Origin of the sequence: Mesorhizobium sp. (assembly GCF_965229135.1) — a bacterium.
Lineage (GTDB): Bacteria > Pseudomonadota > Alphaproteobacteria > Rhizobiales > Rhizobiaceae > Mesorhizobium.
The window spans coordinates 4,416,125-4,470,633 of the sequence record NZ_OZ245860.1 but is presented as its reverse complement, the minus strand read 5'-3'; the positions used below and the strand labels follow the sequence as shown (position 1 = coordinate 4,470,633).

General features: G+C 63.5%; 58 protein-coding genes and 1 riboswitch (2 of these 59 running past the window's edge). Of the genes, 31 read left to right on the top strand and 27 right to left on the bottom strand.

The window, feature by feature from the left end:
- Nucleotides 1-278, bottom strand: partial view of a hypothetical protein gene (locus ACO07C_RS21355; protein ID WP_421916143.1) — the 5' portion only. The gene continues 10 nt to the left of window position 1, outside the view; only the first 278 of its 288 coding nucleotides appear in the window; its start codon is at nt 276-278; its stop codon lies beyond the left edge, outside the window.
- 184 nt (nt 279-462) lie between these two features.
- Between ACO07C_RS21355 and ACO07C_RS21350 the strand changes: the two genes are divergently transcribed.
- Nucleotides 463-1,350, top strand: a complete 888-nt coding sequence (locus ACO07C_RS21350) for a DMT family transporter (protein WP_421916142.1) — start codon at nt 463-465, stop codon at nt 1,348-1,350.
- On the opposite strand, the gene ACO07C_RS21345 is transcribed toward ACO07C_RS21350, so the two are convergent.
- Nucleotides 1,320-2,171 (bottom strand): YihY/virulence factor BrkB family protein, encoded by an 852-nt coding sequence (locus ACO07C_RS21345; protein WP_421916141.1) that lies wholly within the window; start codon nt 2,169-2,171, stop codon nt 1,320-1,322. The two genes, ACO07C_RS21350 and ACO07C_RS21345, sit on opposite strands and share 31 nt — an antisense overlap.
- A gap of 58 nt (nt 2,172-2,229) precedes the next feature.
- Between ACO07C_RS21345 and ACO07C_RS21340 the strand changes: the two genes are divergently transcribed.
- From ACO07C_RS21340 to ACO07C_RS21310, 7 genes are all read left to right on the top strand, one after another.
- Nucleotides 2,230-3,096 (top strand): SDR family oxidoreductase, encoded by an 867-nt coding sequence (locus tag ACO07C_RS21340; RefSeq protein ID WP_421916140.1) that lies wholly within the window; start codon nt 2,230-2,232, stop codon nt 3,094-3,096.
- 23 nt (nt 3,097-3,119) lie between these two features.
- The gene (locus ACO07C_RS21335; RefSeq protein ID WP_421916139.1) at nt 3,120-3,311 is read left to right on the top strand and encodes a twin transmembrane helix small protein; all 192 of its coding nucleotides are present in this window, start codon (nt 3,120-3,122) and stop codon (nt 3,309-3,311) included.
- A gap of 20 nt (nt 3,312-3,331) precedes the next feature.
- Nucleotides 3,332-3,913 (top strand): cob(I)yrinic acid a,c-diamide adenosyltransferase, encoded by a 582-nt coding sequence (locus tag ACO07C_RS21330; RefSeq protein WP_421916138.1) that lies wholly within the window; start codon nt 3,332-3,334, stop codon nt 3,911-3,913.
- A gap of 31 nt (nt 3,914-3,944) precedes the next feature.
- On the top strand, nt 3,945-4,745 hold the full coding sequence (locus ACO07C_RS21325; protein WP_421916137.1) for a rhomboid family intramembrane serine protease: 801 nt from the start codon (nt 3,945-3,947) through the stop codon (nt 4,743-4,745).
- Between the two features lie 213 nt (nt 4,746-4,958).
- Complete coding sequence (locus tag ACO07C_RS21320) at nt 4,959-5,708, top strand: electron transfer flavoprotein subunit beta/FixA family protein (RefSeq protein WP_421916136.1); 750 nt, start codon at nt 4,959-4,961, stop codon at nt 5,706-5,708.
- 23 nt (nt 5,709-5,731) lie between these two features.
- A complete protein-coding gene (locus tag ACO07C_RS21315) occupies nt 5,732-6,661 on the top strand; it encodes an electron transfer flavoprotein subunit alpha/FixB family protein (protein WP_421916135.1) in 930 nt (309 codons plus the stop codon).
- Nucleotides 6,662-6,873: 212 nt separating this feature from the next.
- A complete protein-coding gene (locus ACO07C_RS21310; RefSeq protein ID WP_421916134.1) occupies nt 6,874-7,752 on the top strand; it encodes a 3-hydroxybutyryl-CoA dehydrogenase in 879 nt (292 codons plus the stop codon).
- Between the two features lie 13 nt (nt 7,753-7,765).
- Here the strand turns inward: ACO07C_RS21310 and ACO07C_RS21305 are convergent, their stop codons facing one another.
- The 3 genes from ACO07C_RS21305 to ACO07C_RS21295 form a co-directional block, all read right to left on the bottom strand.
- Nucleotides 7,766-9,730: a PAS domain S-box protein gene (locus ACO07C_RS21305; protein WP_421916133.1), complete on the bottom strand. Its 1,965-nt coding sequence runs from the start codon at nt 9,728-9,730 to the stop codon at nt 7,766-7,768.
- 162 nt (nt 9,731-9,892) lie between these two features.
- Nucleotides 9,893-10,531, bottom strand: coding sequence for an NrsF family protein (locus ACO07C_RS21300; protein ID WP_421916132.1), 639 nt, complete (start codon nt 10,529-10,531; stop codon nt 9,893-9,895).
- Nucleotide 10,532: 1 nt separating this feature from the next.
- Complete coding sequence (locus tag ACO07C_RS21295; RefSeq protein ID WP_421916131.1) at nt 10,533-11,084, bottom strand: sigma-70 family RNA polymerase sigma factor; 552 nt, start codon at nt 11,082-11,084, stop codon at nt 10,533-10,535.
- Between the two features lie 273 nt (nt 11,085-11,357).
- Here ACO07C_RS21295 and ACO07C_RS21290 point away from each other — a divergent pair, with 273 nt between their 5' ends.
- From ACO07C_RS21290 to ACO07C_RS21280, 3 genes are all read left to right on the top strand, one after another.
- A complete protein-coding gene (locus ACO07C_RS21290; protein ID WP_421916130.1) occupies nt 11,358-12,362 on the top strand; it encodes an iron ABC transporter substrate-binding protein in 1,005 nt (334 codons plus the stop codon).
- Between the two features lie 172 nt (nt 12,363-12,534).
- Nucleotides 12,535-14,115 (top strand): ABC transporter permease, encoded by a 1,581-nt coding sequence (locus ACO07C_RS21285; RefSeq protein ID WP_421916128.1) that lies wholly within the window; start codon nt 12,535-12,537, stop codon nt 14,113-14,115.
- The gene (locus tag ACO07C_RS21280) at nt 14,112-15,194 is read left to right on the top strand and encodes an ABC transporter ATP-binding protein (RefSeq protein ID WP_421916127.1); all 1,083 of its coding nucleotides are present in this window, start codon (nt 14,112-14,114) and stop codon (nt 15,192-15,194) included. The genes ACO07C_RS21285 and ACO07C_RS21280 overlap by 4 nt, the downstream gene beginning before the upstream one ends.
- Nucleotides 15,195-15,214: 20 nt before the next feature.
- Here ACO07C_RS21280 and ugpC read toward each other — a convergent pair whose 3' ends face one another.
- The 5 genes from ugpC to tlpA form a co-directional block, all read right to left on the bottom strand.
- On the bottom strand, nt 15,215-16,315 hold the full coding sequence (ugpC, locus tag ACO07C_RS21275) for a sn-glycerol-3-phosphate ABC transporter ATP-binding protein UgpC (RefSeq protein WP_421916126.1): 1,101 nt from the start codon (nt 16,313-16,315) through the stop codon (nt 15,215-15,217).
- A 19-nt stretch (nt 16,316-16,334) separates the two neighbouring features.
- Entirely contained in the window at nt 16,335-17,249 is a 915-nt protein-coding gene (locus ACO07C_RS21270) for an ABC transporter permease subunit (protein ID WP_421916125.1), read from the bottom strand.
- A 7-nt stretch (nt 17,250-17,256) separates the two neighbouring features.
- Nucleotides 17,257-18,141 (bottom strand): carbohydrate ABC transporter permease, encoded by an 885-nt coding sequence (locus ACO07C_RS21265; protein WP_421916124.1) that lies wholly within the window; start codon nt 18,139-18,141, stop codon nt 17,257-17,259.
- Between the two features lie 70 nt (nt 18,142-18,211).
- Nucleotides 18,212-19,558, bottom strand: a complete 1,347-nt coding sequence (locus tag ACO07C_RS21260) for an extracellular solute-binding protein (RefSeq protein WP_421916123.1) — start codon at nt 19,556-19,558, stop codon at nt 18,212-18,214.
- 368 nt (nt 19,559-19,926) lie between these two features.
- Complete coding sequence (tlpA, locus tag ACO07C_RS21255) at nt 19,927-20,610, bottom strand: thiol:disulfide interchange protein TlpA (RefSeq protein WP_421916121.1); 684 nt, start codon at nt 20,608-20,610, stop codon at nt 19,927-19,929.
- A gap of 35 nt (nt 20,611-20,645) precedes the next feature.
- Here tlpA and argH point away from each other — a divergent pair, with 35 nt between their 5' ends.
- From argH to ACO07C_RS21230, 5 genes are all read left to right on the top strand, one after another.
- Nucleotides 20,646-22,046: an argininosuccinate lyase gene (argH, locus tag ACO07C_RS21250; protein WP_421916120.1), complete on the top strand. Its 1,401-nt coding sequence runs from the start codon at nt 20,646-20,648 to the stop codon at nt 22,044-22,046.
- Nucleotides 22,047-22,115: 69 nt separating this feature from the next.
- Nucleotides 22,116-22,322 (top strand): hypothetical protein, encoded by a 207-nt coding sequence (locus ACO07C_RS21245; protein ID WP_421916119.1) that lies wholly within the window; start codon nt 22,116-22,118, stop codon nt 22,320-22,322.
- A gap of 18 nt (nt 22,323-22,340) precedes the next feature.
- Entirely contained in the window at nt 22,341-23,609 is a 1,269-nt protein-coding gene (gene lysA / locus ACO07C_RS21240) for a diaminopimelate decarboxylase (protein WP_421916118.1), read from the top strand.
- 38 nt (nt 23,610-23,647) lie between these two features.
- Complete coding sequence (locus ACO07C_RS21235) at nt 23,648-24,589, top strand: threonine/serine dehydratase (RefSeq protein WP_421916117.1); 942 nt, start codon at nt 23,648-23,650, stop codon at nt 24,587-24,589.
- Nucleotides 24,590-24,801: 212 nt separating this feature from the next.
- On the top strand, nt 24,802-27,399 hold the full coding sequence (locus tag ACO07C_RS21230) for a TIGR02302 family protein (protein WP_421916116.1): 2,598 nt from the start codon (nt 24,802-24,804) through the stop codon (nt 27,397-27,399).
- 52 nt (nt 27,400-27,451) lie between these two features.
- Here ACO07C_RS21230 and ACO07C_RS21225 read toward each other — a convergent pair whose 3' ends face one another.
- Both ACO07C_RS21225 and ACO07C_RS21220 read right to left on the bottom strand, forming a co-directional pair.
- Nucleotides 27,452-28,030 (bottom strand): glutathione S-transferase family protein, encoded by a 579-nt coding sequence (locus ACO07C_RS21225; protein ID WP_421916115.1) that lies wholly within the window; start codon nt 28,028-28,030, stop codon nt 27,452-27,454.
- A 74-nt stretch (nt 28,031-28,104) separates the two neighbouring features.
- On the bottom strand, nt 28,105-28,962 hold the full coding sequence (locus ACO07C_RS21220; protein WP_421916114.1) for a LysR family transcriptional regulator: 858 nt from the start codon (nt 28,960-28,962) through the stop codon (nt 28,105-28,107).
- A 224-nt stretch (nt 28,963-29,186) separates the two neighbouring features.
- Between ACO07C_RS21220 and ACO07C_RS21215 the strand changes: the two genes are divergently transcribed.
- Nucleotides 29,187-30,137 carry a DMT family transporter gene (locus ACO07C_RS21215; RefSeq protein WP_421916113.1) on the top strand — a complete coding sequence of 317 codons (951 nt, stop codon included), beginning with the start codon at nt 29,187-29,189 and terminating at the stop codon, nt 30,135-30,137.
- A gap of 28 nt (nt 30,138-30,165) precedes the next feature.
- Here ACO07C_RS21215 and ACO07C_RS21210 read toward each other — a convergent pair whose 3' ends face one another.
- From ACO07C_RS21210 to ACO07C_RS21200, 3 genes are all read right to left on the bottom strand, one after another.
- Entirely contained in the window at nt 30,166-30,537 is a 372-nt protein-coding gene (locus ACO07C_RS21210) for a response regulator (protein ID WP_421916112.1), read from the bottom strand.
- 63 nt (nt 30,538-30,600) lie between these two features.
- Complete coding sequence (gene hpt / locus ACO07C_RS21205) at nt 30,601-31,143, bottom strand: hypoxanthine phosphoribosyltransferase (RefSeq protein WP_227345102.1); 543 nt, start codon at nt 31,141-31,143, stop codon at nt 30,601-30,603.
- A 62-nt stretch (nt 31,144-31,205) separates the two neighbouring features.
- Nucleotides 31,206-31,853: a hypothetical protein gene (locus ACO07C_RS21200; RefSeq protein WP_421916111.1), complete on the bottom strand. Its 648-nt coding sequence runs from the start codon at nt 31,851-31,853 to the stop codon at nt 31,206-31,208.
- A gap of 191 nt (nt 31,854-32,044) precedes the next feature.
- Between ACO07C_RS21200 and ftsE the strand changes: the two genes are divergently transcribed.
- The 3 genes from ftsE (at nt 32,045) to ACO07C_RS21185 (ending at nt 34,498) form a co-directional block, all read left to right on the top strand.
- Nucleotides 32,045-32,704, top strand: coding sequence for a cell division ATP-binding protein FtsE (gene ftsE / locus ACO07C_RS21195; protein WP_421916110.1), 660 nt, complete (start codon nt 32,045-32,047; stop codon nt 32,702-32,704).
- On the top strand, nt 32,697-33,686 hold the full coding sequence (locus ACO07C_RS21190; protein WP_421916109.1) for a cell division protein FtsX: 990 nt from the start codon (nt 32,697-32,699) through the stop codon (nt 33,684-33,686). Before ftsE ends, ACO07C_RS21190 begins: the two co-directional genes overlap by 8 nt.
- Before the next feature lie 89 nt (nt 33,687-33,775).
- Nucleotides 33,776-34,498: a YdcF family protein gene (locus ACO07C_RS21185; protein ID WP_421916108.1), complete on the top strand. Its 723-nt coding sequence runs from the start codon at nt 33,776-33,778 to the stop codon at nt 34,496-34,498.
- Nucleotides 34,499-34,505: 7 nt separating this feature from the next.
- Here ACO07C_RS21185 and ACO07C_RS21180 read toward each other — a convergent pair whose 3' ends face one another.
- A complete protein-coding gene (locus tag ACO07C_RS21180) occupies nt 34,506-35,138 on the bottom strand; it encodes a pyridoxamine 5'-phosphate oxidase family protein (RefSeq protein ID WP_421916107.1) in 633 nt (210 codons plus the stop codon).
- 113 nt (nt 35,139-35,251) lie between these two features.
- Between ACO07C_RS21180 and ACO07C_RS21175 the strand changes: the two genes are divergently transcribed.
- The gene (locus ACO07C_RS21175; RefSeq protein WP_421916106.1) at nt 35,252-36,169 is read left to right on the top strand and encodes a LysR family transcriptional regulator; all 918 of its coding nucleotides are present in this window, start codon (nt 35,252-35,254) and stop codon (nt 36,167-36,169) included.
- Nucleotides 36,170-36,303: 134 nt separating this feature from the next.
- Nucleotides 36,304-37,098, top strand: a complete 795-nt coding sequence (locus ACO07C_RS21170; RefSeq protein WP_421916105.1) for a lysophospholipid acyltransferase family protein — start codon at nt 36,304-36,306, stop codon at nt 37,096-37,098.
- An 8-nt stretch (nt 37,099-37,106) separates the two neighbouring features.
- Here the strand turns inward: ACO07C_RS21170 and ACO07C_RS21165 are convergent, their stop codons facing one another.
- From ACO07C_RS21165 to ACO07C_RS21155, 3 genes are all read right to left on the bottom strand, one after another.
- Nucleotides 37,107-37,715 (bottom strand): LysE family translocator, encoded by a 609-nt coding sequence (locus ACO07C_RS21165; protein ID WP_421916104.1) that lies wholly within the window; start codon nt 37,713-37,715, stop codon nt 37,107-37,109.
- 133 nt (nt 37,716-37,848) lie between these two features.
- On the bottom strand, nt 37,849-38,796 hold the full coding sequence (locus ACO07C_RS21160) for an aldo/keto reductase (protein ID WP_421916103.1): 948 nt from the start codon (nt 38,794-38,796) through the stop codon (nt 37,849-37,851).
- A 127-nt stretch (nt 38,797-38,923) separates the two neighbouring features.
- On the bottom strand, nt 38,924-39,445 hold the full coding sequence (locus ACO07C_RS21155; RefSeq protein ID WP_421916102.1) for a gamma-glutamylcyclotransferase: 522 nt from the start codon (nt 39,443-39,445) through the stop codon (nt 38,924-38,926).
- Between the two features lie 133 nt (nt 39,446-39,578).
- On the opposite strand from ACO07C_RS21155, the gene ACO07C_RS21150 reads away from it, so the two are divergent.
- Complete coding sequence (locus ACO07C_RS21150) at nt 39,579-40,577, top strand: DUF2125 domain-containing protein (RefSeq protein ID WP_421916101.1); 999 nt, start codon at nt 39,579-39,581, stop codon at nt 40,575-40,577.
- 6 nt (nt 40,578-40,583) lie between these two features.
- Nucleotides 40,584-41,516, top strand: a complete 933-nt coding sequence (locus tag ACO07C_RS21145; RefSeq protein ID WP_421916100.1) for a sugar kinase — start codon at nt 40,584-40,586, stop codon at nt 41,514-41,516.
- Here ACO07C_RS21145 and ACO07C_RS21140 read toward each other — a convergent pair.
- Nucleotides 41,513-42,448 carry a prephenate/arogenate dehydrogenase family protein gene (locus ACO07C_RS21140; protein ID WP_421916099.1) on the bottom strand — a complete coding sequence of 312 codons (936 nt, stop codon included), beginning with the start codon at nt 42,446-42,448 and terminating at the stop codon, nt 41,513-41,515. The genes ACO07C_RS21145 and ACO07C_RS21140 overlap by 4 nt on opposite strands.
- A gap of 6 nt (nt 42,449-42,454) precedes the next feature.
- On the bottom strand, nt 42,455-43,564 hold the full coding sequence (gene hisC / locus ACO07C_RS21135) for a histidinol-phosphate transaminase (RefSeq protein ID WP_421916098.1): 1,110 nt from the start codon (nt 43,562-43,564) through the stop codon (nt 42,455-42,457).
- A gap of 170 nt (nt 43,565-43,734) precedes the next feature.
- A riboswitch (SAM riboswitch) is annotated at nt 43,735-43,812 on the top strand.
- A 102-nt stretch (nt 43,813-43,914) separates the two neighbouring features.
- Here hisC and metX point away from each other — a divergent pair.
- The gene (gene metX / locus ACO07C_RS21130) at nt 43,915-45,084 is read left to right on the top strand and encodes a homoserine O-acetyltransferase MetX (protein WP_421916097.1); all 1,170 of its coding nucleotides are present in this window, start codon (nt 43,915-43,917) and stop codon (nt 45,082-45,084) included.
- On the top strand, nt 45,081-45,695 hold the full coding sequence (metW, locus tag ACO07C_RS21125) for a methionine biosynthesis protein MetW (protein WP_421916096.1): 615 nt from the start codon (nt 45,081-45,083) through the stop codon (nt 45,693-45,695). Before metX ends, metW begins: the two co-directional genes overlap by 4 nt.
- Nucleotides 45,696-45,717: 22 nt before the next feature.
- Here the strand turns inward: metW and ACO07C_RS21120 are convergent, their stop codons facing one another.
- From ACO07C_RS21120 to ACO07C_RS21110, 3 genes are all read right to left on the bottom strand, one after another.
- On the bottom strand, nt 45,718-46,038 hold the full coding sequence (locus ACO07C_RS21120) for a DUF1330 domain-containing protein (RefSeq protein ID WP_421916095.1): 321 nt from the start codon (nt 46,036-46,038) through the stop codon (nt 45,718-45,720).
- Nucleotides 46,039-46,240: 202 nt separating this feature from the next.
- Nucleotides 46,241-48,070 carry an ABC transporter ATP-binding protein/permease gene (locus ACO07C_RS21115; RefSeq protein WP_421916094.1) on the bottom strand — a complete coding sequence of 610 codons (1,830 nt, stop codon included), beginning with the start codon at nt 48,068-48,070 and terminating at the stop codon, nt 46,241-46,243.
- A 123-nt stretch (nt 48,071-48,193) separates the two neighbouring features.
- Nucleotides 48,194-48,976 (bottom strand): class I SAM-dependent methyltransferase, encoded by a 783-nt coding sequence (locus tag ACO07C_RS21110; protein ID WP_421916093.1) that lies wholly within the window; start codon nt 48,974-48,976, stop codon nt 48,194-48,196.
- A 221-nt stretch (nt 48,977-49,197) separates the two neighbouring features.
- Here ACO07C_RS21110 and gloB point away from each other — a divergent pair, with 221 nt between their 5' ends.
- Together gloB and ACO07C_RS21100 are read left to right on the top strand one after the other, a co-directional pair.
- Nucleotides 49,198-49,965, top strand: a complete 768-nt coding sequence (gene gloB, locus ACO07C_RS21105; RefSeq protein ID WP_421916092.1) for a hydroxyacylglutathione hydrolase — start codon at nt 49,198-49,200, stop codon at nt 49,963-49,965.
- A gap of 29 nt (nt 49,966-49,994) precedes the next feature.
- On the top strand, nt 49,995-50,429 hold the full coding sequence (locus tag ACO07C_RS21100) for a cupin domain-containing protein (RefSeq protein WP_421916091.1): 435 nt from the start codon (nt 49,995-49,997) through the stop codon (nt 50,427-50,429).
- On the opposite strand, the gene ACO07C_RS21095 is transcribed toward ACO07C_RS21100, so the two are convergent.
- From ACO07C_RS21095 to ACO07C_RS21085, 3 genes are read right to left on the bottom strand one after another with little or no spacing between them, the layout of a single operon-like run.
- Nucleotides 50,426-51,097, bottom strand: a complete 672-nt coding sequence (locus tag ACO07C_RS21095) for a lysoplasmalogenase (protein ID WP_421916090.1) — start codon at nt 51,095-51,097, stop codon at nt 50,426-50,428. The two genes, ACO07C_RS21100 and ACO07C_RS21095, sit on opposite strands and share 4 nt — an antisense overlap.
- A complete protein-coding gene (locus ACO07C_RS21090) occupies nt 51,094-51,981 on the bottom strand; it encodes a DMT family transporter (protein ID WP_421916089.1) in 888 nt (295 codons plus the stop codon). The genes ACO07C_RS21095 and ACO07C_RS21090 overlap by 4 nt, the downstream gene beginning before the upstream one ends.
- Before the next feature lie 27 nt (nt 51,982-52,008).
- Nucleotides 52,009-52,797, bottom strand: coding sequence for a DUF3108 domain-containing protein (locus tag ACO07C_RS21085; RefSeq protein ID WP_421916088.1), 789 nt, complete (start codon nt 52,795-52,797; stop codon nt 52,009-52,011).
- Nucleotides 52,798-53,053: 256 nt separating this feature from the next.
- On the opposite strand from ACO07C_RS21085, the gene rpmB reads away from it, so the two are divergent.
- The 3 genes from rpmB to ACO07C_RS21070 all read left to right on the top strand — a co-directional run.
- Nucleotides 53,054-53,350, top strand: a complete 297-nt coding sequence (rpmB, locus tag ACO07C_RS21080; RefSeq protein ID WP_353006111.1) for a 50S ribosomal protein L28 — start codon at nt 53,054-53,056, stop codon at nt 53,348-53,350.
- 135 nt (nt 53,351-53,485) lie between these two features.
- Nucleotides 53,486-54,166: a queuosine precursor transporter gene (locus ACO07C_RS21075; RefSeq protein ID WP_421916087.1), complete on the top strand. Its 681-nt coding sequence runs from the start codon at nt 53,486-53,488 to the stop codon at nt 54,164-54,166.
- Nucleotides 54,167-54,192: 26 nt separating this feature from the next.
- Nucleotides 54,193-54,509: the 5' portion of a spermidine synthase gene (locus tag ACO07C_RS21070; RefSeq protein WP_421916086.1), read on the top strand. It continues 370 nt past the right edge of the window; 317 of the gene's 687 nt are visible here — the first part of the coding sequence; it begins with the start codon at nt 54,193-54,195; its stop codon lies beyond the right edge, outside the window.

The following is a 54,509-nucleotide window of genomic DNA, read 5'->3' as shown; positions in this document are numbered from 1 at the left end:
GCCAGCCCCGCCTTGATCAGCGCCAGGACGCTGATGAACGCAAACGCGCCGCCCAGCCCCCAGGCGACCGCAAGCTTGAGGTCCCTGAGGTCGACGCCGTAGGAATTCGCGGCAAGCACGGCCGCGAAGAAGCCGAAGGTGAACAAAAGCGTGTTGCCGGTCGACCCGAAGCCGTCGTCCTGCATGATGGCATCAAGCGCAGTGCCAAAGAAGAAGCCGAAGACCGCAACGCTCGCGACGGTCATCAACAGCCAGCTTGTATCGAGATGCAAGAGCATGCCCGCTTCCTCTCGAAGCCGCAACGCCAGCTTGGATCAAGCGATATCCATCGTTTGCCCAGACGCCACCCCTTAAATTCGCTTGAGCTTATATATCAATTGTTTCGTTTTGCTTGTCGGGCCGAACCGCATTAGAGGATTCGCGGTAATCAACCCTTCACCCAACATGCGGCGGTCCCCTAAAATGCCAGGCTTAAAGCGGTTCATTCCCGCTTCCTTCGTCGTCTTGTGGGCGACCGGCTTCATCGGCGCGCGCTATGCCATGCCTTGGGCGGAGCCCTTCACGTTCCTGGCTGTGCGCTTCGTTCTGGCTGCCGTGCTGCTTGCAGCCTTGATGGCCGTGCTTGGCTCCAGCCGGGCGACCCGCAAGGAGGCGCTGCATGCGACCGGTGCGGGCATCCTGATGCACGGCGTCTATCTGGGCGGGGTGTTCTGGGCCATCCACAGGGGCATGCCCGCGGGGCTTTCGGCGCTGATCGTCGGGTTGCAGCCGCTGATCACGGCGGTGCTTGCCGGCAAGCTGCTTGGCGAAGCCATCCTGCCTCGGCACTGGCTGGGTCTCGCCACGGGCCTCGTCGGTGTGGTCATCGTGCTGTGGCCCAAGCTCGGCGCGATCGGCGGCGGCGTGACCCCGGAAACGCTTGCCGCTTCGCTGATCTCGGTGCTGGCGATGGCCGCCGGCACCATCTGGCAGAAGCGCTTCGCTTCCGGCGGCAATCTCGTTGCCGCGACCCTGTGGCAATATGTCGGCGGTGCATCGGTGATGGCGCTGGCGTCGCTTGCATTCGAGACGCACAAGTTCGTCATCAACGGCGAATTGATTTTCGCCATGGCGTGGCTGGTGCTGGTGCTGTCGATCGGCGCCATCTTCCTGCTGATGATCATGATCCGCGACGGCGAGATGTCGAAGGTCGCCTCGCTGTTCTACCTGGTCCCGGCGGTCACCGCGGTGATGGCCTGGGCGCTGTTCGGCGAGCACCTGAACATGATCCAGGTCGCTGGCATGGCGATCACGACGTTCGGTGTTGGACTGGCAACCGCTCAGCCGACGCGCGCGCGCGCCTCCAGGTAACGGCTGATCGCGGCATTGAACTCGCCGCCAAGGATGAAGATCGCCGAGACGATGTAGAGGAAGACGACGGCGATCATGATCGAGGCCAGCCCGGCATAGGTCGTCACATAGGACGAGAAATGGTCGAGATAGGTGGCGAACATGGTCGAGCCGACGAGCCAGGCGATCAGCGTGAAGACAATGCCCGGCACCAGCGAGATGAAGCGGCGCTTGCCCGCCGGCAGCCAGTAGTGCACCGCGAACAACCCGCCGATGATGACGGTTGAGGCGATGACATAGCGCCACAGAGTGATCGTACCGGTATAGGGCTTTATCCATTGGAAATGGGCTTCCGCCAGCCGCGCCAGCAACGGCGCGAAGACCAGCAGCACGCTGATCGCCAGGAACCCGGCCGTCGCGATCAGTACGAAGAAGATGCTCTGCACCCGGCGATAGATGATGCCGCGCGTCTCTGTCACGCGGTAGGCCCGGTTGAGCGAGGTGCGCAATGCCTCGATGCCGTTCGACGCGAAGTAGGCGGCAAGCAGCACGCCATAGGTCAGCAGGTCGGTGCGTCTGACCGTCAGCACGTTCAGCACCTCATGCGCGATCGGCTTGGCGATCTGATCCGGCCATGTGTCGAAGACCAGATGCACGGCCGTGTCGGCAAAGGCCTGCGCACCGAGGAAGCTCCCCAGCGTCGTGGCGAAGATCAGGAATGGAAACAGCGCCATAAGCGAGGTGATCGCCAGATGGCTGGCCATCGCCCAGCCGTCATCGGTGTTAAAATGGCCGATCGCGTCGTAGAGCACGCGGCGCAGGGCGACAATGTTTCGCAGCAAGAACGCGCGCTCCCTTCGATTGTCTCGACGCCGCGAATATGGGAAGTGAATGCGGCAAATGGCAACCCTTCGTCAAACCACGAATTTTCCATCGATAAAGTTGCGCACCATCATCGTCACCGGCGCGTCTTCAGGCATAGGCGCCTATTGCGCCCGCGCTTTGAAGGCGCAGGGTTGGCGGGTGTTCGCGACGGCGCGAAAACCTGAAGACATCGCGCGGCTCGAAGCAGACGGAATCGAGGCCTTTTACCTGGACTATGGCGAGCCCGCCTCCATCGAGGCGCTGGTGGCTTCGGTGGTCGACCGCACCGGCGGGGGCATCGATGCCCTGTTCAACAACGGCGCCTACGCGCAGGCCGGCGCGGTGGAAGACCTGCCGGTCGCGGCGCTGCGGGCCCAGTTCGAGGCGAACGTCTTCGGCTGGCACGACCTCACCTGCCGCGTCGTGCCCTTGATGCGCCGCCAGGGGCATGGCCGCATCATCCATTGCTCATCCATCCTCGGCCTGATGCCGGTGCCCTTTCGCGGCGCCTATTGCGCATCAAAACATGCCGTGGAAGGCCTGATGCTCTGCATGCGCCAGGAACTCGAGGGCAGCGGCGTCCATGTCTCGCTGATCGAGCCTGGCCCTGTGATATCGAAGATCGCCAGCAATGGTCTCGCGTGGTTTCTCAAGAACATCGACCACGAGAACTCGGTCCACCGCGTCGACTATGCCGCACAACTGGAGCGCTTGCGGGCCGGCGGCGGCAAAGCACGCGGGAAACCTGGCCCGGAGGTCGTTCATGCGGCCTTGCGCCATGCACTTCTGTCGCGGCGCCCACGCCCGCACTATGTGGTAACACTGCCGGCCAGGATCGGCGCGATGCTCAAGCGCATCCTGCCCGCATCGATGCTCTATCGCCTGCTTGCCAAACGCGCCTGACGCAATCCAACTGGAAACCCACGATGGCAATTGTCTTCAAAATCCTCGCAGCCCTCGTGATGATCGCGGTGGTGATCGTACTCATCCGCGGCCTCATCAACATGATGCGCGGCGGCTCGAGCATGACCTCGAACAAGCTGATGCAGGCGCGGGTGCTGCTGCAGTTCCTGGCGGTGGTGCTGATCATGCTGGTGGTGTATTTCACCCGGAAGTAACCACCGTTTGGGGGCATTGCGTGGTCAAGCTCAACAAGATCTACACCCGCACGGGCGATGACGGCACGACCGGCCTCGGCACTGGCGAGCGACGGTTGAAATCCAACCTTCGCGTCGATGCCTATGGCACGGTCGATGAAGCCAACGCCTGCATCGGCATGGCGCGGGTCCATACGGCCGCCGCCAATCCGTCGATCGACGCGATGCTGGGAAGAATCCAGAACGATCTCTTCGACCTCGGCGCCGATCTCGCCGTGCCCGATGACGGCAAGCCCCTGGGCTATGAGCCCTTGCGCATCACGGCCACGCAGACCGACCGCGTCGAAAAAGACATCGACCTGCTCAACAAGGACCTTCAGCCGCTCAAATCCTTCGTGCTGAACGGCGGCACGCCGGCCGCCGCCGCTCTTCACCTCGCCCGCACGGTGGCGCGCCGTGCCGAGCGGCTGATGGTGGCTCTGGCGCAGGACCCAGGCGAGCATGTCAACCGCGATGGGCTGAAATACATCAATCGCGTCTCCGATTTTCTGTTTGTCGCGGCCCGGGCGGTCAATGACAATGGAAACGCCGACGTGTTATGGATTCCCGGCAAGAACCGCTGAATTTGCTGAGCGGGATCAGGTCCTGGCACTCATGTTCATCCCGCTCTACGACAGCAACAGGCTACGCCACATCAGGCTGCAATACGTCACGATTGGCCTGATCGCCCTCAACGCCATCGTCTATCTCATCACATCGCTCAGCGGCGAGAATTTCACCAACGCGGCCGTGCTCGGCCTTGGATTCATTCCCTCCGTCGTCCACAACACGGCGGAACTGGATCCCCGTTTCGTGGTGATCCCCGAGCAGTTGAGCTACGTCACCTATGCATTCCTGCACGCAGATTTCATCCACCTTGGCGGCAATATGCTGTTCCTGTGGGTGTTCGGCGACAATGTCGAGGATGCGCTCGGTCATATCCGCTATCTGATCTTCTATCTGCTTTGCGCCGTCGCCGGCGCCTTGTTCCAGAGCCTGGTGGCGTGGAACTCGCAGGTGCCGCTGATCGGCGCCTCGGGCGCCATTGCCGGCGTCGTCACCGCCTATCTGATCCTCTACCCACGGGTGAAGGTATGGGTACTCGCCTTTGCCCGCATTCCCCTGCGCATCCCGGCCTTCATCCCGCTCATCCTGTGGGTTCTGTTCCAGGTCGTGATGTTTGCTGCTGGCGGCGAGGATCAGATCTCCTGGGCGTGCCACATCGGCGGCATTATCGCCGGGGCCATTCTGGTGCTGGTCCTGCGCAGCCGCGGCGTACCGCTTTTCGCGGCCGCCGACGAGGACACCGTGGCTCCCACACCCGACCAGCAGCAGGTTGCTGTTGAACCAGCGGCACCCGAGACACCTGCCGCAACGCCGCGCTGGGGCCGTGGAAACCCTTCTGGCCCAAACTGAACCGATTTGAGCCGCTTTGAGCGTATTGACGTGTAGGGCTGCCACAACTACGGAAACGTCTCCGTCGCAGCCCAAGGCGGTCAAAGACCAGAATTTCCATCCGGCCAGAATTCCGTCTGGCCGGAATTCAGTCAGGAATGTCGGCTTTCGACAACTCAGAACGGGCGCGGGCTGTTATAGCGCGCCCAACTAGCGTGAAGAGGTGACAGGCAAATGAAGATCCTTGTGCCCGTGAAGCGGGTTGTGGATGCGAACGTCAAGGTTCGTGTGAAGGCTGATGGCTCGGCGGTGGAACTCGCCAACGTCAAGATGGCGATGAACCCGTTCGACGAAATCGCGGTGGAAGAGGCAATCCGTCTGAAGGAAGCCGGCAAGGCCGAAGAGATCATCGTGGTGTCGATCGGCCCGCAGCAGGCGCAGGAAACCCTGCGCACCGCGCTGGCCATGGGCGCCGACCGCGCCATCCTGGTCAAGACCGACGAGCAGACCGAGCCGCTTGGCGTCGCCAAGGTTCTGAAGGGCGTCGTCGACGCCGAGCAGCCCAGCCTCGTCATCCTTGGCAAGCAGGCGATCGACGACGATTCCAACCAGACTGGCCAGATGCTGGCCGCGCTTCTGGGATGGGCGCAGGGCACCTTCGCCTCCAAGGTGGTGCTCGAGGGCGACAAGGCCAAGGTGACACGTGAAGTCGATGGCGGCCTGCAGACGGTGGAACTGAAGATGCCGGCGATCGTGACCGCCGACCTTCGTCTCAACCAGCCGCGCTATGCCTCGCTGCCCAACATCATGAAGGCCAAGAAGAAGCCGCTCGACGAGAAGAGCCCGGCGGACTACGGCGCCGACGTCAAGCCTCGGCTGAAGGTCATCAAGACCGAGGAGCCGAGCGGCCGCAAGGCGGGCGTCAAGGTCAAGAGCGTCGCCGAACTGGTCGACAAGCTCAAGAACGAAGCCGGCGTTTTGTAAGCGATCGGGAAAGGAAAAGACAAATGGCAATTCTCCTCATCGCCGAGCACGACAACGCAACGCTGTCAGACCAGACCGCCAAGGCGCTTTCTGCAGCCCTCCAGATCGGCTCGGACGTGCACGTGCTGGTCGCGGGCAAGGGCGCCAAGGGCGCTGCCGACGCCGCCGCCAAGCTCAAGGGCGTCAGCAAGGTCCTGCTGGCCGAAGCCGATGAACTCACCGAGCGCCTCGCTGAACCAACAGCGGCGCTTGTCGTGTCGCTGGCCGGCGGTTACGACACCATCATCGCGCCGGCGACCTCGTCGGGCAAGAATGTCGCGCCGCGTGTCGCAGCCCTGCTCGATGTCGCGCAAGTGTCCGAAATCATCGAAGTGGTCTCGCCCGACACGTTCAAGCGGCCGATCTACGCCGGCAACGCCATTCAGACTGTGCAGTCGACCGACGCCAAGAAGGTGATCACCGTCCGCACAGCCTCCTTCCAGGCTGCCCCTGAAGGCGGTTCGGCTTCGGTCGAGACGATCAGCGCGGCCGCCAATCCCGGCCTGTCGACCTTCGTCGAGAACAAGCTCTCGGAGACGGATCGTCCGGAACTGACCTCGGCCAAGATCATCATCTCGGGCGGCCGCGCCCTCGGCTCGTCGGAGAAGTTCCAGGAGGTCATCCTGCCGGTCGCCGACAAGCTCGGCGCCGCCGTCGGCGCTTCGCGCGCCGCCGTCGATGCCGGCTATGCCCCGAACGACTGGCAGGTCGGCCAGACCGGCAAGGTCGTCGCCCCCGACCTCTACATCGCGGTCGGCATTTCCGGCGCCATCCAGCATCTCGCCGGCATGAAGGACTCCAAGGTCATCGTCGCCATCAACAAGGACGAGGAAGCGCCGATCTTCCAGGTCGCCGACTACGGCCTCGTCGGCGATCTCTTCGTCATCCTGCCGGAACTGCAAAAGGCGCTTTGACGCTTTCTGCCAAAGCGTATTAAATAGTGAAGGGTGGGGTAGACGAAGTCGCCCCGCCCTTTTAGTTTGCACCGCACAAAAACAAGCCGCAAAAGGCTTGAAGCAATTCCGGCAAAAGTGCGCAGCGGTTTTGCGTCGCGAATTGCGGTAAAACAAAAAAGGTGGAGCACTTTCGCGTTTCAGGCGGAAGGGTTCAGGACGGGATCGGTGTAATGAGCAAGATCGAGACGATCGGCATTATCGGCGCGGGCCAGATGGGCGGCGGCATCGCCCATGTCTCGGCGCTTTCCGGCTACAAGGTACTGATATACGATATTTCACCTGACCGCATCGAGAAGGGCATTGCCACGATCAGCGGCAACATGGCCCGCCAGGTCGGATCCGGGAAGCTCGACGAGAAAGTTCGCAACCAGGCAATCGGGCGTATTTCGGCGGCAACCACCATGGCCGATCTTGCCGGCGCCGACCTCGTGATCGAGGCGGCAACCGAAGACGAAACGGTCAAGCGCAAGATCTACGCGCAGCTCTGTCCGCAGCTCAATCCAGAGGCCATCCTGGCGACCAATACCTCGTCGATCTCGATCACGCGGCTTGCCGCCCAGACCGACCGCCCTGAACGGTTCATCGGCATCCACTTCATGAACCCGGTGCCGCTGATGAAGCTGGTCGAACTGGTGCGCGGCATCGCCACCGAGGACCAGACATTCGAGGCCGCCAAGGCCTATGTGAAGCAACTCGACAAGACGATCACGGTTTCGGAGGATTTCCCGGCCTTCATCGTCAACCGCATCCTGCTGCCGATGATCAACGAAGCTATCTACACGCTCTATGAGGGGGTCGGGTCGGTCGATGCGATCGACACCGCCATGAAGCTCGGGGCCAACCATCCCATGGGGCCGCTTCAGCTGGCCGATTTCATTGGGCTGGATACCTGCCTGTCCATCATGCAGGTGCTGCATGATGGACTGTCGGACTCGAAATATCGCCCCTGCCCGCTGCTGGTGAAATATGTCGAGGCCGGCTGGCTTGGCCGCAAGACCGGGCGCGGCTTCTACGACTATCGCGGCGAGCACCCGGTCCCGACGCGCTGAGCTTCGGAAGAGATCAGGAGGCTGCGGCAAGCGGCTCCGGCGTCGCCGAGCCGATGCCCGTGCTGTTCTCGTCCGGCGTCGCGAAGACGCATCCCCGGCCGGCGGCCTTGGCGGCATAGCAGGCCGCGTCGGCCAGCGCGATGATCTCGTCGACTTCGCCACAGCCGGCGCGGATCGCCGCCAGCCCGATGCTGGCGCCGATCTGATGAGGCCTTCCATCCCAGACGAAGCCAAGACCGCGGATCGCATCGATGATGGACCGAGCGGCAATCCTGGCGCTGGCGGCCGAACCACACCTTAGGATGACGGCGAACTCATCGCCGCCAAGACGCGCGACGACGTCCTCCGGACCAAGCGCGGATCGCATCGCATTGGCGACCTTCTTGAGCAACGCATCACCAGCGGCATGGCCACCGGTGTCGTTGACCAGTTTGAAATGGTCGAGGTCGACAAACATGAACTGATGCTCGGTGCCGGACTTGCGTGCCTGGTCGACCAGGTCCTCCATGGCACGAATGAAACTTGATCGGTTGGCGAGACCGGTAAGCGCATCATGCGCGGCGGCATGGGCAAGTTGACGCTGCAGGGCGCGTGCATCGGTAAAGTCCTGGAAGACGATGACCAATCCGCAGAACTCGCTGCGATCGTTCATGATCGGCGATACGACCTGACGGATGCTGCATCGCGTGTCGTCGCGCCGGATGAGCACAGCCCGGCTGTTCTGGTCCGACGGCGCATTGCCTCCGACTGGCGGCCGCGCCACGCCGATCCGTTGCCCTGTTTCCTCGTCGACCGCCCAGTAGACATGGCCGAGCGTCTTGCCGAGGGCATCGGCGCCGGCGACACCTGTCAGCTTTTCGGCAACCGGGTTCATGAAGGTAATGCGGTTGGCGGCGTCCGTGCAGATCACGGCGTCGCCGATCGATTGGAGCGTTACCCTCAGCCGCTCCTTCTCGTCGGCCAGCATCGCGGCGGATACTGCGAAGCGCTCCTCTGCCTCCTTGCGCCTTGTGATGTTGGTGAGGCTGCCGATCGCACGGATCAGCCGTCCTTGGGCGTCGCGTTCGATGGCCTTGCCGCGGTCGAGGATCCATATCCAGTGCCCATCCTTGTGGCGCATCCTGAACTCTGCCTCGAAAAAATCCGTCTTGCCCTCGAGATGAGCCCGGTCGGCCTCCGCGACCGTTTCGCGATCGTCGGGATGGATCATCGTCAGCCAGCGATCGGGGTCGCCGTCGAGTTCGCCTTCCGAGAAGCCCAGCATCTTCACCCAGGTTCCGGAATAGGTCGTGCCGCCCTTGCGCATGTCGAGATCCCACACGCCTTGACCGGCGCCGGCCAACGCAAAATTCCAGCGCGTCTCGGCTTCGGCTATGCGCGCCTCGGATTGCTTGCGCGCGTCGATATCCTCGATCTGCGAGACGAGATAGAGCGGCCGGCCGCTGTCCGTGTCCCGAATGATGGAGCCCGCAAGCTGCGCCCAGACAGGGGTGCCATCCTTCCTGAGGTAGCGCTTTTCGAAGTGGAAGGTACTGGCCATTCCATCGGTCAGGCTCTCCATCGTTTCGCGGCCGGCCTGGATGTGATCCGGATGCGTGATCTGCAGCACGGTCAGCGCCTCGATCTCGTGGCGGAGATAACCGAGCATGCTGGCGAAGGCGGAATTGGCCTTGCGAATACGGCCATCGAGACCGACGACTGCGATGCCGATCGGCGAATCCTCCATCATCCGATGAAAGCGCTGCTCGCCCTCGGCGATCTGCCGGCGATCCAACGAAATCCGCCGGATGAAAAAGGCTATGAGGATACCGGCGCAAGCGATCGCGACGAAGGATATTTGCAGCCAAAGCCTGAGGGTTTCTGCTCCAGCGTCGAGGCGCGGCAGCACGATCAGCGCCAGGACAGCGACGATGCCCGTTGCCGGCAACGCCAGCAATGCCTGTCGCTCAGGCTTCGAGCCGAGAAGGTGCTGCAACATCACGATCCGAGCCACCCCAGCGCAATCGTATCTTCGGTTAAATCTTGACGGACCGATTTTAAGGAAATCTTGCGCTGGGGGTGTGAGCTACGCCACGAACCGGCAAACAATTGCCGGCATGATTAAGAATCGGTGACTATTCGCCCGGATCGCCGCCTGTCGCTACCAGCGCACGAAGAAGCGTCCTCCCAGGGCGCCCAGCGCGGCAAGGGCGCCAATGGCTATCGTATACCAGGTGGCGACGAACAGCGGTGAGTCGTCGAAGCAGTGCGCGGCGTAGAATGTCGCCGCCAATCCGCCCGCGAGCAGGCCCGCGACAGCACCGGCAAGCACTGGCCGCGTCGGCGCGCCGTAGCGCAGCATCCACAGGAAGATGGCCAGCGGACCGATGCCGATCAGCGGAATGAAGCCCATGCAGATCATCATGTTGGAGCCGAAAAGGCGCGTTCCCCAATCTGTGGAGGGCACGACGAAGAGCTCCAGCACCACCGCCGCCGCGACCAGCAACGGCGCGGCGATCATCCCCGCCATGGCCCGGCCCGTCGAGGCACCGGGTGTCGACAAGGCGCGGATCAGGGCAAACGCACTGATGGCAAGCACGATGGTGAACACAAATTTGGAGAGGAAACGCATCGTGTGCGCCGCGGCCATGAAGTCCGGACGCGGACCGATAGTCAGCAGGAAAACGACTGCCGCAACCACCGCCGCGGCGCCCGCGGCCATCCACCAGGCCGATTGCAACGGCATCGCCTTGCTGCGGGCATCGGCGTCCAGCGCCTTGATGAGATCGTCGGTCCTCATGTCATTCCCGCCCGAAGCGCCCCTGGCCAAACCGCTTGGCAATGGCGGCAAGCCCTCGGTGCAGCGACACGCGTACCGCTGTCTCGCTGATGCCGAACTTGGCTGCCGTCTCGCCGATGGAACGGCCTTCCACCGAGACGGCCGAAACCACCGATCGCTGCGCCGGCGACAGGCTGTCCAGCGCCCGGTTGATGTCACGCTCGCTGACGGTCTCCGCTTCCGGCTCGGCGAAAGTCTCCGCTATGTCGTCGACATCGATCTCGATGCGCCGCCCGCGCCGCCGGAACGCGTCGATAAGCTTGAAACGGGCGATCGCATAGACCCATGGCAACACCGGCGCATCCTGGCGCCAGGTATGTCGTTTCACATGAATGGCCAGCAAGGTTTCCTGCACGACATCCTCGGGATCGACTCCACCCTGCACGATCTTGCGCCGGGCGAAGCCCCTAACGAGCGTGGCGACCCGGTGCAGAAAGGCGGCGTAGGCCTTCTCATCTCCAGCGATCGCGGCTCGCATCAGCCGGGAAAGCTCGGCCTCGTCCTTGCCGGTCACAAGAGTTCACTCCCCGATGTTCGCGCTTGCGTGCTGATTTGTTACGTGGCCGGCGAAATAATGTCCAAGGCAAAGTACTGGCAAGTCACGAAAACCGCAGCCTTGGACAATTCCATGGTCACGGAGCTCCCATCACGCTGAATTGTCCGCCGCCGCGTCGGCATTTCGCTCTGGCGACCGATTGAAGCAGGGTATCAATGTTGACTATCTATGTCAGGTATTGGTAGGTGCGGCCGTGCCAAACCCAAGACCATCCAGATCGAGGACTACGCCATGAGATATGCCCTTTCCGCCCTTGCCGGCGCCGTGCTCGCGACCAGCCTGATCGTCGGTCCGGCAATGGCCGAAGATGCTGGCATCATCGTCTACAATGCCCAGCATGAAAGCCTGACCAAGGAGTGGGCCGAAGGCTTCACCAAGGAAACGGGCATCAAGGTCACCGTGCGCAACGGCGGCGACAGCGATTTCTCCAACCAGATCGTCGCCGAAGGCGCTTCCTCGCCGGCCGACGTATTCCTGACGGAAAACTCGCCGGCGATGGTGCTGGTCGAAAGCGCCGGTCTGTTCGCGCCTGTCGATGCAGACACGCTGGCCCAGGTGCCGCGGGACTTCCAGCCGGCAAGCGGCAAATGGGTGGGCGTGGCCGCGCGCAGCACCGTCTTTGCCTACAACAAGACCAAGCTGACAGCTGAGCAACTGCCGAAGTCCATGCTTGATCTCGCCGATCCGAGCTGGAAGGGCCGTTGGGCGGCCTCGCCATCTGGCGCCGACTTCCAGGCCATCGTCAGCGCTCTGCTGCAGCTGAAGGGTGAGGCCGCCACGGCCGACTGGCTGAAGTCGATGAAGACGAACTTCACCGCCTACAAGGGCAACAGCACGGTGATGAAAGCCGTCAACGCCGGCGAAATCGATGGCGGCGTCATCTACCACTATTACTATTTCGGCGATCAGGCCAAGACCGGCGAAAACAGCAAGAATGTCGAGCTGCACTATTTCAAGAACCAGGATCCGGGCGCGTTCGTCTCGATTTCCGGCGGTGGCGTGCTGGCTTCGAGCAAGCATCCCAAGGAAGCGCAGGCCTTCCTGAAATGGGTGACCGGCAAGGGTGGCCAAGAGGTTCTGAAGACCGGCGATTCCTTCGAATACGCGGTCGGCAAGGGCGCCGAATCCAACCCCAAGCTGGTGCCGCTGGCCGATCTTCAGGCACCGAAAGTCGATCCGACGACGTTGAACTCCAAGAAGGTCACCGATCTGATGACCGCGGCCGGCTTGCTTTAGTCAGCATACGTCCTAAAAGGGCAACGACTGGGCTCCCGCGGGACTTCGCTTTCCGCGGGAGCGCTCTGTTTTCGAGATGGCATCCGCCAAATGACGACACTCTGCGTTCCCAACCGCCTTTGCGGCATCGCAACCGTTTCCGCCACCGGGCGGCGGCGGAGCGTCTGAACTGATGCAGTCGGCCACCGATCTGGCGCATTCAGGCCTGCCGTCGTCGGGGACAGCGGGCCGACATCGCCGGCCGCTGTCATGGATTGCGGTCGTCGCCGCCTTCGTCTCGCTGTTTGCGCTGCTGCCTCTCGCCTTCATCATCTGGATTGCCGTCCAGACCGGCTGGGAAACCGTGGCGGCTCTGGTCTTCCGGCCGCGCGTCGGCGAGCTTCTGGTCAACACCGTGCTTCTGGTGCTGCTGGCCGTGCCGATCTCGATCGTGCTGTCGGTGGCGCTGGCATGGCTCACCGAGCGCAGCGACCTGCCCGGCGCCCGGGTCTGGGCGTGGCTCGCCGTGGCGCCGCTCGCCATCCCCGCCTTTGTGCACTCCTATGCCTGGATCACGATGGTGCCCAGGCTCCATGGCCTGTGGGCTGGCGTCCTGGTCTCCGTCATCGCCTATTTCCCGTTCCTCTATCTGCCGGTGTCGGCGGCCCTGCGTCGCCTCGATCCCGCTTTGGAGGATGCGGCGGCCGCACTTGGCCTTGGACCCCTGCGCGTGTTCTGGCGCGTCGTGCTGCCACAACTGAGGCTCGCAATCTGTGGCGGCTCATTGCTGGTCGGGCTGCATCTTCTCGCCGAATATGGGCTTTACGTGTTCATCCGCTTCGACACCTTCACCACCGCGATCGTCGACCAGTTCCAGTCGACCTTCAACGGACCTGCGGCCAACATGCTGGCCGGGGTCCTGGTCACCTGCTGCTTCGTCCTGCTCGGGCTGGAAGTGCTGGTGCGCGGCGAGGAGCGCTATGCCCGCGTCGGCTCGGGTGCCGCACGCCAGCAGCAGCGCACCAGGCTGGGGCGCGCGACAATCCCCTGCATGGCCCTGCCGGCGCTCACCACGCTGCTGGCGCTTGGCGTACCATTCGTCACCATCGGGCGCTGGCTTGTGGCTGGCGGCGCGGATGTGTGGCGTTTCGACGAAATCGGGCTGGCGCTCGGGCAAACGCTGTTCCTGGCGCTTGCGGGCGCACTGCTCGCCACCGTTGCCGCCATGCCGATGGCCTGGATATCGATCCGTGCCCCCGGCCCGCTGCAGCGCCTCCTGGAAGGCTGCAACTACATCGTCGGCTCGCTGCCCGGCGTCGTCGTGGCGCTCGCGCTGGTCACCATCACCGTGCGTATCGCCATGCCGCTCTACCAGACGCTGTTCACCATCCTGGTCGCCTATGCCTTGATGTTCCTGCCGCGCGCGCTGGTCAGCCTGCGAGCCTCGATCGCGCAGGCGCCCGTCGAGCTGGAACGTGCGGCGTCGAGCCTTGGCCGGCCGCCGCTCAAGGCCTTCTGGTCGACGACGATCCGCCTGTCGGCGCCGGGCGCCGCCGCGGGCATGGCGCTGGTGGCGCTCGGCATCATGAACGAGTTGACCGCGACCCAGATGCTGGCGCCCAACGGCACGCGAACGCTGGCGATGGCGTTCTGGTCCTACAGCGGCGAGATCGACTATGCCTCGGCCGCGCCCTATGCCTTCATCATGGTGGCAATGTCGCTGCCGCTGACCTGGCTCCTCTATGTTCAATCGAAGCGGATGGCCGGGCGATGAGCTTTCTGGAACTCAATGGCCTGCACAAGCACTACGGCCCGGTGGCGGCACTTGCCGGCGTCGACCTGAGTGTCGCGGGCGGCAGCCGCACAGCGATCGTCGGTCCGTCGGGCTGCGGCAAGACCACGTTGTTGCGGCTGATTGCCGGCTTCGAGGCGCCGGACCGGGGCAGCATCGTGCTCGATGGCGCGGCGCTGGCCAACGGCGCCAGCGCGGTGCCGGCATATCGCCGCGGCATCGGCGTGGTGGCGCAGGACGGCGCGCTGTTCCCGCACCTGACCATATCAGACAATATCGGCTTCGGCATGGCGCGTGACGAGAACAAGCGCGCCGAGCGCATCGTCGAACTCGCCTATATCGTCGGGCTCGACAAGGCGATCCTGAAGCGGCATCCGCACGAACTCTCGGGCGGTCAGCAGCAGCGCGTGGCACTGGCGCGCGCAATGGCCATGAAGCCGCGCCTCATGCTTCTCGACGAGCCGTTCTCGGCGCTGGATACCGGTCTGCGCGCCTCGATGCGCAAGGCCGTGGCGGAACTGCTGGAAGCGGCCGGCATCACCACCATCCTGGTGACACACGATCAGGCCGAGGCGCTGTCCTTCGCCAGCCAGGTGGCGGTCATGCGCGAGGGCAAGTTCTCGCAGGTCGGCACGCCGCGCGAACTCTATCTCAAGCCGAAGGACCGCATGATCGCTGAGTTCCTCGGCGACGCCATCATCCTGCCGGCCAAGATAGCCGACGGCTTCGCCAACTCACCGCTCGGGCGTATCGCGGTCGATACGAAAGAACAGCGCGATGTCGCCCGGATCATGTTGCGCCCCGAGCAGATCGGGCTGAAAAGAACCTCACGCGAGGGCATGTCGGGCACCTCGGACATGCCGTTCGGCGAGGTGACGGAATGCGAATTCGCCGGCTCGACATGCACGATCGCGGTGCGGCTCTTGAACAGCGCCGATCCGCCAGATGCCGCCGCGATCGGCAACACGCCGTTGATCTTGCGCAAGCCCGGCATGGATGCGCCCATGGTCGGCGAGATCGTCCGGCTGACCGTGTCCGGAAAGGCGCATGTTCTTGCCTGAACGCCGCGCGCGTCGCGACGTCAGAGTGCCGGCTCCAGCACCGAAGCCCTGAAGACATCGAGCCGGGCTCCTCCCTGCAAGGAGAAGAAATGCATGTCGTCGGGCGAAAATAGCAAGCCCACAGCCGCGCCAGGCTCAGGATGGATAGGCTCCGACGTCATGACCGAGAACGGCGCGCCGTCGAGGTCGGCATGGATGACGCGGCCCGCGCCCAGTTCCTCGACCAGGTCGACCGTCGCGTCGAGCGCGCCTGGCGTGCCCTGCGCGACCAGGCGCACGGCCTCCGGCCGGATGCCCACCGCGACCTCGGTTCCGACCGGCAGGCCGGCGCGCGGCACTGCCAGGCGCCGGCTGCCGCCCAGCAGCGACAGGCCATCGAGCGTCACCACGCCCTCCAGTATGTTCATCGCCGGCGCGCCGACAAAAGTGGCGACGAAACGGCTGGCCGGGCGGCTGTAGACCTCGCCCGGCGTGCCGACCTGTTCGACACGGCCGCCATTCATCACCACCAGCTGGTCGGCGAGTGTCATCGCCTCGACCTGGTCATGAGTGACGAAGACGGATGTGACACTGAGCCGGCGATGCAGCTTGCGGATTTCCGAGCGCATCTGGACCCGCAGCTTGGCATCGAGATTGGAGAGCGGTTCGTCGAACAGGAAGACCTTGGGTTCGCGGATCATGGCGCGCCCCATGGCGACGCGCTGGCGCTGGCCCCCTGAAAGAGCGGCGGGCTTGCGCTCGAGCAGCGGTTCGAGTTCCAGGATGCGTGCCACCGCGCGGATGCGCTGCATGCGCTCGGCTCTGGGAATACGCGCTACTTTCAGCGAATAGCCGATATTGTCGGCGACGTTCATATGCGGATAGAGCGCATAGTTCTGGAACACCATCGCGCAGCCGCGCTCGCGCGGTTCGAGCGTGTTGACGACCGTGCCATCGATCGAGATTTCGCCGCCGGAAATCTCTTCCAGTCCGGCGATCATGCGAAGCAGCGTGGACTTGCCGCAGCCCGATGGCCCGAGGATGACCACGAATTCGCCCGAAGCGAAATCGAGATTCACGCCATGCACGACCTGCGACTTGGCGTAGCTCTTGCTGACATCTCGAATTGTGATGGAGGCCATCGGCTCTGTCCTTCTCAGGTCACTTCTCGGTGGCGATCAGGCCACGCACGATCCAGCGTTGCATGAGCACCACGACGGCCAGCGGCGGCAGCATGATGATAAGCGTGCCGGCCATGGCAATGTGCCATTCCGGAGTGCCGCCGACATTTGGGATCAGTTGCTTGAGCTCGGTCACCGCCATCGCATGCGACTGGTCGGTGGTGATGAGAAGCGGCCACAGATACTGGTTCCATGCCCACAGGAACATGATGGTGCCGAGCGCCGCCATGTTGTTGCGCGACAGCGGCAGCAGGATATCGATGAAGAACCGCAAGGCGCCGGCGCCGTCCATGCGCGCGGCCTCGGTCAGTTCGTCCGGAATGGTCAGGAAGAACTGCCGGTAGAGGAAGGTGCCGGTGGCGGTCGCGACCAGCGGCAGGATCAGTCCGGAATAGGAATTGAGCAGCCCCAGGCTCAGCGACACCTGCACGCCCGACACTTTCTCGATCAGCCAGCTTATCCCGGTCACGTCGAGAATGGCCTGATAGGGTGACAGGACATTGGCGACAACCGCGTAGGTCGGCACGATGCGCACTTCCAGCGGCAGCATCAGCGTCACGAAAATGAGCCAGAACATCAACATTCTGCCGGGGAAACGGAAATAGACGATCGAGAAGGCGGTGAGCGCCGAGATGATGACCTTACCCGCCGCCACGCCCCCTGCGACGATGAAGCTGTTCAGGAGCTTGGGGCCAAGGTCGGCGGTCGTCCATGCCGTCTTGATGTTGAGCCAGAAGTCGTCGCCCGGCAGCAGCGACATCGGCACATCGTTGACGTCCTTGAGGTTGTGCGACGCGGCGACGGCGACGATCACGAACGGCGCGACGCAAACCACGAAACCGAGGAACAGGATCAGGTGGGTGAAGACATTCAGGAACGGAGTGCGTTCTACCATGGCCGCCTCACCTGTAGTGCACGCGCCGCTCGATGAAGCGGAACTGGAAGATGGTCAGCATGATGATGAGCAGCATCAGGATGATGCTCTGCGCGGCGGCGCCTGAATAGTCGAGGCCTTTGAAGCCATCCGAGTATATCTTGTAGACCATCAGATTGGTCGCGTTCGCCGGGCCGCCGGCCGTCATGATGTCGACGATGCCGAAGGAATCCTGAAAGCTCTCGGTGATGTTGATGACCAGCAGGAAGAAGATCGTCGGCGTGATCAGTGGGAACTGAATGTCCCGGAAGCGCCTGAGGACCCCCGCACCGTCCATGGCCGCCGCCTCGATGAGCGAGCGCGGGATGGCCTGCAACGCGGCAAGAAAGAAGATGAAGTTGTAGCCGACATATTTCCACGAGAAGGCGGCGATGATGGACGCCATGGCGTCCGTGCCGTCGAGGCCCGGGTCCCAGATTCCCGGCCACATCCGGTTGACGGCGGAAAGGAACCCCGCTTCCGGCGCCAGTATGAAGCGGAATGCAAGCGCCAGAGCGGGCGCGGCGATCCCGTAGGGCCAGATCAGCACCACGCGATAGAATCGCGAGCCGGCGAGTTGCCGGTCGGTCAGGGCAGCGAGCACCAGGGCGACGAACATCGCGATCCCGGTGCTGATGCCCGCGAAGACGACACTGGCTGTGATGGATTTCCAGTAATCCGCGTTGGACAGGATGGAACGGAAATTGTCGAGCCCGACCCAGATGTTGCCGCCGCCCCAGGGCTGCTGCAGCGTCAGCGACCAGTAGACGGCCTGTCCCGCCGGCCAGTAGAAAAACGTGAAGATCAGCAGCAATTGCGGCACCGCGAACAGGATGCCGATCGACCATTTGCTGAAGGTGACGCGTTTTTCCATCGGTCCGATTTCCGCCAATATGAAACGGCCGCCCGCTGCCTGCCAGCGGGCGGCCACGAAATTCAGGCGATCAGGGCAGCGTCTTGCCCGGATAGGTCTGCTGGAAGCGGTCGAGGATCGCGTCGCCATTCTTGACCAGCGCGTCGAGGCCTTCCTGGACACTTACCTTGTTGGCGAAGATCGCCTGCATCTGCGTGCCGAACTCGGCCCGGATCTGGGTGAAATTGCCAAGGCGGATGCCGCGGGTGATGTCGGTCGGCTCGGACGCGGTCAGGCTGGCGATCGCGACTTCGCGGCCCTTGTAGGGCGCCTTGTCGTAGAAACCATCGGCCTTCATGTAGTCGAAGCCCGACTTGGTCACCGGGATGTAGCCGGTGTTGCTCGACCAGAACAAGGCGGTCTTCGGATCGTGGATGAAGTTCAGGAACGCGGCCGCGCCCTTGTATTCCGCGTCCGATTTGCCGGAGAGCACCCACAGCGAGGCCCCACCGACGAGTGAATTCTTGCGCTCGGTGCCGGCATAGACAGGCAGTTCGGCGACATCCCAATGCAAGCCTTCCTTCTGCGTCCTGGCGACAGAGCCATGGTCGCCGACCGAGGTCAGGATGATCTGGCAGGTGCCGGATGCGAAAGCCTGGACCATGTCCTGCCCGAGATCCTTCGACTTGATCTTGATGAGACCGGCGTCATACCACTTCTTGAGGTCGGTGACGTACTGGACGAACTTGGTCTTGTTGACTTCGAGGCGCGCGTCGAGACCATCATAGCCATTGTTCTTGGTCGCGATCGGCTGATTGTGAATGGCCGAGAACTGCTCCATCAGTTGCCAGCTTTCGTTGGCGGAGATGTTGATCGCCATCGGGCATTCATAGCCGGCGTCCTTCATGGCCTGAAGGTCGGCGCCGACGTCCTCCCAGGTCTTCGGAGCCTCGGTCTTGCCGATCTTGGCGAAGGCGTCCTTGTTCCAGTAGAGCAGCGCGGTCGAGGAATTGAACGGGAAGGACAGCATCTCGCCCTTGGACGTCGCGTAGTAGCGCGCGATGCCGGGGAAATAATCCTTGTAGTCGACCTTGTAGCCGTTCTCTTCCATCAGCTTGTCGGCGGGCTTGTAGGCGCCCGACAGCATCATGGTCGCGGTGCCGACGTCATAGACCTGCACGACGGTCGGCTGCTTGCCGGCGCGGAAGGCCGCGATCGTGTTCTGCAGCGTCGCGTCATAATTGCCCTGGCTGGTGCAGACGACTTCATAGTCCTTCTGCGACTCGTTGAAGTTCTTGCACATCGTGTCGACGACACGGGCAAGATCGCCCGACAGGCCGAACCAGAAATCAAACTTGGTGGGTGCGGCGGCGGCGGGTAGCGCACATGAAACGCTGATTACGCCTGCGGCGAAAGCCGCCAGGCTATTCTTGATCATCGACATGAATCTCATTCCCTGTTGAGTGTTCGTTCAAGGATCGTTGCGCAGCTCCCTGAGCGTCCTCTTAGAGAAAGTATGTGACAGTTCTGTTGTTTGTTTTCGGGGTTTGGACAGGCGCATTTCCCCCCTCAACGAAGGGGGCTAGGCACTGCAAAACGCACCTGCACTCACCCCTGCCGATAAAGCGCACAATTCCCAGGCGACGCCTTCGCCGTCCTGCTGCCGCAATGGAAAGCTGTCGCCACCCAAGCCGTCGTCGCGGAGGGGTTCGGATGGCGAAACGACTGGTCTTGCGGAGGGCCAAGGCCGGCTCCGGGGAATAGCCGGTCTGCCGGCAGCCGCCAGGCGAGGCCCGGGCCGCCGCCCTAGCTGCCCAGCGCCGCTTCCACCAGCCGCTGTGCATCCGGTCCCGACCACTCGGCAGGGCCGTTCATATGGGCGATCAGGCAGCCTTCGCCGTCGACCAGCATGGTGACCGGCAAACCGAGGGCCAGGCCGCGCGTCTTGAGATCGTTGAACAGCGCCATCGTCGAATCGCGGTAGTATCCAAGGGACTGGACGCCGGTGTCCTTGAGGAACTTCTTCGGCTTCACATCGTCGCCGGCATCGACATTGACGGCGACGACCTCGAACGCGTTGCTGCCCTTTTCCTTCTGCAGCGCGTCGAGCGCCGGCATCTCGGCGCGGCATGGCGCGCACCAGGTCGCCCACAGATTGAGCAGCACCGTCTTGCCGGCGTGGTCGGCGATCGTCATCGGCTTGCCGTCCGGACCGTTGAAGGCGAGGTGTCTCAGGGATTGCGGCGGATCGGCGGGCAAAAGCGCGGCGACCTGCCCGGTGGCCGAGGCGGCGACCTTTTTGGCGCGTTCGCTCTTGGCGGCGCAGGCGACGTCGTCCTTGCTGTCGCCGACGGCGGCCTGCTGCGCCGGCGCGTTGTTGCCAGAACCGCTCTCCCTGACATATACCGCGACCGCGCCGGCAAGCACGCCCGCCACCAGGGCGGCGAGGATGAGGCGCGGGGCCGGGAAAAGTCTATTGCGGTCTGTCATTTCTGAAACTGCTCCGGGACACGGGTTTTATAGCGATGAGCGACAAGAAGGCCAGCAACCAGATGTGGGGCGGACGTTTTGCCTCGGGTCCGGCCGCGATCATGGAAGCCATCAACGCGTCGATCTCGTTCGACCGCAAACTCTATGCGCAGGACATTCGCGGCTCGATCGCCCATAGCGAGATGCTGGCGCAAGCGGGCATTATTTTGGCGGCCGATCAAGAAAAGATCGCTGACGGCCTGAACGCGATCCTGAAAGAGATCGAAGCAGGCACGTTCGAGTTCTCGACCCGGCTGGAAGACATCCACATGAATGTCGAGGCCCGTCTTGCCGAGTTGATCGGCCCGGCCGCGGGACGGCTGCACACCGCCCGCTCGCGCAACGACCAGGTCGCCGTTGATCTCAGGCTCTGGGTCAAGGACGAGTGCTTTCGTGTCGCCGAGGCGCTGAAGGGCCTCATCGCCGCATTCCTGGAACGAGCGGAAGAGCATGCGGCGACCGTGATGCCCGGCTTCACCCACATGCAGACCGCGCAGCCGGTGACATTCGGCCACCATTGCATGGCCTATGTCGAGATGTTCGGACGCGACCTGTCGCGCGTCCGCGACGCCATCGAGCGCATGGATGAAAGCCCGCTGGGTTCGGCGGCACTTGCTGGCACAAGCTTCCCCATCGACCGGCATCAGACCTCGAAGGCACTCGGCTTCCGCGAACCGATGCGCAATTCCCTCGACGGCGTTTCGGACCGCGATTTCGCGTTGGAATTCCTCAGCATGGCCGCCATCTGCGCCACGCATCTGTCGCGCCTGGCCGAGGAGATCATCATCTGGTCGACGCCGCAATTCGGATTCATCAGGCTGTCGGACTCTTTCTCGACCGGTTCGTCGATCATGCCGCAGAAGAAGAACCCGGACGCCGCGGAACTGGTGCGCGGCAAGACCGGCCGCGTCAATGGCCATCTGGTCGGCCTGCTGACCGTTATGAAGGGGATGCCCCTGACCTACGGCAAGGACATGCAGGAGGACAAGGAGTCGGTGTTCGATGCCGCCGAGACGCTCGACCTGATGCTGGCGGCGATGACCGGAATGGTCTCCGACATGACGGTGAATGCAGCCGCGATGAAGAAGGCCGCGGGCTCTGGCTACTCCACCGCGACCGACCTTGCCGACTGGCTGGTGCGTACGCTTGGCCTGCCGTTCCGCGAGGCGCACCACGTCACCGGCCGGGCCGTGGCGTTGGCCGAGCAGAAGAAGGTGGGATTGGACAAGCTGTCGCTCGAGGATTTGCAATCCATCGACCCGGGTATCACTTCGGACATATTCTCGGTGGTTGCCGTGCAGAATTCAGTGAAGAGCCGGACAAGCTTTGGAGGCACCGCGCCATCTGAAGTACGCAGGCAGATACGCTATTGGAAAAAGCGGCTGGCGAAGGCTTGAGCTAGGGTGCAAAGCGCCGAAAACTCGGCTAAAAGCGGCGGCGTACAATAGTTTTGGACGGATGGATCGATGACCGGAAGCAGGATTTTGATGACGCTGACGCTTCTGGCAGCGATGGCCGCCGTAACGGCCTGCGGCAGGAGGGCTCCGCTCGACACGCCCTATGAAGCCGCCGTTCAGGCCCGCAAGGATGCCGAGAGGGCCAAGCAGCCCGTGCCGCCGGAGCCGGAAAAACCGGTTGTGGACAAGAAGTTCATCCTCGACCCGTTGATCTAGATTTCCGGAATCATTCTCGTGAACCATTTCGACTACCGCGACGGCGTGCTGCATGCCGAGGACGTGGCCATCCCCGACATCGCGGCAAGCGTCGGCACGCCCTTCTATTGTTATTCGACGGCGACGCTGACCAGGCATTTCCGCGTCTTCGCCCAGGCTTTTGCCGGGCTCGACGCGCTGGTCTGCTATGCCATGAAGGCCAATTCCAACCAGGCGGTGCTGAGGACGCTGGCAAGGCTCGGCGCCGGCGCCGACGTGGTGTCGGAAGGCGAATTGCGCCGCGCGCTGGCCACCGGCATCCCTGCCGGCAAGATCCTGTTTTCGGGCGTCGGCAAGACCGCGCGTGAAATGGATTTCGCGCTCACCGCCGGCATCCTCTGCTTCAATGTCGAGTCGGAACCCGAACTCGAACTGCTGTCGGCCCGCGCCACGGCGCTGGGCAAGGTGGCGCCGATCTCGCTGCGCATCAATCCGGATGTCGATGCGAAGACCCACAAGAAGATCTCCACCGGCAAGGCCGAGAACAAGTTCGGCATTCCCTGGCAGAAGGCGCGGCAGGTCTATGGCCGCGCCGCACGGCTTCCCGGCATCAAGGTCACCGGCATCGACACCCACATCGGCAGCCAGATCACCGAACTGCAGCCCTTCGACGACGCCTTCGCCCTGCTGGTCGAACTGGTCGGCGCGCTGCGGGCTGACGGCCATGCGATCGAGCATGTCGATCTCGGCGGCGGCCTGGGCATTCCCTACCGCACCGACAACAACCCGCCTCCATTGCCCGACGCCTACGCCCAGATCGTCAGGAAGCATGTCACCAGGCTCGGGCTGAAGGTGATGTTCGAGCCGGGCCGGCTGATCGTCGGCAATGCCGGCATCCTCGTCTCCGAGGTGATCTTCGTGAAAGAGGGCGACGCCAAGAATTTCCTGGTCGTCGATGCCGCCATGAACGACCTGATCCGGCCGACGCTTTACGACGCCTTCCACGACATCAAGCCGGTGGTGCAGCCGCCGGCCGAAACGCCGCGCATGATGGTCGATGTGGTCGGCCCGGTCTGCGAGACCGGCGATTATCTCGGGCTCGACCGGGACCTGCCCAGGCTGAAGTCCGGCGACCTGATCGCGGTGTCCACGGCAGGCGCCTATGGCGCGGTGCAGGCCGGCACCTACAACACGCGCCTGCTTGTGCCGGAAGTTCTGGTCGACGGCGACCGGTTCCATGTCGTGCGCCCGCGCCAGACCTACGATGAACTGATCGGGTTGGATTCCCTTCCCGACTGGTTGGCATAGACCTGGCAATCGGATCCTGTCGGCTAAAGGAAGCGACCATGGCGGACGGCAAAATGATCACACGCGAACGCATTGCCGCCACGGAGCCGCGTATCCGGCCCTATATCAGACACACGCCGGTGCTGCGCGTCGACATGGCGGATTTCGACCGGCCGCAACGGGCTGTCGACCTGAAGCTCGAGTGCCTGCAGCATTCCGGCTCGTTCAAGGCGCGCGGCGCCTTCACCAATCTACTCGAGCGGCCGGTCCCCAAGGCCGGCGTCGTCGCGGCATCGGGCGGCAACCATGGCGCGGCCGTCGCCTATGCGGCCATGCGGCTCGGCCACAAGGCAACGATATTCGTTCCCGAAGTCAGCCCGGCCGCCAAGCTGGACCGTATCCGCGGCTATGGCGCAGAACTGGTGGTCGGCGGCGCCCGCTATGCCGAGGCGCTCGCCGCCAGCGAGGCTTTCGCGGAGAAATCCGGCGCCTTGCAGGTCCACGCCTTCAACCAGGAGGAAACACTGGTCGGCCAGGGCACGCTCGGCCTCGAGATCGAAGCCGACCTGCCGGAGATCGACACGCTGCTGGTCGCCGTCGGCGGTGGCGGCCTGATCGGCGGCATCGCCGCCTGGTTCGGCGGCCGCATCCGCATCGTCGCTGTCGAGCCCGAGGGGGCGCCGACACTTTACCGCGCTTTCGAGGCCGGCCATCCCGTCGACGCGCCCACCGAAGGGGTTGCCGCTGATTCGCTGGCGCCCAAGCGCGTCGGCGAAATGATGTTCCCGATCGCCGAAGCCTTTGTCGAGCGCTCCGTCCTGGTCAGCGACGACGACATCATCGCGGCCCAGAAGGCGCTGTGGAACGGGGCGCGGATCATTTCCGAGCCCGGCGGTGCCGCCGCCTTTGCCGCAATTTTCTCCGGCCGCTACGCACCGGAACCCGGCGAGCGTGTCGCCGTACTGGTCTGCGGTGCCAACGCGAACCCCGCCACATTCTGATTGCAACTCCTCGCGCGGACTTCACGTTTTTTCGAACTGCCTCGCCTTTGCCGTGTTTGCTGGTATTCTTCGAGTCGTGAGGCATGGGCCATCCTGCCCGCCCGCAGCATGATCCCGAAAAGTGGAAGCCGGTTTTCGGAAAAGATCATGATCGAAAAAGATGGAGCCCCATCCCGGATCTTTCGGGATGGAATAGGCTCCAGAAAGGGCCGATGACAGAACGACCCGCTCTCAACAGTGACAACCGCATGGCCGGACGCCTTGCCCTGAGCCGGCTGGCGACCCGCGCCGCGATGGTGTTCGAGCGCGGCTGGCCATTGCTGCTTCCGCTCGTCATCGTGGCCAGCCTGTTCCTTAGCGCGTCTTGGCTCGGCGTCTTCCACCGCTTGCCGGACGTCGCCCGCATTGGTCTTGTCGCCGCCTTCGGCATCGCCGCCATTGCGGCACTCTATCCGCTGCGCTTCTTCCGCTTGCCGGCCGCAACCGAGATCGATCGCCGCATCGAAGCCGCCAATGATCTGCGGCACAGCCCGGTTCAGGTGCAGACCGATCGGCCGAGCGGCAGCGAGAACAGCTTCTCGCAGGCGCTGTGGCGCGAGCACCAGAGGCGCATGGCCGACCAACTCGACAGCCTCGGCGCCGACATGCCGCGCACGCGCGTGCCGGAGCGCGACCCATGGGGTTTGCGCGCCATTGCGGCACTTTTGCTCGTCACCGCCTTTGCCTTTTCCTTCGGGCCAACCGGCGGCAAGATTGCCGACGGCTTCAGCGAACATGGCGTGCGCGACGTGGTGCCACCGCGCATCGACGCCTGGGTGACGCCGCCGGCCTATACCGGCAAGCCGCCGATCTTCCTCACCGCCGACGCCAACCAGGCGACGCCCACTTTCAGCGTTCCGGAAGGCAGTGATGTTTCGTTGCGCGTTACCGGCGGTTCGGGCGAGGAAACGCTTGCCTATGCCGACAAGGACGGCAACGCCAGTGTCATCGACCCGGCCGGCGCCCAGGCTGGCCCTCAGGCGGCTGCCGGGGCCAAGCCGGCGGCAAGCCTGGCAACGCCCCCGACGGTGCGGCAGTTCAGCGGCAAGCTGACCCATGACGGCACGCTGACCTTGAAATCGGCCGAAGACGAAATCGGCCGCTGGGCCTTCGCCGTCATCCCCGACAAGCCGCCACAGATCCGCTTCGTCGGCGAGCCCAAGCGCGCCGCCAACGGCACCATCGAGTTGAACTATCAGATCGATGACGATTATGGCGCGGCCTCCGCCAATGCCGTTTTCGCGCTGGCCGACCCGCAAGCGCCGAATGCGCACCCGCTCTATGGCGCGCCCGAAATGCCGCTGGCGTTGCCCCGGCGCGGCGGCAAGACGAACGCCGCCAAGACCACGAAGGACCTGACCGAGCACGTCTGGGCCGGGGCCAGCATCAAGCTGACGCTGACGGCGACCGACGATGCCGGCCATACGGCAAAAAGCGAAACCAAGACGCTGGTGATGCCCGAGCGGCCCTTCTCCAATCCGCTGGCGCGGGCGGTGATCGAGCAGCGTCGCCTGCTGGCGCTCGACGCCAACGCCAAGGGCCGTGTGCTCGACCTGATGGACGCAATCACGCTGCGGCCCGAGGATACGTTCAGCAACATGTCGCACTACCTGGCGATCATGAGTGCGCGCAGCCGGCTGAAGCTCGCTCAGAACGACGATCAGCTGCGCAACGAAGTTTCCTATCTGTGGGAAATCGCCCTCGGCATTGAGGAGGGCAATCTTTCGGCCGCCGAGAAGCGGTTGCGCCAGGCGCAGCAGGCCCTGCAGGACGCCATCAAGAACGGCGCCAGCGACCAGGAGATCGAAAAGGCGATGAAGGAACTGCGCGAGGCGATGAACCAGTTCCTGCAGGAATTCGCGGAACGCGCCAAGCAGAACCCCAACGCGCCGCAGATGCAGCAGAATGGGCAGGAACTGCGCCAGAGCGATATAAACCGCATGATGGACCAGATCGAGAACCTGGCCAAGTCGGGCGACCGCGACAAGGCGCAACAGCTGCTTTCGCAATTGCAGGACATGATGAACAATCTCCAGGCCGGCCGCGACCAGAAGGGTGGCGGACAGCAGGACAGCGAGATGAAGCAGCAGATGGACAAGCTGGGCGACATCATGCGGCGCCAGCAGGAGACGATGAACGAGACCTTCCGCATGGATCAGATGCGGCGCGGCGACCAACAGACCGATGAGAACGGACAGCCGCAGCAGGACGATCAGGGCAAGCCCGGCCCAGGCGAAGACCGCGATCCGCTCGGCCGGCCGAAACCGATGACGCCGCAAGAATTCGCCGATGCGATGAAGCAGCTGCAGGAAGGCCAGGGCCAGTTGCAGAAAGACCTCGATCAGTTGAAGAAGGGCCTCGAAGGGATGGGAATGGAGCCCAGCCCGGGATTTGGCGAAGCCGGCAAGTCCATGGGCGACGCCAGGCAGGCGCTTGGCGACGGCGAAGGCGACCGCGCCGTCGGCGACCAGGGCCGGGCGCTGGAAGCGTTGCGCAAGGGCGCCAAGGACATGATGAAGCAGCTGCAGGCCATGCAGGGAGACCAGGGCGGCAGCGAGCAGGGTGGCCGCCAGCAGAATGCCGATCGTGATCCGCTCGGCCGGCCGCGCTCCACCGAAGGACCCGATGACGGAAGCTCCGTGAAGGTGCCCGATGAGATCGATGTTCAGCGCGCCCGCCAGATCCTGGAGGCCATCCGCAAGCGGCTTGGCAATGCCCTGAGCCCCGACATTGAGCGCAGCTACCTTGAGCGCCTGCTGGAGCTGAAATAGCTCCACGCCAGTGCGGCATCATCGTCGCGAATGCCATTCGACGCGCCGATACTCAGTGGCTGCCAACCATGCCCGCCGCCTGCGCCATCTCATATTCCCTGCGTGAATAGCGCTGGAAGGCCAGACGTGCGGCGAGACGTTCGAGATATGCGGTGAACGCGGCATTCTCCGGGAACACCCGCAGGACATTGGTGGCGAAGTGGATACCGCTGCCGATTTGGACGTCGGCGGCGGTGAAGCTGTCGCCGACGATGTAGGGCTGGGACGACAGCGCCTTCTCCAGATTGGCGACCATTTCCGTGAACGAGCCATAGGAATAGCGAGGCCCCATGAATTCGATCCCGTGGGCCTTCGCAGCCACCACCGGATCCAGAACGGAATCGCAATAGACAAGCCACGTCAGATACCGAGCACGCGCGCTGTCGCCCGGTGCGGGCGCAAGCCCGGCTTCGGCGAAGGTATCGGCGAGATAGATGGTGATCGCGCCCCGCTCGGTGACGATCGTGCCATCATGATCGATGGCAGGAGTTTCGGCAACAGGCATCGCCTTCCCGGGACAAAGGGCAATCCAATTCGCGCTGAGTTGCTGGAGCATGATTTCTGAAGGGTGGAATCCGGCCTCCTCGGACAAACGGTTCCCGTTTGCCCAGGGATCACGCTCAAAACAGATAGACCCCAGCCCAATTTCATCGGGATCGATAGGCCTTAGCGGTTGATGAACGCCTCGCGGATCGCTTCTTCCATGCTGTCGATCGCCTCGCCGGAAGCGTTGGGATTGCGCCGCAGCACCACATTCGACGAATCGATGTCGCCGAACCCGTCGGCGGCGGTCAGCTCGCGGCAATCAGCGGGGATGTTGCTTCGCGAGATCGGCGCGATCGCCAGCCCCGAGGTAACGGCGAGCCGAAGCCCGCCATTGGTGTCGCTGGTATAGGCGACACGATAGGCGAGCCCTCGTTGTTCCAGCGACTTTATGGCGAAGTCCTTGCACCAGCCGGCGCGGTTGTAGAGCGCGATCGGCACGGGGCGCTCCTCATGCATCTGGTGGAGGTTGGATGTTACCCACACGGTCGGGTCGTGCATCAGCACCTCGCCGCCGAAAAGGTCCTCCCATTCGAAGACGACAGCCAGGTCGAGTTCATCGGCCTCCAGCGCTGCTATCTGCGCGCCGGAATGGGCGTAACGGACGGTGACTTCAACCTTGGCATTGCGCTTGGCAAACGCGCCGAGCGCCCGCGACAGGATCGCGTGGCCATACTCCTCCGGAATGCCGATGCGCACCGGCCCGCCGAGCGGAGGTGCCGCCATCGAAGCCGCGGTCTCGTCGAGCAGGGAAACGATGCGCCTGGCGTTGCCGATGAGTTCGCCGCCCCGCCGCGTCAGCGCCACGCCACGCGAGCCGCGCTCGAACAGGCTGTTGCCGACCATGTCCTCGAGCTTCTTCATCTGCATCGAAACGGCCGACTGCGTGCGCCCCGCGCGTTCGGCCGCCTTGGTGAAATTGCCGGTGTCCGCCACCGCGACGAAGGTGCGCAGGAGGTCACTGTCGAGGTTGGGTTTCATGGCAGTCCATCATAAGAAAATCTGATTGCTGACATCATTCCAATTCGTTTGCAACATGTCAAACGCGGGATGATAGTCGCGCTACCCATTGGATATGCGGCCGCGAAATCGGCCGCGGACCAATCAGAAGAGTCCTCACTCGTGCCCGCTGCCCGAAACGGTGGCGGGTTCTTTTTAGCCGAAGCCAGATCGGCCGCGGCCGCGCACGGAGACCGGAAACGCCCATGCAGAATCGGATGATGCTCGGCATCATGAGCCTCTGTCTCGGTGTGCTTGTGTTTTCCCTGCAGGACCCGTTGGTCAAGGCCGTTTCCAGCACCTATCCGGTGACCGAGGTCATCATGATCCGCGCCGTCGTGGCTCTGCCGATCCTCCTCGTTCTCGTCCATGTCGATGTCGGGTTGCCGGCGATCATCTCCCGGCGGTTCGGCATGCTGACGACGCGTGCCTTCATCCAGTTCGCCTCATACACGATCTACTACCTGGCGATTGCCGCCCTGCCCCTCGCCGACGCCGTGGCGCTCTACTTCATGGCGCCGCTGTTCATCATGGCGCTCGCCGGACCTTATCTGGGCGAGCGCGTATCCTGGCAAACGCTGACCACCGTGCTCCTGGGGCTGGTCGGCGTGCTCGTGATGTTGCGTCCGGGCACCGGATTGTTCGACTGGGCGGCGCTGCTGTCGCTGGGCTCGGCCGCCCTCTACGGCTTTTCGCAGCTGATGGCGCGCAAGATCGGCGATACCGAATCGTCCACCGTTATGGCGTTCTACCAGAACGGAGCCTACATGGTCGGCGCGGCCGTGTTTGCCTCCACGTTTCACCTCGCCGGCATAACGCATGCTGTCCATCCCAGCCTCGAATTCCTGGTACGACCGTGGCTTTGGCCGACCATGCCGGATTTCATGAAGATGGCGGCCTGCGGCTTCGTCGCTTCGGCGGGCATGATCCTTTTGTCGCAAGCCTACAGGCTGGCGCCCGCCAACCGCGTCGCCACCTTCGAGTATACGGGAATCCTGTGGTCGCCGCTGTGGGGGTTCCTGTTCTTCGCCGAGGTACCGCGATCGACGACTGTCATCGGCGCCGCCCTGATCATTGGCGCCGGCCTGCTGGCCTTGAACCTCAGCCGGCGCCGCATGCCCGAACGGGCCGTCACGGTGAGCTGCGATCCGGCTTGACGAGAAAACAGTCGTGGGCAGGCGTCACTCAGACGAGGCAGAGAAGCGCCCGTTCAACCCGCGAGCGGATTTCGGCCAGCGTGAAGGGCTTCTGCACGACATCGAGAATGATGCCGTTCAGTTCCTCGGCACGCTCGCGCTGATCGGCATAGCCGGTCATCAGCATGATCTTTATCGCCGGGAACTGGCCGGCGGCGGCAATGGCCATCTCGATGCCGTCCATTTCCGGCATGCGGATATCGGAGACCACGAGATCATAGCCTCCTAGCGCCGCCTTGATCATCGACAGACCCTGCGCACCGTCGGCGGCAATGTCGATCATATGCCCGGCGCGTTCGAGCGCGCGGGCTGCGAGGGTGCGAACGGACTCATCGTCCTCAACAATCAGGAGCTTTGCCATGGGCTGATATTTGGCGGCGAAAAGTTGAGGTTTTCTGAACCCGCCAACAGCCTTCCGAAGAAATTAGACGTCACCCTTGACGATGCCGACAAACGGCAGTTCGCGAAACGCGTGCGCGACGTCCATGCCGTAGCCAACCACGAAATAGTCGGGACAATCGAAGCCGACATAGTCGGCATTGAGTTCCGTCTGGCGGCGCATGCGCTTGTCGAGCAGGACGGCGATGGCGCAGCTTTTTGCGCCGCGCGACAGCATCAGGTCGCGGGCGAAGGTCAACGTCTTGCCGGATTCGAGTATGTCGTCGATCAGCAGCACGTCCCGGCCGGCCACCTCGTTGTCGATGTCGCGCAGCACCCGCACTTCGCCGCTGCTGGTGCCGGCACCATAGCTGGAGATGAAGATGAACTCGACCTCCGGCGACAGGCCGACATCATGCATGGCACGGATAAGATCGGCGGCGAAGATGAACGACCCCTTCAGCACGGATATCACCAGGAGGTCGTGGTAGTCGTGCCCGGCAATCTCCTTGGCGAGTTCGAGATTGCGCCGTGCGATGGCGGAGGCCGAAAACAGGACTTCGATATCCTTGCCGCGTACAACTGGCATTGGCTGCCTTTCCGGATGATTGCCTGTGATCCGCACTCGCGCGCGGCGTGTTGAGATGCGCGCTATTCGGCGAAGGTGACCGACACGGTCTTCACGCCGTTTCTAGGCACCTCGAGCCGGCTGGCAAAGCCAAATCTTTCGCCGGCCGCCAGCGGACGGTTGGATGTCCCCAACCTATATCGGGTTGTGAGCCCGTCATTGCCGGTAACCTGGATCTCCAGTGGCGGCAGCGGCGTCGAAGCGCTGCCGTCATTGGCCGCCTCTCCATCAACGAAAAGCACGGGCTTTTCGCCCGAAGCGTCGACGCGCGACGTCACGCTGGAGATACTGAGCGCACTCGCGGCTTCCTGAATGGCCGGAAAAGGTGCATGGCGCACCAGCGCGTGACCTCCCGAAACCCAGAACGCCGCCAGCGCCGCGCCGATACCGGCAATCCAGAAGATCGGCCCACCACGCGATGCGGGCGGCCGATCCACCGGGGCTTCGGGCTTGCGAAGCATGTCCATGCCTTCGATCGACGGCGTGGCAATGAGGCGCGGCGGAGGCATGGCTCCGTCCACTGGGGAGACAAAGCGCGGCAGAACCTCGTAATCGGCGTCGACGACATCGGCCGCACAACCACGCGTGATGCGTTCCGGCGCGGTCATCGCTGCCGGATCGGTCATGATTTCGCCGAAAACCGGGCGCGCGGTTCGATCCTCAGCCATCATGGCCCCAGTACTGCAGCACGTATCGCTTTTCGTTTCTTTTGCGTAAACGCAAATGGTTAACGCTTCCCCACCGGAGCTCCTGTGATCAGTCTAAAATACCCAACGATTAACCAACGGTTAACCATGCCGGCCGATGGTCATTCCACAGAATGGGCTGGCGAACCGCCGCCGCAAGTTTCAGGTCGTCGAAATTGATCCGCTTCGAAAATGTCGGCCTCCGCTATGGCATGGGTCCGGAAATCCTCCGCGACATTTCCCTGCATATTCCGGAGAGCTCCTTCCAGTTCCTGAGCGGACCGTCAGGCGCCGGCAAGACGACTTTGCTGCGCCTGCTGTTCATGTCGCTGAAGCCGACGCGCGGGCTGATCACCATTTTCGGCAAGGACCGCTCGCGCATCTCAAGCGCCGAACTGCCGCATCTGAGACGGCGCATCGGCGTGGTGTTCCAGGACTTCCGCCTGCTCGACCACATGACAACTTACGAGAATGTGGCGCTGCCGTTGCGCGTGCGGGGGCGCGAGGAGGCGAGCTACCGCACCGACGTGACCGAGCTGTTGAAATGGGTTGGCCTGGGCGAGCGCATGCATGTGCTGCCGCCTGTGCTCTCGGGCGGCGAAAAGCAGCGCGCCGCGATCGCCCGCGCACTGATCGAGCAGCCGGAGATCCTGCTTGCCGACGAGCCGACCGGCAATGTCGATCCGCCGTTGGCGCGACGGCTTCTGCGCCTGTTCATTGAGCTCAACCGGCTGGGAACGGCGGTGGTGATAGCCACCCACGACCTTGGACTGATGGAACAGGTCGATGCACGACGCCTGATCCTGGCCGGCGGAAGGCTGGATATCTATGACTGATCTTTCTGCCGACCATATTGAAGATCACGAAGCCGAGGAGGCGGTGGCGAAGCCGCGCGCCCAGCGCAAGATGGCGCCCATCGTTCCGGCACAGAACATTGCCGGCCGGGCTCTTGTGCTGGTCATCGCCATCATGACCTTCCTGTCGTGCCTGACCTTCGGCGCGGTAACGCTGGTGCGCGACACGGCATCGGTCTGGGAGAACCAGATCTCGCGCGAGGCGACCATCCAGATCAAGCCGGCCGACGGCCTCGACATGGAAGCCGCCCTTGTCCAGGCGTCGCGGATCGCCAGCGAATTTCCGGGCGTCAAGGGCACCAGGATCATCGACCGGGCAGCCACGGCGCGGCTGCTGGAACCATGGCTTGGCTCGGGTCTTAACATCGACGATCTGCCGGTGCCGCGCCTGATCATCGTCACCATCGACGAGAACAGCCCGCCCGACTTCGCCGCCATGCGGTCGGCGATCACGCCGAAATTTCCAAGCGCGTCGCTGGACGATCACCGCACCTGGGTCGACCGGCTGGTGGCCATGGCCCGCACCACCGTAACCATCGGCATCGCGGTGCTGGTGCTGATGCTGTCGGCAACGGTGCTGACAGTGGTGTTCGCGACGCGCGGCGCCATGGCGGGCAACGGACATATCATCGAGGTGCTGCATTTCGTCGGCGCCGAGGCGCGCTTCATCGCCCGCGAATTCCGCGGACATTTCCTGGTCACCGGCATGAAGGGCGCGGCGGCTGGCGGAGCGGCGGCCGTGGCGGTCTTCATCGTCTTCTCATGGTGGTCGTCGCGCAACATGGCAACGCCGCAAGCCGACCAGGCAACGGCCCTGTTCGGCAACTTCGCCATCGGCTCCGCTGGCTATTTCGGCGTCGCCCTCATGGTGCTGATCATAGGCGCGTTGACCGCCGCAACCTCGCACGCCACCGTTGTCGCCTATCTCAGCGACATCGATGTCCGCCAGCCGGACGCCGGCTAAAGATCAGGAGCGATCACGGATGAAGAACCCCCGTAACGCAAAGTGCGCTTTTCAGCTACCAAAGGCCATATTTCAGGATTAACCATGGCATGATGGACGCGCGGGATTCGACCAATACGGCTGGATGCACGCCAGTGCTGGTTGCGCGCTCCCATGCGCGCCGCACGGCGGGTCGATTGGGCACGGCCTTGCGCGTGGTTCGTTTCCTGCTGCTTGCCTTTGTCGTGGTGTTTGCGGGGGGCTTCGGCTGGTTCGCAAACAAGGTCAGCCACCTCACCACTCCCGCCAATCCTGAGAAGGCCGACGCGATCATCGTGCTCACCGGTGGCCAATCGCGCCTCGATGCGGCGATGGACCTTCTGGCCTCCGGCAAGGGCGAGAGGCTTTTGATCAGCGGCGTGCATCCTTCCGCCAGCCGCCGCCAGCTTCAGGCCGCGATCGGTGGCGACAAGAATCTTTTTTCCTGCTGCGTCGACATCGATCGTGCCGCGCTCGACACGATCGGCAACGCCGAGGAAAGCGCCAAATGGGTCGAAAGCCATGCCTATGGCACGGTGATCCTCGTCACCAACAATTATCACATGCCGCGCAGCCTGCTGGAGATGGGCCGGCTGCTGCACAATGCCAAGCTTGAACCCTATCCGGTGGTCAACGCCAACCTCGACAATGGCGGCTGGCTGACCAAGCCGGAAGCGCTTCGCGTGCTGTTTACCGAGTACAACAAGTACCTGCTGGCGCTGGCGCGTGGCATCGTTCCGGTGAAGCCGACGCCCGATGGTATTGCGCTGGCCGAGACCGCCGCTGGCGGCTAGACCCGGTTCATTCCCCGGCGACCGCACCTGACGATTTCTTCAAGCGCGCGATCTCCTGTTCGAGGCGTTCGATGCGCCTGTCCCGTTCGGCCAGCGCCGCCGCGACGTCGGCTGCTTCGAAGCGCTGCGGAATGTGCTGCGGGCAATTGGCGTCCCACGCGGCGACCGTGAACAGGATGACCTGTTCTGGCCGCGCCTTGTAATCGCCTGGCATCAGCTTCGCCAGCAATTCGTCATCGTCCTCGACGATGCGCGCCGTGCCCCAGATCTTGATGCGCTGCCGATGCATATAGTCGATCAGGAATAGGAACGCCCTCGGATTGTCCTGCAGATTACCCAGGGTGATGAACTGCCTGTTGCCGGAAAAATCCGCGAAGCCGATCGTATGTTCGTCCAGCACCTTGAGAAAACCGGCGGGCCCACCGCGATGCTGAATGTAGGGCTGGCCATCGCCATTCGCGGTCGACAGGAACACGCTGGTCTGTGCCTCGATGAAGGCGGCGAGGTCGGGGGTGATCGTGGATTGCCAGCCACCACGCTCCTCGACGCGGGCGTAGGACTGGCGTGATCCCTTGCGGGCCTGGATCGCCTTGACGGTCGGTGTGAAGGCGACGTCGCTGGTGAAAGCATTGGCGTTCATGGAAAGCTTCCTTCGAGGTCGGGTCGCTATGATTACCCCGTAAATATAATCCTTCCGCATTTCAGACGCAGATGGCATATACGCAACCAATCCTTCCATTTTTCGGAAGATCGATGGACCGTCTCGAATCCATGTCTCTTTTCGTTGCCACGGCGGAAGCCGGCAGCCTCTCCGCGGCGGGCCGTCGACTGGGCATTCCCCTGGCGACGATCAGCCGGAAGGTTTCCGAACTCGAGACACACCTGAAAACGCGGCTCCTCAACCGCTCGGCGCGCCGACTGACACTGACTGATGCGGGCCACGCCTATCTTGTCGCTTGCCGTCGCATTCTCGATGACGTCGGCGAGGCCGAGCGCACGGTCGCCGGCGAATACAGCACCCCGACGGGCGAGTTGATCATCACCGCGCCGATCGTCTTCGGCCGCCTGCATGTGCTGCCGGTCGTCATCGCTTTCCTCTCTGCCTATCCAGGAGTGGACGTCCGCCTGACGCTGACGGATCGGGTCACGCAGTTGATCGACGAGCATATCGATCTCGCCGTTCGAATCGGCCAACTCCCCGATTCCAACATGGTCGCCGTTCGCGTCGGATCGATCCGCCATGTCGTTTGCGCGAGCCCTGCCTATCTGGCCGAACACGGCACGCCGAAGACCGCACAAGACCTTGCCACGCACAATTGCATCACCTTCGAGGGGCTTGCCTTGGCCACCTGGAGCTTTGCCGCCGGCAAGACTGAATTCACGGTTCCCGTCCGCTCACGACTTCGGGTCAACACGGCGGAGGCGGCCATCGATGCAGCGATCGCGGGTGTCGGGATGACAAGGGTGCTTTCCTACCAGATTGCCGATGCCGTGCGCTTGGGCACGCTTCGCCCGGTGCTGGAGGCATTCGAGCCGGAACCATGGCCTGTCAGCCTTGTGCATGCCGGCCAGGGCTTGCTGCCGGTGAAGCTGCGGGCGTTCCTCGACTTCGCCGCGCCGCGAATCAGGGAACGGCTGCTGCACTCGGCGTGGCGAAGCCAACCGGCTTGAGCACACAGTGCGTTGGCCGATCACGAAGGAGCATCGGGGTCACTGCTCGTTCGCTCGATTTCCAATAATCGCGGCGTTTCCTTTTTGCCCGCGCTTGGTGTAACCAACGCACACTTCCTCACCGGGCCCCCCACATGCTCTACATCCGCTCGCTGGCGTTCAACTTCGTCTTCTACGTCAATCTGATCGTGCAGATGATCGTCTGGACCCCCTATTACTTCCTGTCGCCTCGCGATCGCGCCTGGTTCGTGCCGAAATTCTGGTCGCGCACCTGCATGTGGCTCTATGACAAGGTCGCCGGGACGAAAAACGAGATCACCGGCCAGGAAAACCTGCCAGAGGGCTCCTTCATCCTCGCTCCGAAGCACCAGTCCTTCTGGGACGCCATCGCCTTCTTCCCGTTCCTCAAGGACCCGCTCTACATCCTCAAGCGCGAGTTGACCTGGATCCCGTTCTTCGGCTGGTACATCATGAAGATGCGTATGATCCCGGTCGACCGCGGCAGCCGCTCGAAGGCGCTGAAGGCGGTGGTGGCCGCGACCAAGCAGGAAATGGCGCGCAACCCACGCCAGCTGATCATCTATCCGGAAGGCACGAGGCGTGCGCCCGGCGACGAACCCGCCTACAAATACGGCATTGTCGAAATCTATACGCAGCTGGGCGTTCCGGTGGTACCGGTAGCCCATGTCGCGGGCCTCTACTGGCCGCGCCGGAAATTCCTGCGCTATCCCGGCACGATCAAGGCGCGCTTCCTGCCACCGATCCCGCCCGGTTTGGGCAAGGACGAATTCATGGCGCGGCTGATCGGAGAGACGGAAGCCGCCTGCGACCAGTTCCTCATTGAAGCGGCCCGTGCGCCCAACCCGCCGGCGATGCCACCGTCGGCCGTCAAGCGGCTGCGCGAATTGGGCGTCGCGGCCAAGGGCTGAAACGACAGTCAGGAAAACGTCGCCAGCGCGGTGGTCAGGACCAGCGTTGCGGCAAAGACAAGGTTGATGATCCGCGACGCCACCGGCTGGCGCAGGAAGCGCGCACACGCAGTGCCCGCGAGAAGCCAGACGGCATGGATCGCGACAATCATCAGGGCGAGAACCGCCAGCTTGAGTTCGACGCCGAGCCCACCTGCGCCAGCAAACACGGCGGCAATCGCGACATAGGCTTTGGGGTTGGCGATGGCCAGGAGGAACCCGGCAGGGAATGTCGGACGCGCGGCCTGATCGTCATTGGCTGCCAGGGGCGGTGCTGTCGCGATCCTGAAGGCGAGGTAAAGAATATAGGACGCGGATGCGACCGCCAGTATCGGTGCGAGCTTCGGCACCGAGACCAGCACCGCCACGAGCCCGGTAGCCACGACCATCAGGACGGCCACCGTGCCAAGAACGATCCCCGAAACGTATGCAAGCGAACCACGCAGGCCGAAGGCGGCACCGACGGCGGTGACGCTGATCGTCGCCGGCCCCGGGCTGCCCATGACCACCGTGGCCATAAGCACCAGCCCGAGCAACTGGCGCCATGTTTCCGTGTCGAAAAGCACCTGTCCGGCCATCCTGGATCGCCCTAACCTGCCCCGCGCGAATGACGGTATGGCGAAGCCGGGCGGATGGTCTTGGACGATCGTGCGAAAAGTCCGCCGGCTTGACCGACGGACTTCAGTGCGATGAGGAGGCAGCAGACGGTGGCTAGGCGCTTGCCCTGTCGAGCGCAGCGATATCATCCGCGCTCAGCTTGAGCGACACCGCCTTGATCAGGCTGTCCATCTGCGATGCCTTGGTAGCGCTGGCGATCGGCGCGGTGACGCCGGGGCGCGCTATCACCCAGGCCAGCGCCACCTCAGCCGGCTTGGCCGAATGCCTGGCGGATACCGCGTCAAGCGCCGCAAGGATGCGCATGCCGCGATCGTTCAGGTAACTTCCAACGTCCTCGCCTCGCGCGCTCTGGCCAAGATCGGCCTTGCCGCGATATTTGCCGCTGAGAAACCCCTTGGCGAGACTGAAATAGGTGATGACGCCGATATCCTCTGCCATGCAAAGGTCGCGCAGCGGTCCGTCGAAGGACGAGCGGTCGTAGAGATTGTATTCCGGCTGCAGCACCTCGTAGCGCGGCAGGCTGCGCAGGCTTGCCACATTGAGCGCGGCGCGCAACTGGCTGGCATCGAGGTTGGAGCAGCCCGCATAGCGGATCTTGCCCTTGGCAATCAGCTTCTCGTACGCGCCAAGCGTCTCCTCGTAGGGCGTCGCCGGATCCGGCCAATGCGACAGGTAGAGATCGATGACATCGGTCTGCAGCCGCTTCAGCGATGCGTCGACGGCCTTTTCGATATAAGCGGCGGAAAGATCCTTCTTGCCTTGCCCCATGTCCGAGCCGACCTTGGTGACGACCACGATCTTGTCGCGGTTGCCCCGGCTCTTCATCCACTTGCCGATGATCGTTTCCGATTCGCCGCCCTTGTTGCCGGGCGCCCAGCGCGAATAGACATCCGCCGTGTCGATGGCGTTGAGGCCGGCATCGGCGAAGCGGTCGAGCAGGTCCAGGGAGGTTGCCTCATCGGCGGTCCAACCGAAGACGTTGCCGCCCAGAACCAGGGGCGCGATGGAAAGGTCGGTGCGACCGAGACGGCGTTTCTGCAAGACGGATCTCCATGATGAATTGGACGGGCGCGTGGCGCCCATTAGTTTTGAGGCTCGGCACTAACCTAGGTCCTGGGACGACGAGGTCAAAGGGCTGGTTGTCTTTTCTAGCCGCCTGGCACAAGCCTCAGGCCGGGATCATCCTCCGAGCCACATCCTCCAGCCAGTGATCGCGAATACCCAGCGCCTTGAGATGTTCCAGCGTGCTGAGCACGTAGTCCTCGTTGTTTCCGGACTGGCCGACGGCGCCGCGCACGACGGACGCCGCATGAGCCGCATCGAGCGCGCCGGCATATTGCTCATGGTCGCGGTCGACAACATAGGCCATCGCCTCGACGGTCGCACCGCTGTCGAGGCGAACCTTGAGCGTGCGCTCGAGATAAACGCTGGTCACCAGTTCGCGCTCGCGCAGATAGGCAACGACCTCGTCGCGCAAATCGCCGGGGACGCGGAACGCCAGCCCGACGCAGGAGCCGCCGTGGTCGAGGCCGAGCACCAGGCCCGGTCGATCGCGCGTGCCGCGATGCACGAAGGAATAGACGCAAAGCGACCGGCGATAGCCGTGCAGGCGCGCGCGCTGCGTCTCGACATGCGCGAAACCCGGCCGCCAGATCAGCGAGCCGTAGCCAAAAACCCAAAAATCGCCCATATCGCCGAGCCTGAATGCAAAAGAGTGATGGCACCGCACCGAAGCCGGTGTTTTTTCAGTCCGTCCCTACCTATTGTCGTTGGAAACGAGTCTCCCTCGTCTACAACAGCCATGCGTTAACGAGAGCCGCAGCATGACGTCAAGTGACGAGCTTCAGCCGAACCGCCGCCGCCGCCTCTGGTGGCTTGTCGCCTTCATTGTGGTGCTCTTCGGCATCTACAGCGCCGGCTGGTTTTATCTGTCGGACAAGGTCAGAAGCGAAGCCGACAGAGCCGTCGAGACGCTGAAGGGACAGGGCATCGTGGCGGGCTGCAGCAATCTCGCGGTCAGCGGCTATCCGTTCAGCTTCGTCATTTCCTGCGACACCCTTGGCTATCAGGACGACGCCAGGAACATCGCGGCCTCAGCCGGCAACTTCAGTGCCGTCGCGCAGATCACCCAACCCCTTACGCCCTTCGCCGACCTGCGCGGGCCGCTGAGAACCTCCATCCCCGGCATGCTGCCGCTTTGGATCGACTGGGAAACCCTGCAGGCAAAGGCGAAACTGTCCTGGCCCCTGCCCCGGCACATCACGCTGGAGGCCACGGGGCTGTCCGGCCAGACCGACCCGATCGACGATACCGACCCGGTCGAGCTCTTCTACGCCCGCACGGCAACGGGACAGCTGCGTCCGAACGGCACCGACGTCAACTACGCGGGAAGTTTCACCGACCTTGAGATCGATGCCGACGCGATCGGCGGACGTGTTTTGCCCGCGCTCGACGGCAGTGGCGACGTGACGCTGAAGAACGGCCTGACGCTGCTCGAAACCCAGGCGAAGAGCCTTCGCGGCCAGTCGATCTACATCGCCAAGCTGGATCTGTCATCGGGAACGGCGCGGATCACCGTGGCGGGGCCGATGTCGGTGGATGCCGACGGCCTCATCGACGCCGACCTGACCATCTGGCTCAAGGATCCCAAGGCCGTCGCGGCGATCCTGGGCACCGCGATTCCCGAACAGAAAAGCCAGATCGAGCAGGGCTTTGCCGGATTGGCGATGCTGGGCAACGAGCCGTCCCTGCCGCTGAAGATCGTCAAGAGCAGGGCGTCGATCGGCTTCATCCCGCTGGGCAAGATCAAGCCGGTGCGGTAGGCGGCCATGATCAGGCCGGTCAGACTTCTGAGCGTCGGTGCGCTGACGCTCGATACCATCCTTCGGGTGGACCAGCTTCCCACGCATCAGGGGAAATTCATCGCGTCCGACGGCGTCCAGATCGCCTCGGGCATGGCCACCAGTGCGGCATGCGCCGCGCGCAGGCTGGGAGCTGAAGTCTCGCTCTGGGCAAGTGCGGGGGACGATGCCGTCGGCGACCAGCTGATTGCCGGGATCGAGGCGGAGGGTGTCGACTGCGGTTTCGTCCGGCGTGTCGTTGGCGCCCGTTCAGCGCTGGCGTCGATCCTGGTCGATGCCCATGGCGAGCGCATCATCGTGCCTTTCTACGACATCCGTGCCCAAGCGGCCCCAGGGGCGCTCCCGGTCGCCGATCTAACGGCGTTCGATGCGGTGCTGGTCGACGTGCGCTGGCCGGGCGCGGCGGCACTTGCCTTGAAGGCGGCGCGCGCCATCGGCCGGCCGGCGATCCTCGATGCCGATACCGCGCCGCTGGCCGTGCTGGAGCAGCTGTTGCCGCTGGCTTCCCACATTGTCGCCTCCGAACCGGCGGCACGCATCATCTGCGGCCAGGCGCTGGATCTGGAGTCCACCTGCAACGATCTGGCATCCCGAACAGACGCCTTCGTGGCTATTACGGGCGGCGCGGCGGGAACCTGGTGGTTTGACAGGGCGGCGGGATCACCTCGCCATGTCCCCGCGCCACGGATCAAGGCAGTCGACACGCTGGCCGCCGGCGATGTCTTCCACGGCGCCTTCGCCGTCGGGCTGGCGGAGGCGATACCGATCGAGCAGGCGCTGCGTTTCGCCAGCGCCGCGGCCGCGCTCAAATGTCTGCGCTTCGGCGGCAGGCTGGGCGCACCGGACAGGGCCGAAACGCTGGCGATGGTCGCCGAACACTGGCCTGCTGGACAGGCCTAGCCCTTGGCCGGATGTTCGACCGCCTGGCGGCCGAAATCGGGAACGTCGATGTCCTGGCCGGCATCGATGATCGACCGTCGTATCGCACGGGTGCGGGTGAACAGGTCGAACAGCTTCTCGCCGTCGCCCCAGCGGATGGCCCGCTGCAGCGAAGCCAGATCCTCCGAGAACCGCGCCAGCATTTCGAGGATGGCGTCCTTGTTGTGCAGGCAGACATCGCGCCACATGGTCGGATCGGAAGCGGCGAGACGGGTGAAGTCGCGGAAACCGGAGGCCGAGTATTTGATGACTTCGGACTTGGTCACCGACTCCAGATCGTCAGCCGTGCCGACGATGTTGTAGGCGATGATATGCGGCAGATGCGAGACGATGGCCAGCGTCATGTCGTGGTGCTGGGGATCCATCGTGTCGATGTTGGAGCCGCAGCGGCGCCAGAACTCCGACAGCCGCTCCAGCGCTTCAGGGTCGGTGTCGGGAAGCGGCGTGAAGATGCACCAGCGGTTGTCGAAGAGATCGGCAAAGCCCGCGTCGGGACCCGATTTTTCCGTACCCGCCAGCGGATGCCCCGGGATGAAATGCACGCCCGCCGGCACATAGGGCTGCATCTGCGCGATGACCGACGCCTTGGTCGAGCCGACATCGGTGAGAATGGCGCCGGGCTTCAGCGCCGGCGCGATTTCCTCGGCGACAGCGCCGGACGAGCCGACCGGCACCGAGACGATGACCAGGTCGGCATCGCGGACCGCTTCCTCCGCATCCGTGGTGTAGGAATCGCCCAGCCCCAGTTCTTTCGCCCGCGCCAGCGTCGCGGTGCTGCGTGTCGAAATGGCGACATGGCCAGCCAGGCCCTCGCGCCGGATGACACGCGCCAGCGAAGAGCCGATCAGGCCGATGCCGACCAGCGCTATCTTTTCAAACATGGGTGACGTCATGGCGTTCTAGCTTTTCAGGAATGTCGTGAGAGCGGCGATAACGCCGCGATTGGCCTCTTCGGTACCGACGGTCATGCGAAGCGCGTTGGGGAAGCCGTAGCCGGAAACGCGCCGCAGGATATAGCCGCGCGCGGTCAGGTATTCGTCCGCCTGCGCCGCCGAATGTTTCTGGTCGTCGGGAAAATGGATGAGGATGAAATTGCCGACGCTGGGCGTCACCCGCAGCCCAAGTTTTGTCAACTCCTCGCTCAGCCATGTGAGCCAGGTCTCGTTGTGCGCCACGCTGCGCTCGACATGGTCGCGGTCGCGGATCGCCGCGATGCCGGCCTCGATCGCCGTCGCGTTGACATTGAAGGGACCACGCACCCGGTTGATCGCGTCGACGATATGCATCGGCGCATACATCCAGCCGATCCGCGCGCCACCCAGGCCGATCTTGGAGAAGGTGCGGGTCATCACCACGTTCTCGGCGCCGCCGACCAGCTCGATGCCGGCTTCATAGTCGTTGCGGCGGACATATTCGGCATAGGCGGCGTCCAGCACCAGCAGCACATGCCTGGGCAGGCTGGCATGCAGGCGACGCACCTCCTGGAACGGCACATAGGTGCCGGTCGGATTGTTTGGGTTGGCCAGAAACACGATCTTCGTGCGCGGCGTGACGGCGGCAAGGATCGCGTCGATGTCGGCGCGCTCTTCGGTCTCCCTGACCGCGACCGGCTTCGCACCCGCCGACTGGATGTAGATCTTGTAGACCATGAAGGCGTGTTCGGTGAAGACAGCTTCGTCGCCCGGCGCGAGATAGGTCTGCGCCAACAAGCCGAGAATCTCGTCGGAACCGTTGGAGCAGATGATGTTCTGCGCATTGAGGCCATGCACCTCGGCGATCGCTTCGCGCAGTCTCCTTGCGGTGCCGTCGGGATAGATGTCGAGCTTTCCGGCGATCTCCCGCGCGGCCTCGATCGCCTTGGGCGATGGACCGAGCGGGTTCTCGTTGGACGACAGTTTGAAGACCTTGGCGACGCCAGCCGGCGCGGCGCTCTTGCCGGGCACGTAGGCCTCGATGTCCATGATGCCCGCGCGTGGGGTTGGACGTGCCTTGTCCGATATCTGGCTCATGTCGCAAAATCCGTCGAGAACGCTTCCGCCTGGAAGCCGCAGCGGAAATACAAGCCATGGCCGCCAATGTCGAGAGGTGGCAGTGGTGCCAGGGCTCAGTCCAGCAGTCGGTGTAGCAGTCGGCCCAGCGGTCGGCATTGACGGCAAGGCGGCCGAGTTCTAGAAGGGCAATGAGATTCCGTGGTGATTTGGCCGGTCGGCTTGCAGCCACGTTAAACAACTTGCTAAAGGGCCGTTTGCATCCTGTAACCGGCTTTGCGACGGCATTGCCGGTTTTTTATTGTCCGCTCCGGCCGGATACCGCATCGGTCTCGAAAGGCTGATGCGGATCAAAGTGTGAGATGGATGCGATGGCCGCTCTGCGCGCTGGAAAAACCAACAACGAAGCCGACCAGCCGTCGAGCCCGGTGCTGCTCTTCGGCCCCGACAAGCCGCTCAAGCTCGATGCAGGCAGCGTGCTGTCGCCGTTCCAGATTGCCTACCAGACCTACGGCACGCTCAACGATGCGCGCTCCAACGCCATTCTCGTCTGCCACGCGTTGACCGGCGACCAGCATGTCGCCAACACCAATCCCGTCACCGGCAAGCCAGGCTGGTGGGAAGTGCTGATCGGCCCCGGCAAGATCATCGACACCAACCGCTTCTTCGTCATCTGCTCCAACGTCATCGGCGGCTGCCTGGGCTCCACCGGTCCGGCCTCGACCAACCCCGCCACCGGCAAGCCCTACGGGCTCGACCTGCCGATCATCACCATCCCCGACATGGTACGCGCGCAACTGATGCTGGTCGAACATTTCGGCATCGAAACCCTGTTTTGCGTGCTTGGCGGCTCGATGGGCGGCATGCAGGTGCTGGAATGGGCATCAACCTATTCAGACCGGGTTTTCTCGGCGCTGCCGATCGCCACCGGTGCACGTCATTCCTCGCAGAACATCGCCTTCCACGAGGTCGGCAGGCAGGCGGTGATGGCCGATCCGGATTGGCATGGCGGAAAGTATTTCGACTATGGCAAGCGGCCGGAAAAGGGCCTGGCCGTGGCGCGCATGGCCGCCCACATCACCTATCTGTCGGAAGCGGCCCTGCATCGGAAGTTCGGTCGCAACCTGCAGGATCGCGAAGCGCTGACCTTCGGCTTCGACGCCGATTTTCAGATCGAAAGCTATTTGCGCCACCAAGGCATGACCTTCGTCGACCGTTTCGACGCCAATTCCTATCTCTACATGACGCGGGCCATGGACTATTTCGACCTTGCCGCCGACCATGGCGGCCGGCTGGCCGATGCTTTTGCCGGCACCAAGACCAAGTTCTGCCTGGTCTCCTTCACCTCGGACTGGCTGTTTCCGACCGAGGAGAGCCGCTCGATCGTCCACGCGCTGAACGCCGCCGGCGCATCCGTTTCCTTCGTCGAGATCGAAACCGATCGTGGCCACGACGCCTTCCTGCTCGACGAGCCGGAACTTTTCGCCGCCATCAACGGCTTCATCGGCTCGGCCGCGCGGGCAAGAGGGCTCAAGCCATGAGCGTCAACGACACACAGCGCGTCGACCTCGAGGTCGTCGCCAACCTCATCCCGCCGCGGTCGCGGGTGCTCGACGTCGGTTCCGGCGACGGCTCGCTGCTGGAACTGCTGCAGGACACCAAGCAGGTCGATGGCCGCGGCCTGGAACTGTCGCAGCGCGGCGTCAACGAATGCGTGGCGCGCGGCCTGTCCGTCATCCAGGGAGACGCCGACAAGGACCTCGAATTCTATCCCGACAAGGGTTTTGATTTCGTCGTGCTGTCACAGACCCTGCAGGCAACCCGCAATCCCAAGCTGGTGCTCGACGAACTGCTCAGGATCGGCGAGCGCGCGATCGTCTCCTTTCCGAATTTCGGCCATTGGCGGGTCCGCCTGTCATTGTTCCTCAACGGCCGCATGCCGGTGACCAAGGACCTGCCCTATTCATGGTACGACACGCCCAATATCCACTTCTGCACCATCCGCGACTTCGTCAATCTGTGCGACGAGCTCGGAGCCACGGTTGAAAAGGCAACCGCGCTCGACGCCAGCGGCCAGAAGATCGGCCTGTCGATGCCGTGGTGGTTCTGGAATTTCTTCGGCCAGCAGGCGGTGTTCCTGCTGAGACGATAACCGGCCGCTGTCGGCCCGGCGGCTACCCAAGGACATCAGTCGCCTTGTGCGGATGGCTGACGCCATCTGCAAAGACGACGTCGGACTGGGAATTGCCCGTGCGCAGCGCCAGGATCTCCTGGTAGGCGGGCGAATGGTACCATCCGCGCACATGATCCCTGTCGGGAAACTCGATGACAATGAGATGTCCCGGCCAACTGTTCTCGACGACCTCGACGTCGCCGCCATGCACGATAAAGCGACCGCCGAAAGGCTGTAGCGTGGCATCGATCTTCCGCAGATATTCGACGATCTGCGGCCCGGGTGAAACCTCGCGCATATGGGCAACGGCGTAAGCTGTCATGACTGGCTCCCTGATGGATCGAAGCCGTACAGCCGGCCTCGTGCGAGCAATCTGCCGAGCCGTCATGGCGCGGTCGATTACTCGACAGGTAATCAGCATGATTATGTTGCCGAGCGGTCATGGTCGTGGCCGGCGCCGGCGGCGTGCTCATCCCGGGTAACGCCGCGCGACGCACCATCGGCTTGAACCTCAGTCAGTTCCGCTATTTCTTGCGTCGAACAGCGGCTGCGCGAGGCGGAGGTTCGATAGCGCCTGCCCTGACGCGGGCTGGCTTCAGCGGTGGTGCGCCCGCATCTTTCACGATCGTCAAGGCGCGTGGAAAGAACTGGTTGTTGTGCTGTCCGCGGCCGATATTGAGGATGGCCGCGCCGCTCAGATGCTTTTCCAGCATCGACAGCACGCGCCGCAGCGATGGGCCGTCGAAGGCGTCCAGGGCTTCGTCGATGATCACCCATTTCGGCTGGCGCAAGGCGAGCCTGGCGAAGGCCAGCGAGCGCTGTTCGTCGTCGCCCAGCTCATGGTCCCATCGCCTGGCGAGGTCGAGCGACGAAGACAGCCGTTGCAGACCGATCTCGGCAAGCACCGCCGAAATCTCGGCATCGCTCGCCGGCTTGGTCCCGTTCGGGTGGTCGAGAATTTCACGCAGCGTACCGGCTGGGAAATAGGGGACGCGCGGCACGAATATGAGGGTTTCTCCCGCCGGCAGGCCGATCCGCCCGCTTCCCCATGGCCACAGGCCGGCAATGGCCCGGAAGAACAGGGTCTTGCCGGCGCCCGGCTCGCCCGTGATCATGACACGATCGCCGACATGTATCTCGACATGTTGGTCGGCGAGCTTTGTGCATCCTTCAGGCGAGGCCACCTGAAGTTTCTCGAATGTCAGGCTACCGTTCTTGTTCTCGCCGACCTCGATGCGCTTTTCCTTGTCATGGAGCACATCCGTCTCGTCGAGGGCGATGCGGAAATCAGCCACGCGCATCAGCGTGGCGCGCCAATCGGCTATGCTGCCGATGTTGTTGACGAACCAGCGCAACGACGAGTGGACCTGATTGAAGGCGCCGACCGCCATCATCAGCCCGCCAAAGCTGATGTCGCCCGAAAAATAGACCGGCGAAGCGACCAGGATGGGGGCCACAACCGTGATCCAGCCATAGGTATCGGTTACCCAGGAGAGGTTGATCTGTGCGGTGTAGATGCGCCGCATGGCGACCAGAACCGTGCCAAGGTCGAGTTCGAGCCGCCGCTTTGCGTCGGCTTCGCCGTGGTAGAGCGCGATGGCATCGACATTCTCGTTGACGCGCACCATCGAGGAGCGCAGTTCGGCTTCGCGTGTGTAGCGATCGCTGTTGAGGCGGATCAGCGGGCGCCCGACCAGCCAGCTCAGCCACGAGGCGGTGCCGGCATAAAGGAACGCGGCCCATACCATGTAGCCCGGTATCGCCAGCGACCAGCCTCCGATGTGGAACACGAAGCCTGAGGACAGCTGCCACAGCACGCCGACGAAGGACACGAGCAGGATGCACGACTGCAACAGTCCGACCCCGAGATCCGTCGAAAGATCGGAGAGATGCGCTGCATCCTGCTGCATGCGCTGATCGGGATTGACGCCGATGGCGCCCGCATTGGCCAGCCGAAAGGCGCGCGCCGGCCGCATCCACTGGTCGATCAGGTCCAGCGTCAGCGCCTCGCGCAGTTTCAGCCGGAACATCTGGTTGAGCCAGGTCTGGCCGATATTTAGAACCAGCAGCCCGCCGGCTATGGCCGCGAAGACGAGAAGCTGGTGCAGGAATGCCGCCATGTCGCGCCGCGCGAGCGCGTCGTAGAAGGGTTGGTTCCAGCTGTTCAGCAGAACCTGCCCGATCGACGTGGCAACAACGACGGCCATGATGCCAACCGACATCCAAAGCAGCCAATTGCGAACCGGCGATCCGACAAGGGCACGCCAGGTCGTCGCCACCTGGTCGCGCAGGCTGGTTTCGACGGCAGCCGCAGCCGGTCGAACGCTGGCGTCGACGTCCGGCTGATCATTCATGGGCGCGATTCCTTGCGATCCTGACGGCGTTGCCAGCGGTCGCGGTCGGGTGCGCGCGCGGCTCGGGCAGCGAGCGCGACAGATAGGCCGGCAAAACCCCGGAAGCGCAAGACGCCGCTACGATCACGAACGCGTCACCCGGCGGACCGATGGCACACCCACCTCTGGCGCCCGGCCAAGGCGGGTGGCGCCGTGCGGCGAGAAAACCGGGACGAACACACGGCGTGAGGCGCGCTGGGCGACCGGCACGCCCTGATAGAGGCGCTTTTGCGCCTCGACAACGATGACACCCGAAAAGATCGGCCACAACCGGCGGCCGGCGCGCTCGAGTATATTGTGGAATTGCATCATGAAGCGCCGCCGGGACGGCGGGAAGAACAGCGCGTCCGACCAGGCCGCCGGCGTGAAGTTTGCCTCACGCAGCAATTCGGTGAGCTGCCCGCGCGAGAACGGGCGGCCGCTGCCAAAAGGCGTATGTTCGAAACGCGCCCAGACGCCACGCCGGTTTGGCACGACGATGACGACGCGGCCGGCGGGCGAAAGTACGCGCCAGATCTCGTTCAGCGTCTCGCGCGGGTTTTCGACATGTTCGAGCGAATGGACCAGCAGCATGCGGTCGATACAGGAATCGACCAGCGGAAGTTCCTCGTCAAAGACGAGTGCGGTCGCGGCCGGGCCGTTTGCCGGCCAGACCACGGCGCCTTGCGTTGCCGGCATGAAGGCAAAGACCCGCTCCGCGTCTGTCCCGAACCGCTCCAGCCAGGGCAAGGTGTAGCCCAGGCCCACGAGCCTTTCGTTGGGCACGGTCGCCCAGATCGAGGACAGCGCCATGGTGATCGAACGCTCGGCGAACCGGCCGAGCGTTGTCGAATAGAAGGAGCGAAGATCGACGATGTCGGAATGCATGTGAGGGATGTAGCCGTGATGCCAGCAGGTTTCAACAAAGGCGGCCCGATGCCGCCGACATTGCGGATGACATCCGCCTGCCAGCGCCCTATGTCTGCGTCTACTCCCGCGTTGGCCCCGAAATCGGTTTCGATTTCGCAAGGCACGATGCCGCCGACAAAGATTTTAGAGCGTTCTTTGCGCGTCCAAGTGAGCGCGTGGGGCACTGACGGAGAGATGCGATGCCGGTCGAAATCGAACAGTTCATGTGCCGGACCGATAATTTCGGCGTGCTGATCCATGACCGCGAAAGCGGCCAGACCGCGATCATCGACGCGCCGGAGGAGCAGGCGATACTTGCAGCTATCAAGCGCACCGGCTGGACGCCGACGATGATCCTGACCACCCACCACCACATGGATCACGTCGAGGCCAACCTGGCCCTGAAGGAGCGCTTCAAGCTGCGCATTGTCGGGCCTGAGGCGGAGAAGGCAAAGATACCCGGCATCGACGAAACCGTCGAAGAGGGTTCGGTCATTCATCTCGGCGACGAGAGGATCGAGGTCATTGCCACGCCCGGGCATACGGCGGGCCATGTCTCCTATCATCTGCCGGCATCGAAAGTCGCCTTCACCGCCGACACGCTGTTTGCTCTGGGCTGCGGGCGGCTGTTCGAATGCAAGCCGCCGGTGATGTATGAATCGCTCAGGAAGCTCGCTGCCCTTCCGGCCGACACCGTCATCTATTGCGGCCATGAATATACACTGGCCAACGCCCGCTTCGCCTTGACGGTCGATCCAAGCAATTCGGCATTGAAGGAACGCACCAGGAAGATCGAATCCCTGCGTGCCGACAACAAGCCGACGCTGCCGACCACCATCGGCGAGGAATTGTCGACCAACCCGTTCCTGCGCTGGCACGACCCGGCAATCCGCAAGCATCTCGGCATGGAGAAGGCTGGCGATGTCGAGGTGTTCGCCGAGATTCGCAAGCGCAAGGACAATTTCTGATTTCCGGGAGACGAACGAACGGAACAGCCATGACCAATTCCGCCGAAATCATCGCCACGCTTGGAATGAAGCCGCATCCCGAAGGCGGCTGGTATGCGGAAACCTTTCGCGACGGCGAGGGGCGCGGCCATTCGACGGCGATCTATTTCCTGCTGGAGCAGGATCAGCTGTCGGCGTGGCACCGCGTCAAGGACGCCGCGGAAATCTGGCACTTCTACGCCGGCGCGCCGCTGGCGCTTTCTATGTGGGAGGAAGGCGGCCCGGCCGCCAATCAGGTCATAGAGCAGGTGCTTGGAAGCGAACTGGCCGCGGGCCAGCGGCCGCAGATCGTCGTGCCGGCGGGCTGGTGGCAGTCGGCGCGCAGCCTTGGCGAATGGACGCTGGTCGGCTGCACCGTGGCGCCAGGCTTCGATTTCGCGGCGTTCGAACTGGCCGAGCCGGGCTGGCAGCCGAAACGGTCCTAGCCGAGCAGGAAACCCAGGGTGATACCCAACTGTGCGGCGTAGTACAGCCCCCAGACGGCGTAACGCATCCACGTACGATGCCCCGATATGGCGGGCGCCAGGAACTTTTCGGCGGCCAGCAGCCCGTCGGACGCCATGAACAGGATGGCGCCGCCGATAACCCAGGCATTGTTCATGGTGAGCGCCGAAACGCCCATGGCCAGTATGGCCACGATGTAGACGCCGACGGGCACGCGCAGGTCGGGACCGACGCGACGCCACAGCACCACCAGCATGACGAGCGCGAACAAAGCCATCGCCACGGCGATTGCCGCGCGCCAGGGTTCGGCGCCGAGCAATCCGACGCCGCCGCCGGAGCGCAGGAACAGCGCGGTAAAAACCACATGCGCGGCGAGAAAACTTGCCAGCCCGCCAAGAAAGGCCTTTTCGCCGTCGCGCGATAGGAAGGCGTCGCCAATGGCGCTGAGCCCCAGCGCTCCGATCAGCAGCAACGGGCCGCCTTGCAGGAAGGCCAGCACGGCAAGCATTGCCACGGCCAGGGTCTTGGCCGCCGAGCGGGCGAGCCTCGGCGGCATTCCGAGCGCGAAAGCGTAGATCACCGCCGCCGCCAGAGAAAACACCAGCGTCGCATTGGCATTGGTGTCGATGCCACCCGGGAACGGCATCATGCCCCTGCTCCGCCAGTGGCCGGCCTGCGCAGGAACAACGATTTTGCCGCGAGTGCAGCGCCGCCGGTGATCAGCACGCAGGCAGCAAGGATGCGGAGCGATGGCTCGGCGACGCCGGCGGCAATCAGCACCAGCGTCGACAAGAGCGGCGCGGCATAGCTTGCCGCGCCCAGCACCTGGATGTTGCCGCGCTTGACGCCGATGTCCCAGGCATAGAAGGCCGCGCCCACCGGCATCAGGCCAAGGCCGAGCACCGCCAGCCACTGGCCGGCGCCTTGCGGCAGCACGGTCTGCTCCAGCGCCAGATGGCAGAGGAGCGAAAGCGCCGCCGTGGCGGCACAGAACCAGGTGACGACGCTGGTCGGCACCGAGGGGAAACGCCGCGATAGCAGCGAATAGGACGACCACAGCACGGCGCAGACGGCGGCCATGGCATAGCCGAATGCATAGCGCGCGTCGAAGGCGAGGCCGCCGCCCCTGGTGACGATCAGGAACGTGCCGGCAAGGCCGAGCAGTGCGCCGACGACATGGTTCCAGGTCAGGCGCTCACCCGGCATCAGCGCCGATCCCAGCACGATCAGCAGCGGCCAAAGATAGGCGATGAGACTCGCCTCCACCGCCGGCGCGTTGCGCAGCGCGGTGAAGTAGAAGAAGTGATAGCCGAACAGACCGGCAATGCCGATGACCCATACTTGCGGCGGTATCTTCTGGCTCTGGTCGGGCGCCGGCATGAACAGGCGTGCCACAAGGCCGACGCCGGTACCGATGGTGAAGGTGATCGCCGAAAGCAGGAAGGGCGGCACCTTGCCCGACGCATCCGTCAACAGGGCCAGCAGCGACCACATCGCGACCGCCGAGAAACCGATCAGTGTTGCGCGCCCCATGCCCCCTCCGGCGGCGCGCCACGGCGCCTAATTCACGGCCTCGAAACGGCCCGCGCTGATGGTCAGTGTGCCAATCTGCGTTCCGACCGTCGCGTGGATCGGCGCATATACGCCGGTTTGGCCAAGCGGTGCAAACGTCACCATCATGCGGCTGTGGTCCTTGAGATAGTTCAGCGCCTTGCGCCCCTTGCGATAGCCCGCGACCGGCTCGAAACCCATCCTGCAGGTGATCGTGTCGCCCTTGTAGCCGGGCACCGAGATCTTTCCCTTCGAATCATAGGTCAGCGTCAGGTCGGCACGCATCTCGCCGTCATAGAATTTCACCGTGCGCCCGCAGACCTGGTCGAGACTGTCGGCATGGATGACGGTGGCGGCCATGGGGTCGAGCACGGATTTCAGGTCGCTTGCGCCGAGCGCCACCCAATCCTTGGGGTCGCGTTTTCCCGGCGCCGGGATCACCTTGGTCGAGGTGACCGCATCGTTGGCAAAGCGGATATCGATCATCGACGCCTTCTTGCCCGACGTGTAGTCGGCACGGAATACCTGCGGCTGCATCTTCTGGCCTGAAATCGTGCCCTTGGACGAAATCGTGCCACGCGTATCGTCGAAAAGCTTGGCAAGGCCGGCGCTGCTGACGGTGCCGTCGATCTGGTAGGCGCCGTTCTCATAGCGGCTTGAGAATGTGGACTTGGCTATCGACAGGCCAAGGAATGACACGGTGTATTCGCCCTTGAACGATTGCGGTGAGGCGGCTGTCGCCGCCGTCGGCAACGCCAAGGCAAGCAACCCGATGAGAGCATGTGAAACACGAAGCATTCGCAGATCGATCCTCGATTTTTTCGGCCGGAGATTTGCAACGCCGGCTTGGCATGTCCCTGTCCGATCGCTTATAGGCGCAAATCCGGCGTTTATATGAAGTGCCCGTCATGCCCATGGGCGAGCCGGAGCTTGACGCACCGGCGAAATGCAACTATGGAACGCCAACTTTTTCCATAAGGCCGCCTGACCAGAACCGCGCGCCACCCGGCGTGGGCACAAAGGTTTGGCAAGTCCGAGAACTGAGGTTAGAACCATGTCCCGCACCTGCGAACTCACTGCCAAGGCAGTCATGTCCGGCAATAATGTGAGCCACGCCAACAACAAGACCAAGCGTCGCTTCCTGCCGAATCTCGTCAATGTGACGCTGATCTCGGAAGCGCTGAACCAGAATGTGCGCCTGCGCATCTCGGCCAACGCCCTGCGTTCGGTCGAACATCGCGGCGGCCTCGACGCTTTCCTGGCCAAGGCCGATGCCAAGGAACTGTCGCAGCGCGCGCGCCTGCTGAAGAAGCAGATCGCCAAGAAGCTGGCCGACCAGCCGGCCGCCTGATTTTCGGGCAACCTTTCCACGCATAGGCCGGAAATCGCTACGCGGTTGCCGGCCGTTTCGTTGAAAAGACTGACAATGGAGCGTGATCCGGCTTTCGGATGATGCTGCACTGGTTCCATTACCCAGGATAAAAAAATGACGTCCTTCTCGCGATACCTGCCCTTCGTGGTCGCCATGGCGCTCGTCGTCGTGGCGTCGAACATACTCGTGCAGTTCCCGATGCAGGGCCAGATCGGCGGCTTGTCTCTGGCTGACCTGCTGACCTGGGGCGCTTTCACCTACCCGTTCTCCTTCCTGGTCACCGACCTTGCCAACCGCCGATACGGTCCGGCCGTGGCGCGCAGGATCGTCTTTGTCGGCTTCATGACGGCGGTCGTCTGCTCGATCCTCGTGCCGCCCTTCCTCTTCCGCCATGGCCTGATCGAGTTCGACACCGCGGCTAGCCGGCTTGCGCGCATCGCCGCGGCTTCCGGCGCGGCATTCCTCACCGCGCAATTGCTCGACGTCACCGTGTTCAACCGGCTGCGCCGTCAGAGCTGGTGGCGCGCGCCGATCGTCGGCACGCTGGTCGGTTCGGTGTTCGACACGCTGGTGTTCTTCAGCATCGCTTTTTCGGCCGTTTTCGCATTCGCGGGGCCTAACGACAGTTTTGCGCTCGAGACCGCCCCGCTGATGGGCGTGTTCCATGTCGAAACGATGCGCTGGGTCTCCTGGGCGCTCGGCGACCTTAGTGTGAAGCTGATCATCGCCATCGTGGCGCTGATCCCCTACAGGCTGCTGGCCGCACGCTGGAACCAGCCGGCGATGGCAGCCTAGGCCATGATTCCGAAGGGAATCAGGCCGTGATCCCTTGGGTCCAGCTAGACTCTGCCAAGACACCCGACGGCCAGCAGGAACTTCGTCTCAAGCGGCGCGGCGCCGAATTCTCGATCATGCTGGGCACCAACGAGTTGATGAACAGCCGCCTCAGCGGCTCCGAGGAAGAGCTGGCGAAACTGTCTTGCCATCGGATTTCCAGCCATAGGCAGCCGCGGATCCTGATCGGCGGTCTCGGCATGGGTTTCACCTTGCGCGCCGCCCTCGCCGAACTGGGCGCGGACGCCAGCATCGTCGTCGCCGAACTGGTACCGGCTGTCGTCGCCTGGGCGCGCGGCCCGAT

Bases quoted from the DNA above. Each gene is read 5' to 3' on its own strand.
- ACO07C_RS21350 (WP_421916142.1), top strand. From the start codon at position 463: ATGCCAGGCTTAAAGCGGTTCATTCCCGCTTCCTTCGTCGTCTTGTGG.
- ACO07C_RS21340 (WP_421916140.1), top strand. From the start codon at position 2,230: ATGGCAACCCTTCGTCAAACCACGAATTTTCCATCGATAAAGTTGCGC.
- ACO07C_RS21335 (WP_421916139.1), top strand. From the start codon at position 3,120: ATGGCAATTGTCTTCAAAATCCTCGCAGCCCTCGTGATGATCGCGGTG.
- ACO07C_RS21325 (WP_421916137.1), top strand. From the start codon at position 3,945: ATGTTCATCCCGCTCTACGACAGCAACAGGCTACGCCACATCAGGCTG.
- ACO07C_RS21320 (WP_421916136.1), top strand. From the start codon at position 4,959: ATGAAGATCCTTGTGCCCGTGAAGCGGGTTGTGGATGCGAACGTCAAG.
- ACO07C_RS21315 (WP_421916135.1), top strand. From the start codon at position 5,732: ATGGCAATTCTCCTCATCGCCGAGCACGACAACGCAACGCTGTCAGAC.
- ACO07C_RS21310 (WP_421916134.1), top strand. From the start codon at position 6,874: ATGAGCAAGATCGAGACGATCGGCATTATCGGCGCGGGCCAGATGGGC.
- ACO07C_RS21305 (WP_421916133.1), bottom strand. From the start codon at position 9,730: ATGTTGCAGCACCTTCTCGGCTCGAAGCCTGAGCGACAGGCATTGCTG.
- ACO07C_RS21300 (WP_421916132.1), bottom strand. From the start codon at position 10,531: ATGAGGACCGACGATCTCATCAAGGCGCTGGACGCCGATGCCCGCAGC.
- ACO07C_RS21290 (WP_421916130.1), top strand. From the start codon at position 11,358: ATGAGATATGCCCTTTCCGCCCTTGCCGGCGCCGTGCTCGCGACCAGC.
- ACO07C_RS21285 (WP_421916128.1), top strand. From the start codon at position 12,535: ATGCAGTCGGCCACCGATCTGGCGCATTCAGGCCTGCCGTCGTCGGGG.
- ACO07C_RS21280 (WP_421916127.1), top strand. From the start codon at position 14,112: ATGAGCTTTCTGGAACTCAATGGCCTGCACAAGCACTACGGCCCGGTG.
- ugpC (WP_421916126.1), bottom strand. From the start codon at position 16,315: ATGGCCTCCATCACAATTCGAGATGTCAGCAAGAGCTACGCCAAGTCG.
- ACO07C_RS21270 (WP_421916125.1), bottom strand. From the start codon at position 17,249: ATGGTAGAACGCACTCCGTTCCTGAATGTCTTCACCCACCTGATCCTG.
- ACO07C_RS21265 (WP_421916124.1), bottom strand. From the start codon at position 18,141: ATGGAAAAACGCGTCACCTTCAGCAAATGGTCGATCGGCATCCTGTTC.
- ACO07C_RS21260 (WP_421916123.1), bottom strand. From the start codon at position 19,558: ATGATCAAGAATAGCCTGGCGGCTTTCGCCGCAGGCGTAATCAGCGTT.
- tlpA (WP_421916121.1), bottom strand. From the start codon at position 20,610: ATGACAGACCGCAATAGACTTTTCCCGGCCCCGCGCCTCATCCTCGCC.
- argH (WP_421916120.1), top strand. From the start codon at position 20,646: ATGAGCGACAAGAAGGCCAGCAACCAGATGTGGGGCGGACGTTTTGCC.
- ACO07C_RS21245 (WP_421916119.1), top strand. From the start codon at position 22,116: ATGACCGGAAGCAGGATTTTGATGACGCTGACGCTTCTGGCAGCGATG.
- ACO07C_RS21235 (WP_421916117.1), top strand. From the start codon at position 23,648: ATGGCGGACGGCAAAATGATCACACGCGAACGCATTGCCGCCACGGAG.
- ACO07C_RS21230 (WP_421916116.1), top strand. From the start codon at position 24,802: ATGACAGAACGACCCGCTCTCAACAGTGACAACCGCATGGCCGGACGC.
- ACO07C_RS21220 (WP_421916114.1), bottom strand. From the start codon at position 28,962: ATGAAACCCAACCTCGACAGTGACCTCCTGCGCACCTTCGTCGCGGTG.
- ACO07C_RS21215 (WP_421916113.1), top strand. From the start codon at position 29,187: ATGCAGAATCGGATGATGCTCGGCATCATGAGCCTCTGTCTCGGTGTG.
- ACO07C_RS21210 (WP_421916112.1), bottom strand. From the start codon at position 30,537: ATGGCAAAGCTCCTGATTGTTGAGGACGATGAGTCCGTTCGCACCCTC.
- hpt (WP_227345102.1), bottom strand. From the start codon at position 31,143: ATGCCAGTTGTACGCGGCAAGGATATCGAAGTCCTGTTTTCGGCCTCC.
- ACO07C_RS21200 (WP_421916111.1), bottom strand. From the start codon at position 31,853: ATGATGGCTGAGGATCGAACCGCGCGCCCGGTTTTCGGCGAAATCATG.
- ACO07C_RS21190 (WP_421916109.1), top strand. From the start codon at position 32,697: ATGACTGATCTTTCTGCCGACCATATTGAAGATCACGAAGCCGAGGAG.
- ACO07C_RS21185 (WP_421916108.1), top strand. From the start codon at position 33,776: ATGATGGACGCGCGGGATTCGACCAATACGGCTGGATGCACGCCAGTG.
- ACO07C_RS21180 (WP_421916107.1), bottom strand. From the start codon at position 35,138: ATGAACGCCAATGCTTTCACCAGCGACGTCGCCTTCACACCGACCGTC.
- ACO07C_RS21175 (WP_421916106.1), top strand. From the start codon at position 35,252: ATGGACCGTCTCGAATCCATGTCTCTTTTCGTTGCCACGGCGGAAGCC.
- ACO07C_RS21170 (WP_421916105.1), top strand. From the start codon at position 36,304: ATGCTCTACATCCGCTCGCTGGCGTTCAACTTCGTCTTCTACGTCAAT.
- ACO07C_RS21165 (WP_421916104.1), bottom strand. From the start codon at position 37,715: ATGGCCGGACAGGTGCTTTTCGACACGGAAACATGGCGCCAGTTGCTC.
- ACO07C_RS21155 (WP_421916102.1), bottom strand. From the start codon at position 39,445: ATGGGCGATTTTTGGGTTTTTGGCTACGGCTCGCTGATCTGGCGGCCG.
- ACO07C_RS21150 (WP_421916101.1), top strand. From the start codon at position 39,579: ATGACGTCAAGTGACGAGCTTCAGCCGAACCGCCGCCGCCGCCTCTGG.
- ACO07C_RS21145 (WP_421916100.1), top strand. From the start codon at position 40,584: ATGATCAGGCCGGTCAGACTTCTGAGCGTCGGTGCGCTGACGCTCGAT.
- ACO07C_RS21140 (WP_421916099.1), bottom strand. From the start codon at position 42,448: ATGACGTCACCCATGTTTGAAAAGATAGCGCTGGTCGGCATCGGCCTG.
- hisC (WP_421916098.1), bottom strand. From the start codon at position 43,564: ATGAGCCAGATATCGGACAAGGCACGTCCAACCCCACGCGCGGGCATC.
- metX (WP_421916097.1), top strand. From the start codon at position 43,915: ATGGCCGCTCTGCGCGCTGGAAAAACCAACAACGAAGCCGACCAGCCG.
- metW (WP_421916096.1), top strand. From the start codon at position 45,081: ATGAGCGTCAACGACACACAGCGCGTCGACCTCGAGGTCGTCGCCAAC.
- ACO07C_RS21120 (WP_421916095.1), bottom strand. From the start codon at position 46,038: ATGACAGCTTACGCCGTTGCCCATATGCGCGAGGTTTCACCCGGGCCG.
- ACO07C_RS21115 (WP_421916094.1), bottom strand. From the start codon at position 48,070: ATGAATGATCAGCCGGACGTCGACGCCAGCGTTCGACCGGCTGCGGCT.
- ACO07C_RS21110 (WP_421916093.1), bottom strand. From the start codon at position 48,976: ATGCATTCCGACATCGTCGATCTTCGCTCCTTCTATTCGACAACGCTC.
- gloB (WP_421916092.1), top strand. From the start codon at position 49,198: ATGCCGGTCGAAATCGAACAGTTCATGTGCCGGACCGATAATTTCGGC.
- ACO07C_RS21100 (WP_421916091.1), top strand. From the start codon at position 49,995: ATGACCAATTCCGCCGAAATCATCGCCACGCTTGGAATGAAGCCGCAT.
- ACO07C_RS21095 (WP_421916090.1), bottom strand. From the start codon at position 51,097: ATGATGCCGTTCCCGGGTGGCATCGACACCAATGCCAATGCGACGCTG.
- ACO07C_RS21090 (WP_421916089.1), bottom strand. From the start codon at position 51,981: ATGGGGCGCGCAACACTGATCGGTTTCTCGGCGGTCGCGATGTGGTCG.
- ACO07C_RS21085 (WP_421916088.1), bottom strand. From the start codon at position 52,797: ATGCTTCGTGTTTCACATGCTCTCATCGGGTTGCTTGCCTTGGCGTTG.
- rpmB (WP_353006111.1), top strand. From the start codon at position 53,054: ATGTCCCGCACCTGCGAACTCACTGCCAAGGCAGTCATGTCCGGCAAT.
- ACO07C_RS21075 (WP_421916087.1), top strand. From the start codon at position 53,486: ATGACGTCCTTCTCGCGATACCTGCCCTTCGTGGTCGCCATGGCGCTC.